The 56,031-nt window shown below is 69.3% G+C and carries 55 protein-coding genes, 3 pseudogenes and 1 riboswitch (1 of these 59 only partly in view); of the genes and pseudogenes, 37 read left to right on the forward strand and 21 right to left on the reverse strand.

The window, feature by feature from the left end:
• From CY652_RS24555 to CY652_RS19505, 11 genes and pseudogenes are all read left to right on the forward strand, one after another.
• A pseudogene (locus CY652_RS24555) lies at positions 1-241 on the forward strand (methyl-accepting chemotaxis protein); the annotation flags it as partial.
• Positions 242-393: 152 nt separating this feature from the next.
• Positions 394-1,335 carry a CheR family methyltransferase gene (locus CY652_RS19460; protein ID WP_102132359.1) on the forward strand — a complete coding sequence of 314 codons (942 nt, stop codon included), beginning with the start codon at positions 394-396 and terminating at the stop codon, positions 1,333-1,335.
• Positions 1,332-2,039 (forward strand): chemoreceptor glutamine deamidase CheD, encoded by a 708-nt coding sequence (cheD, locus tag CY652_RS19465; protein ID WP_102132360.1) that lies wholly within the window; start codon positions 1,332-1,334, stop codon positions 2,037-2,039. The genes CY652_RS19460 and cheD overlap by 4 nt, the downstream gene beginning before the upstream one ends.
• Before the next feature lie 5 nt (positions 2,040-2,044).
• A complete protein-coding gene (locus CY652_RS19470; protein WP_102132449.1) occupies positions 2,045-3,124 on the forward strand; it encodes a protein-glutamate methylesterase/protein-glutamine glutaminase in 1,080 nt (359 codons plus the stop codon).
• A gap of 73 nt (positions 3,125-3,197) precedes the next feature.
• Positions 3,198-3,593, forward strand: coding sequence for a chemotaxis response regulator CheY (gene cheY, locus CY652_RS19475; RefSeq protein WP_102132361.1), 396 nt, complete (start codon positions 3,198-3,200; stop codon positions 3,591-3,593).
• A 30-nt stretch (positions 3,594-3,623) separates the two neighbouring features.
• Complete coding sequence (gene cheZ, locus CY652_RS19480; RefSeq protein ID WP_180970683.1) at positions 3,624-4,316, forward strand: protein phosphatase CheZ; 693 nt, start codon at positions 3,624-3,626, stop codon at positions 4,314-4,316.
• 401 nt (positions 4,317-4,717) lie between these two features.
• Positions 4,718-5,938 carry a flagellar biosynthesis protein FlhB gene (gene flhB, locus CY652_RS19485; protein ID WP_102132363.1) on the forward strand — a complete coding sequence of 407 codons (1,221 nt, stop codon included), beginning with the start codon at positions 4,718-4,720 and terminating at the stop codon, positions 5,936-5,938.
• On the forward strand, positions 5,935-8,040 hold the full coding sequence (gene flhA / locus CY652_RS19490; protein ID WP_102132364.1) for a flagellar biosynthesis protein FlhA: 2,106 nt from the start codon (positions 5,935-5,937) through the stop codon (positions 8,038-8,040). Before flhB ends, flhA begins: the two co-directional genes overlap by 4 nt.
• A 253-nt stretch (positions 8,041-8,293) precedes the next feature.
• Entirely contained in the window at positions 8,294-10,183 is a 1,890-nt protein-coding gene (flhF, locus tag CY652_RS19495) for a flagellar biosynthesis protein FlhF (protein ID WP_102132365.1), read from the forward strand.
• The gene (locus CY652_RS19500; RefSeq protein ID WP_102132366.1) at positions 10,176-11,063 is read left to right on the forward strand and encodes a MinD/ParA family ATP-binding protein; all 888 of its coding nucleotides are present in this window, start codon (positions 10,176-10,178) and stop codon (positions 11,061-11,063) included. Before flhF ends, CY652_RS19500 begins: the two co-directional genes overlap by 8 nt.
• 45 nt (positions 11,064-11,108) lie before the next feature.
• Complete coding sequence (locus CY652_RS19505; RefSeq protein WP_102132450.1) at positions 11,109-11,840, forward strand: RNA polymerase sigma factor FliA; 732 nt, start codon at positions 11,109-11,111, stop codon at positions 11,838-11,840.
• Positions 11,841-11,997: 157 nt separating this feature from the next.
• On the opposite strand, the gene CY652_RS19510 is transcribed toward CY652_RS19505, so the two are convergent.
• The 3 genes from CY652_RS19510 to flgA all read right to left on the reverse strand — a co-directional run bounded on the left by CY652_RS19510 (position 11,998) and on the right by flgA (position 14,215).
• Positions 11,998-12,441 (reverse strand): flagella synthesis protein FlgN, encoded by a 444-nt coding sequence (locus tag CY652_RS19510; RefSeq protein ID WP_102132367.1) that lies wholly within the window; start codon positions 12,439-12,441, stop codon positions 11,998-12,000.
• A 46-nt stretch (positions 12,442-12,487) separates the two neighbouring features.
• On the reverse strand, positions 12,488-12,835 hold the full coding sequence (gene flgM / locus CY652_RS19515; RefSeq protein WP_102132368.1) for a flagellar biosynthesis anti-sigma factor FlgM: 348 nt from the start codon (positions 12,833-12,835) through the stop codon (positions 12,488-12,490).
• A 138-nt stretch (positions 12,836-12,973) separates the two neighbouring features.
• Positions 12,974-14,215: a flagellar basal body P-ring formation chaperone FlgA gene (flgA, locus tag CY652_RS19520; protein WP_258002377.1), complete on the reverse strand. Its 1,242-nt coding sequence runs from the start codon at positions 14,213-14,215 to the stop codon at positions 12,974-12,976.
• A 214-nt stretch (positions 14,216-14,429) separates the two neighbouring features.
• Here flgA and CY652_RS19525 point away from each other — a divergent pair, with 214 nt between their 5' ends.
• From CY652_RS19525 to flgL, 12 genes are all read left to right on the forward strand, one after another.
• Entirely contained in the window at positions 14,430-14,948 is a 519-nt protein-coding gene (locus CY652_RS19525) for a flagellar basal body protein (protein ID WP_102132370.1), read from the forward strand.
• A 70-nt stretch (positions 14,949-15,018) separates the two neighbouring features.
• Positions 15,019-15,450: a flagellar basal body rod protein FlgC gene (gene flgC, locus CY652_RS19530; protein WP_102132371.1), complete on the forward strand. Its 432-nt coding sequence runs from the start codon at positions 15,019-15,021 to the stop codon at positions 15,448-15,450.
• 10 nt (positions 15,451-15,460) lie between these two features.
• Positions 15,461-16,237 (forward strand): flagellar hook capping FlgD N-terminal domain-containing protein, encoded by a 777-nt coding sequence (locus CY652_RS19535; protein WP_258002378.1) that lies wholly within the window; start codon positions 15,461-15,463, stop codon positions 16,235-16,237.
• A 45-nt stretch (positions 16,238-16,282) separates the two neighbouring features.
• Positions 16,283-17,818, forward strand: coding sequence for a flagellar hook-basal body complex protein (locus CY652_RS19540; RefSeq protein ID WP_102132372.1), 1,536 nt, complete (start codon positions 16,283-16,285; stop codon positions 17,816-17,818).
• A gap of 46 nt (positions 17,819-17,864) precedes the next feature.
• The gene (gene flgF, locus CY652_RS19545; RefSeq protein WP_102132373.1) at positions 17,865-18,623 is read left to right on the forward strand and encodes a flagellar basal-body rod protein FlgF; all 759 of its coding nucleotides are present in this window, start codon (positions 17,865-17,867) and stop codon (positions 18,621-18,623) included.
• Between the two features lie 43 nt (positions 18,624-18,666).
• On the forward strand, positions 18,667-19,455 hold the full coding sequence (flgG, locus tag CY652_RS19550) for a flagellar basal-body rod protein FlgG (RefSeq protein WP_102132374.1): 789 nt from the start codon (positions 18,667-18,669) through the stop codon (positions 19,453-19,455).
• 31 nt (positions 19,456-19,486) lie between these two features.
• Complete coding sequence (locus CY652_RS19555) at positions 19,487-20,194, forward strand: flagellar basal body L-ring protein FlgH (protein ID WP_102132375.1); 708 nt, start codon at positions 19,487-19,489, stop codon at positions 20,192-20,194.
• Entirely contained in the window at positions 20,188-21,396 is a 1,209-nt protein-coding gene (locus CY652_RS19560; protein WP_102132376.1) for a flagellar basal body P-ring protein FlgI, read from the forward strand. Before CY652_RS19555 ends, CY652_RS19560 begins: the two co-directional genes overlap by 7 nt.
• 11 nt (positions 21,397-21,407) lie before the next feature.
• Positions 21,408-22,346 carry a flagellar assembly peptidoglycan hydrolase FlgJ gene (gene flgJ, locus CY652_RS19565; RefSeq protein ID WP_102132377.1) on the forward strand — a complete coding sequence of 313 codons (939 nt, stop codon included), beginning with the start codon at positions 21,408-21,410 and terminating at the stop codon, positions 22,344-22,346.
• Between the two features lie 250 nt (positions 22,347-22,596).
• On the forward strand, positions 22,597-23,355 hold the full coding sequence (locus CY652_RS19570; protein ID WP_102132378.1) for a flagellar brake protein: 759 nt from the start codon (positions 22,597-22,599) through the stop codon (positions 23,353-23,355).
• A 160-nt stretch (positions 23,356-23,515) separates the two neighbouring features.
• Positions 23,516-25,525: a flagellar hook-associated protein FlgK gene (gene flgK, locus CY652_RS19575; protein WP_102132379.1), complete on the forward strand. Its 2,010-nt coding sequence runs from the start codon at positions 23,516-23,518 to the stop codon at positions 25,523-25,525.
• Positions 25,526-25,538: 13 nt separating this feature from the next.
• Positions 25,539-26,795, forward strand: coding sequence for a flagellar hook-associated protein FlgL (flgL, locus tag CY652_RS19580; RefSeq protein WP_102132380.1), 1,257 nt, complete (start codon positions 25,539-25,541; stop codon positions 26,793-26,795).
• Between the two features lie 123 nt (positions 26,796-26,918).
• Here the strand turns inward: flgL and fliR are convergent, their stop codons facing one another.
• The 13 genes from fliR to fliF form a co-directional block, all read right to left on the reverse strand.
• Positions 26,919-27,701 carry a flagellar biosynthetic protein FliR gene (gene fliR / locus CY652_RS19585; RefSeq protein ID WP_102132381.1) on the reverse strand — a complete coding sequence of 261 codons (783 nt, stop codon included), beginning with the start codon at positions 27,699-27,701 and terminating at the stop codon, positions 26,919-26,921.
• 60 nt (positions 27,702-27,761) lie between these two features.
• Positions 27,762-28,037, reverse strand: a complete 276-nt coding sequence (gene fliQ / locus CY652_RS19590; RefSeq protein ID WP_102132382.1) for a flagellar biosynthesis protein FliQ — start codon at positions 28,035-28,037, stop codon at positions 27,762-27,764.
• Between the two features lie 28 nt (positions 28,038-28,065).
• Positions 28,066-28,938 (reverse strand): flagellar type III secretion system pore protein FliP, encoded by an 873-nt coding sequence (gene fliP, locus CY652_RS19595; RefSeq protein WP_374703679.1) that lies wholly within the window; start codon positions 28,936-28,938, stop codon positions 28,066-28,068.
• On the reverse strand, positions 28,939-29,487 hold the full coding sequence (gene fliO / locus CY652_RS19600; RefSeq protein ID WP_102132383.1) for a flagellar biosynthetic protein FliO: 549 nt from the start codon (positions 29,485-29,487) through the stop codon (positions 28,939-28,941).
• On the reverse strand, positions 29,484-29,936 hold the full coding sequence (gene fliN / locus CY652_RS19605; RefSeq protein WP_102132384.1) for a flagellar motor switch protein FliN: 453 nt from the start codon (positions 29,934-29,936) through the stop codon (positions 29,484-29,486). The genes fliO and fliN overlap by 4 nt, the downstream gene beginning before the upstream one ends.
• The gene (gene fliM, locus CY652_RS19610; protein ID WP_102132385.1) at positions 29,929-30,930 is read right to left on the reverse strand and encodes a flagellar motor switch protein FliM; all 1,002 of its coding nucleotides are present in this window, start codon (positions 30,928-30,930) and stop codon (positions 29,929-29,931) included. Before fliM ends, fliN begins: the two co-directional genes overlap by 8 nt.
• Before the next feature lie 19 nt (positions 30,931-30,949).
• Positions 30,950-31,471, reverse strand: a complete 522-nt coding sequence (fliL, locus tag CY652_RS19615) for a flagellar basal body-associated protein FliL (RefSeq protein WP_102132386.1) — start codon at positions 31,469-31,471, stop codon at positions 30,950-30,952.
• Positions 31,472-31,774: 303 nt separating this feature from the next.
• Positions 31,775-33,325 carry a flagellar hook-length control protein FliK gene (locus CY652_RS19620; RefSeq protein WP_146010154.1) on the reverse strand — a complete coding sequence of 517 codons (1,551 nt, stop codon included), beginning with the start codon at positions 33,323-33,325 and terminating at the stop codon, positions 31,775-31,777.
• A gap of 22 nt (positions 33,326-33,347) precedes the next feature.
• The gene (gene fliJ, locus CY652_RS19625) at positions 33,348-33,803 is read right to left on the reverse strand and encodes a flagellar export protein FliJ (protein WP_102132388.1); all 456 of its coding nucleotides are present in this window, start codon (positions 33,801-33,803) and stop codon (positions 33,348-33,350) included.
• Positions 33,800-35,359 (reverse strand): flagellar protein export ATPase FliI, encoded by a 1,560-nt coding sequence (gene fliI / locus CY652_RS19630; protein WP_102132389.1) that lies wholly within the window; start codon positions 35,357-35,359, stop codon positions 33,800-33,802. Before fliI ends, fliJ begins: the two co-directional genes overlap by 4 nt.
• A complete protein-coding gene (fliH, locus tag CY652_RS19635) occupies positions 35,353-36,033 on the reverse strand; it encodes a flagellar assembly protein FliH (protein ID WP_102132390.1) in 681 nt (226 codons plus the stop codon). The genes fliI and fliH overlap by 7 nt, the downstream gene beginning before the upstream one ends.
• The gene (gene fliG / locus CY652_RS19640) at positions 36,026-37,021 is read right to left on the reverse strand and encodes a flagellar motor switch protein FliG (protein WP_102132391.1); all 996 of its coding nucleotides are present in this window, start codon (positions 37,019-37,021) and stop codon (positions 36,026-36,028) included. Before fliG ends, fliH begins: the two co-directional genes overlap by 8 nt.
• Positions 37,011-38,792: a flagellar basal-body MS-ring/collar protein FliF gene (gene fliF, locus CY652_RS19645; protein WP_102132392.1), complete on the reverse strand. Its 1,782-nt coding sequence runs from the start codon at positions 38,790-38,792 to the stop codon at positions 37,011-37,013. Before fliF ends, fliG begins: the two co-directional genes overlap by 11 nt.
• A gap of 274 nt (positions 38,793-39,066) precedes the next feature.
• Here fliF and fliE point away from each other — a divergent pair, with 274 nt between their 5' ends.
• From fliE to CY652_RS24935, 5 genes and pseudogenes are all read left to right on the forward strand, one after another.
• A complete protein-coding gene (fliE, locus tag CY652_RS19650) occupies positions 39,067-39,402 on the forward strand; it encodes a flagellar hook-basal body complex protein FliE (RefSeq protein WP_102132393.1) in 336 nt (111 codons plus the stop codon).
• Between the two features lie 131 nt (positions 39,403-39,533).
• Positions 39,534-39,971 carry a flagellar export chaperone FliS gene (fliS, locus tag CY652_RS19655; RefSeq protein WP_102132394.1) on the forward strand — a complete coding sequence of 146 codons (438 nt, stop codon included), beginning with the start codon at positions 39,534-39,536 and terminating at the stop codon, positions 39,969-39,971.
• A complete protein-coding gene (locus CY652_RS19660) occupies positions 39,968-40,297 on the forward strand; it encodes a flagellar protein FliT (RefSeq protein ID WP_102132395.1) in 330 nt (109 codons plus the stop codon). Before fliS ends, CY652_RS19660 begins: the two co-directional genes overlap by 4 nt.
• Positions 40,298-40,367: 70 nt before the next feature.
• Complete coding sequence (gene fliK / locus CY652_RS19665; protein ID WP_102132396.1) at positions 40,368-41,936, forward strand: flagellar hook-length control protein FliK; 1,569 nt, start codon at positions 40,368-40,370, stop codon at positions 41,934-41,936.
• Positions 41,936-42,226 (forward strand): annotated as a pseudogene (locus tag CY652_RS24935) (EscU/YscU/HrcU family type III secretion system export apparatus switch protein); the annotation flags it as partial. The gene fliK and the pseudogene CY652_RS24935, both read left to right, overlap by 1 nt.
• Positions 42,227-42,560: 334 nt before the next feature.
• Here the strand turns inward: CY652_RS24935 and CY652_RS19675 are convergent.
• The 5 genes and pseudogenes from CY652_RS19675 to CY652_RS19690 form a co-directional block, all read right to left on the reverse strand.
• Positions 42,561-43,016: an HrpB1 family type III secretion system apparatus protein gene (locus CY652_RS19675; protein WP_102132398.1), complete on the reverse strand. Its 456-nt coding sequence runs from the start codon at positions 43,014-43,016 to the stop codon at positions 42,561-42,563.
• Positions 43,017-43,265: 249 nt separating this feature from the next.
• The gene (locus CY652_RS19680; RefSeq protein WP_102132399.1) at positions 43,266-43,523 is read right to left on the reverse strand and encodes a hypothetical protein; all 258 of its coding nucleotides are present in this window, start codon (positions 43,521-43,523) and stop codon (positions 43,266-43,268) included.
• Positions 43,524-43,817: 294 nt separating this feature from the next.
• Positions 43,818-44,963 (reverse strand): acyl-CoA dehydrogenase family protein, encoded by a 1,146-nt coding sequence (locus tag CY652_RS19685; RefSeq protein WP_374703681.1) that lies wholly within the window; start codon positions 44,961-44,963, stop codon positions 43,818-43,820.
• A 90-nt stretch (positions 44,964-45,053) separates the two neighbouring features.
• Positions 45,054-45,663 (reverse strand): annotated as a pseudogene (locus CY652_RS25150) (hypothetical protein); the annotation flags it as partial.
• Positions 45,605-46,630, reverse strand: a complete 1,026-nt coding sequence (locus CY652_RS19690; RefSeq protein WP_102132453.1) for a LysR family transcriptional regulator — start codon at positions 46,628-46,630, stop codon at positions 45,605-45,607. The pseudogene CY652_RS25150 and the gene CY652_RS19690, both read right to left, overlap by 59 nt.
• A 187-nt stretch (positions 46,631-46,817) precedes the next feature.
• On the opposite strand from CY652_RS19690, the gene CY652_RS19695 reads away from it, so the two are divergent.
• The 9 genes from CY652_RS19695 to CY652_RS19735 form a co-directional block, all read left to right on the forward strand.
• Positions 46,818-47,588 (forward strand): glycosyltransferase family 2 protein, encoded by a 771-nt coding sequence (locus tag CY652_RS19695; RefSeq protein ID WP_102132400.1) that lies wholly within the window; start codon positions 46,818-46,820, stop codon positions 47,586-47,588.
• Positions 47,589-47,656: 68 nt separating this feature from the next.
• Positions 47,657-47,763: riboswitch (S-adenosyl-L-homocysteine riboswitch) on the forward strand.
• A gap of 33 nt (positions 47,764-47,796) precedes the next feature.
• Positions 47,797-49,218, forward strand: a complete 1,422-nt coding sequence (gene ahcY / locus CY652_RS19700; protein ID WP_102132401.1) for an adenosylhomocysteinase — start codon at positions 47,797-47,799, stop codon at positions 49,216-49,218.
• Between the two features lie 152 nt (positions 49,219-49,370).
• On the forward strand, positions 49,371-49,724 hold the full coding sequence (locus tag CY652_RS19705) for a phage holin family protein (protein ID WP_102132454.1): 354 nt from the start codon (positions 49,371-49,373) through the stop codon (positions 49,722-49,724).
• A 4-nt stretch (positions 49,725-49,728) separates the two neighbouring features.
• Positions 49,729-50,559 carry a methylenetetrahydrofolate reductase [NAD(P)H] gene (gene metF, locus CY652_RS19710; protein WP_102132402.1) on the forward strand — a complete coding sequence of 277 codons (831 nt, stop codon included), beginning with the start codon at positions 49,729-49,731 and terminating at the stop codon, positions 50,557-50,559.
• Between the two features lie 281 nt (positions 50,560-50,840).
• On the forward strand, positions 50,841-52,505 hold the full coding sequence (locus CY652_RS19715) for an ABC transporter substrate-binding protein (protein ID WP_180970679.1): 1,665 nt from the start codon (positions 50,841-50,843) through the stop codon (positions 52,503-52,505).
• 90 nt (positions 52,506-52,595) lie between these two features.
• On the forward strand, positions 52,596-53,606 hold the full coding sequence (locus CY652_RS19720; protein WP_102132403.1) for an ABC transporter permease subunit: 1,011 nt from the start codon (positions 52,596-52,598) through the stop codon (positions 53,604-53,606).
• Positions 53,607-53,654: 48 nt separating this feature from the next.
• On the forward strand, positions 53,655-54,569 hold the full coding sequence (locus tag CY652_RS19725) for an ABC transporter permease subunit (protein WP_102132404.1): 915 nt from the start codon (positions 53,655-53,657) through the stop codon (positions 54,567-54,569).
• Position 54,570: 1 nt separating this feature from the next.
• On the forward strand, positions 54,571-55,632 hold the full coding sequence (locus CY652_RS19730; RefSeq protein ID WP_102132405.1) for an ABC transporter ATP-binding protein: 1,062 nt from the start codon (positions 54,571-54,573) through the stop codon (positions 55,630-55,632).
• On the forward strand, positions 55,629-56,031 hold the 5' end (the start) of the coding sequence (locus tag CY652_RS19735) for a peptide ABC transporter ATP-binding protein (protein ID WP_102132406.1). The gene runs 593 nt beyond the window's last position; 403 of the gene's 996 nt are visible here — the first part of the coding sequence; its start codon is at positions 55,629-55,631; its stop codon lies off the right edge, out of view. Before CY652_RS19730 ends, CY652_RS19735 begins: the two co-directional genes overlap by 4 nt.

The following is a 56,031-nucleotide window of genomic DNA, read 5'->3' on the forward strand; positions in this document are numbered from 1 at the left end:
GGGCGACGCGGCTGGCGTGGGCAAGACCGGCCCGGCCGGCGCGAGCCATGCGGCCGCGCCGAAGCGTCCGGCCGCGGCGGCCGCCAGGCCGAAGGCGCCGTCGCACGGCGAGGCGGCCGCCGCCGCCCAGTCCGCGCCGCTCAAGCCCGCGCGGGCGGCGTCCGCGCCGCGCGCCGAGCCGGCACTGGCCAGCATGTCGTCGTCGTCCGCCTCGGACGATGCCGACTGGGAAACGTTCTAGCGGAATCGAAGGATCAACATGCCGTACACGAGCGCCGCCGGGCGGGACGATCAGCGTAGCGAGGCCGCACGGGCGGCCCGCGGCGCCGGCCTGCGCGCGCGCGGCGCCGGCGCGCCGGAACGCGCGACCCTGCCGTCCGGACGGGAGGCGTGATGGCCGCCGCGCGCATGCCCCTGCCCGAGGCGTTCGAGCCGGCCCGCGCCGGCGAGACCGCCCGCGACTTCGAGTTCACGTCGGCCGACTTCGAGCGCATCCGCGCGCTGATCTATCGCCGCGCGGGCATCTCGCTGTCGGACCACAAGCGCGACATGGCCTACAGCCGGCTCGCGCGGCGTCTGCGCGCGCTCGGCCTCGACAGCTTCCGCGCCTATCTCGACCAGCTCGAGTCGGGCCACGACGCGAGCGAATGGGAGGCGTTCACCAACGCGCTGACGACGAACCTGACGGCGTTCTTCCGCGAGGCCCATCATTTCCCGATCCTCGCGGAGTTCGTGCCGCGCCGGCCCCAGCCGGTTTCGGTCTGGTGCTCGGCGGCCTCGACCGGCGAGGAGCCGTACTCGATCGCGATGACGCTCGTCGAGGCGCTCGGCGAGCGCGCGGCGCGCCAGGCGAGCGTGCTCGCGACCGATCTCGACACCCAGGTGCTGGCGAAGGGCGAGGCGGGCGTCTATGCGTTCGAGCAGGTGAAGCACCTGTCGCCCGAGCGGCTCAAGCGCTTCTTCCTGAAGGGCACGGGGCGGCACGAGGGGCTCGTCAGGGTGCGCCCGGAACTGCGCGCGATGATCCGCTTCGCGCAATTGAACCTCACCGACGCCGACTACGGCCTGCGCACGCCCTTCGACGCCATTTTCTGCCGCAACGTGATGATCTACTTCGACAAGCCGACCCAGGCGCAGGTGCTCGCGCGCTTCGAGCCGCTTGTGAAGCCGGGCGGCCTGCTTTTCGCGGGGCATTCGGAGAACTTCACCTACGTGACCCAGGCGTTCCGGTTGCGCGGACAGACCGTCTACGAACTGACCCGCGACGGTCGCGCGGGCGCCGCATCCGCCCGTGCGCGCGAGGACGCGCTCGACACCAGCGGAGCCGGCGCATGAGCACGACCCTGCCGATCGCGGCCAATCACTACTTCGACACGCACTTCGGCCGTCCCGGCGTGAAGCTGCTGCCCAACGAGTTCTACACGACGCGCGAGGACATGGTGCTCGTGACGGTGCTCGGCTCGTGCGTGGCGGCCTGCATCCAGGACCGCACGGCGGGCATCGGCGGGATGAACCATTTCATGCTGCCCGACGACGGCGCGGAGGCCGGCGCGGCGGCCTCCGATTCGATGCGCTACGGCGCCTACGCGATGGAAGTGCTCATCAACGAGCTCATCAAGGCGGGCGGCCGGCGCGAGCGTTTCGAGGCCAAGGTGTTCGGCGGCGCGGCGGTGCTGGCCGGCATGACGACGATGAACATCGGCGATCGCAATTCGGCCTTCGTGCGGCGCTACCTCGCGCTCGAGAACATCCGCATCGTCGCGGAAGACCTGCAGGGCTCGCACCCGCGCAAGGTCGCGTTCCTGCCGCGCACGGGCCAGGTGATGGTGAAGAAGCTGCGCGTGCAGCAGGATACGAGCGTGACCGAGCGCGAACGCGAACTCGTTGCCCAGACCCCCGAAGCTCGTGCCGAGCGGCTCGCGAAGGCGCGCGCGCGCGTCGAGCTGTTCGGCCTGCGCCCGGCGACCGGCGCGGCGACGGCGGCGCGCGACGCGCGGCTCTCGGGCGAGGACAACGCCAGGACAGTGGAGGAGGCGTGAGCGCAGTGCAAAAGATCAAGGTTTTGTGTGTCGACGACTCGGCGCTGATTCGCAGCCTGATGACGGAAATCATCAACGGGCAGCCCGACATGGCGGTCGTGGCCACCGCGCCCGATCCGCTCGTCGCGCGCGAACTCATCAAGCAGCACAACCCGGACGTGCTGACGCTCGACGTGGAAATGCCGCGCATGGACGGGCTCGATTTTCTCGAGAAGCTGATGCGGCTGCGGCCGATGCCCGTCGTGATGGTGTCGTCGCTGACCGAGCGCGGCTCCGAAATCACGCTGCGCGCGCTCGAGCTGGGCGCCGTCGACTTCGTGACCAAGCCGCGCGTCGGCATTCGCGACGGCATGCTCGAGTACGCGGAGAAGCTGGCCGACAAGGTGCGCACGGCGGCGCGCGCGCGCGTGCGCCAGGCGAGCGCGCATCCGCCGGCCGTGCGTGCGCCGGCGGCCGGCGCGTCGCCGCTCTTCAACAACCCGCTCGTCAGCACCGAGAAGCTGCTCATCGTCGGCGCGTCGACGGGCGGGACCGAGGCGATCCGCGAGGTGCTCGTGCCGCTGCCGCCCGATGCGCCCGCCGTGCTCATCGCCCAGCACATGCCGCCCGGCTTCACGAAGTCGTTCGCGCAGCGCCTCGACGGCCTGTGCCGGATCAGCGTGAAGGAGGCCGAGCACGGCGAGCGCGTGCTGCCGGGCCACGCCTACATCGCGCCGGGCCACGCGCACCTGCTGCTCGCGAGAAGCGGCGCGAACTACGTCGCGCATCTGTCCGAGGAGCCGCCCGTGAACCGGCACCGGCCCTCGGTGGACGTGCTGTTCCGCTCGGCCGCGCAGCATGCCGGCAAGAACGCGATCGGCGTTATCCTGACCGGCATGGGCCGCGACGGCGCCGCCGGCCTGCTCGACATGCGCCAGGCCGGCGCGTATACGCTCGCCCAGGACGAGGCGAGCTGCATCGTGTTCGGCATGCCGCGCGAGGCGATCGCGCTCGGCGCGGCCGACGAGGTCGTGCCGCTCGCCGAGATGAGCCACCGCGTGATGACGCGTCTCGCCTCGATGGGCGAGCGCGTGCAGCGCGTCTGACGTACCCCGCCGCGGGAGCCGCCGAAGGCGACGCTTCCGTGCCACTGAATTTGCCTGGAGGATTGAAACCGAGATGGACAAGGGAATGAAAATTCTGGTCGTGGACGACTTTCCGACGATGCGCCGGATCGTCCGCAACCTGCTCAAGGAATTGGGCTACACGAACGTCGACGAGGCCGAGGACGGCGCGGCGGGCCTCTCGCGCCTGCGCGGAGGCGGCTACGACTTCGTGATTTCGGACTGGAACATGCCGAACCTCGACGGCCTGTCGATGCTCAAGGAGATCCGCGGCGACGCGAGCCTCTCGCATCTGCCGGTGCTCATGGTCACGGCGGAGTCGAAGAAGGAGAACATCATCGCGGCGGCCCAGGCCGGCGCGAGCGGCTATGTCGTGAAGCCGTTCACGGCGGCGACCCTCGACGAGAAGCTCAACAAGATTCTCGAAAAGATGGCGAAAACCGGGAGCTGACACGTGGACGAGCCAACCAGTGCGCAGGACGTGGCGCCGTATGACGGTGCGCACGAGTCGGGCGAGCTCGCGACGGATACGGACCGGATTCTCGCGCGTATCGGCCAGTTGACCCGCACGCTGCGCGATTCGATGCGCGAGCTCGGGCTCGACAAGCATGTGGAACGCGCGGCCGAGGCCGTGCCCGACGCGCGCGACCGCTTGCGGTACGTGGCGAACATGACCGAGCAGGCGGCCGAGCGCGTGCTGGGCGCCATCGACGTGGCCAAGCCGATGCAGGAGCAGCTCGAACGCGACGCGGCCGCGCTGCGCGAGCGCTGGGCGACCTGGTATCAGGCGCCGATGGGCCGCGACAACGTGCGCTCGCTCATGGACGACACGCGCTCGTTCCTTTCCGGCGTGACCGACGCGACGACGGCGACGAACCAGCAACTGCTCGAGATCATGCTGGCCCAGGACTTCCAGGACCTGACGGGCCAGGTGATCAAGAAGATCATGGACGTGGTCTACCTGATCGAGCAGCAGTTGCTCGGCGTGCTCGTCGAGAACATCGCGCCGGAACGCCGGGAGCAGTTCGCCGCGACGGCGGCCGCGCTGGCCGCCGACGCGGCGGACCATCCCGACAGCCTCATGAACGGCCCGCAGATCAACCCGGAGGGCAAGGCCGACGTGATGCAGGACCAGTCGCAGGTGGACGACCTGCTGGCGAGCCTGGGGTTCTAGGCGGGCGGACGCCGGGTCGCCGCCTGGCGGCGGCCCGCTGTCCGGGCATCCGGGCATCCGGGCATCCGGGCATCCGGGCATCCGGGCATCCGGGCATCCGGGCATCCGGGCATCCGGGCGGCCGCGAACGGTCGTGCGTTCGCGGCCGCCCGGTCCGCCGCCGCGCCGGCTACGCCGGCGATTCGTGCCATTGCGCCGCCGCGTCCCCCCGCGCGCGGCCGGCCTCGTCGAGGCCGCTTCCCTTGCGGCCGGCTTTGTCCGGCCCGCCTCCCCGTTTCCGTTCCCTATCCGGCGAACTACCCCGATTTCTCCGTCTTTATCCGCCGATCACGGGTGGCGGCGCGCGGCCATAATCGCTACGACTGAAAAAGGGCGGCACCCCGCCGTCGACCGGAGAGCCTGTGGCAGAGGATAGCGACCTCGAAAAAACCGAAGACGCCACTCCCAAGCGCCTCGAAAAGGCGCGAGAGGAGGGGCAGGTCGCGCGTTCGCGGGAGCTTTCGACGTTTGCGCTGCTTTCGGCCGGCTTTTTCGGCTCGTGGATGCTGTCCGGATCGATCGGCCTGCACATGCAGGACATGCTGCGCGGCGCGCTCACGTTCAACCACGCGGGCGCGTTCGATACGGGCCAGATGCTGCGCGGCGCCGGCACCGCGATCCGCGAGGGCGTGCTCGTCATCACGCCGGTGGTCGCGCTGACCGGGCTCGCGGCGCTCCTTTCGCCGCTCGCGCTCGGCGGCTGGCTCATCTCGACCCAGGCGCTCGTCCCGAACTTCAGCCGCCTCGACCCGATCGAGGGCCTCGGGCGCATGTTCTCGATCAACGGCCCGATCCAGCTCGGCATGTCGTTCGCCAAGACGCTCGTCGTGGGCGTGGTCGGAGGCCTCGCGGTCTGGTATCACCGCAACGAGATTCTCGGGCTCGCGGAGCAGCCCACGCCGAACGCGTTCGCCGACAGCATGCGCCTCGTCGCGGTGTGCTGCGGCGTGACGGTTGCCGGCATGTTCCTCGTGGCCGCGCTCGACGTGCCTTACCAGATCTGGCAATTCCACCGCAAGCTGCGCATGACGAAGGAAGAGGTCAAGCGCGAGCGCCGCGACAACGAGGGCGACCCGCATATCAAGGCCCGCATCCGCTCCCAGCAGCGCGCGATGGCGCGCCGCCGGATGATGGCGCAGGTGCCGAAAGCGGACGTCGTCGTGACCAACCCGACCCACTACGCCGTCGCGCTCAAGTACGCGGACGGCCAGATGCGCGCGCCGAAGGTCGTCGCCAAGGGCGTGAACCTCGTGGCCGCCCGCATCCGCGCGATCGCGGCCGAGCACAACGTGCCGACGCTCGAAGCGCCGCCGCTCGCCCGCGCGCTCTATTTCAACGTCGACCTGAACCGCGAGATTCCGGGCACGCTCTACAGCGCGGTGGCCGAGGTGCTCGCGTGGGTCTATCAGCTCAAGCGCTTCCGCCGGGAGGGCGGCGCGGTGCCGATGGCGCCCGTCGACCTCGAGGTGCCGCCCGATCTCGACCAGGGCGCGGTTTCGGAGACCGAGGCGCAGGAGGAGGCCGACGAGGCGCTGGCAGAGGGCGCGCAGACGGCCGCGCGTGACGAAGGGATATCGGCATGAACGTGCGCAGCAGTTTCTTTTCGCGCGGCACGAGCGCGCTCCAGGGCGCGAACCTGGGCGCGCTCGCCGGGCCGATCCTGATCTGCATGATCCTCGGCATGATGGTGCTGCCGCTGCCGCCGGTCCTGCTGGACATGCTGTTCACGTTCAACATCGCGCTCTCGGTGATGGTGCTGCTCGTCAGCATGTACACCACGAAGCCGCTCGACTTCGCGGCGTTTCCGAGCGTGCTGCTCTTCTCCACGCTGCTGCGGCTCTCGCTGAACGTCGCCTCGACCCGCGTCGTGCTGCTCGAGGGCCACACGGGGCCCGCCGCGGCCGGCAAGGTGATCGAGTCGTTCGGCCACTTCCTCGTCGGCGGCAACTTCGCCGTCGGCATCGTGGTGTTCGTGATCCTCATGGTGATCAACTTCATGGTGATCACCAAGGGCGCCGGGCGGATCGCCGAGGTGGCCGCGCGCTTCACGCTCGACGCGATGCCCGGCAAGCAGATGGCCATCGACGCCGACCTGAACGCGGGCCTCATCAACGAGGAGCAGGCGAGAAAGCGCCGCGCCGACATCGCCCAGGAGGCCGAGTTCTACGGCTCGATGGACGGCGCGAGCAAGTTCGTGCGCGGCGACGCGATCGCGGGCCTGCTCATCATGGTCATTAACATCATCGGCGGGCTCATCGTCGGCGTGGTCCAGCACGGCATGGACTTCGCCTCGGCCGGCCGGAACTACACGCTGCTCACGATCGGCGACGGCCTCGTCGCGCAGATCCCGTCGCTCGTCATCTCGACGGCGGCCGGCGTAATCGTCTCGCGCGTCGCGACCAACGAGGACATCGGCACGCAACTGACGAACCAGCTCTTCACGAATCCGCGCGTCCTGCTCATCACGGGCTCCATCATCGTGCTGCTCGGGCTGATTCCGGGCATGCCCCACTTCGCGTTCCTGCTGCTCGGCGGCGGCGCGATCCAGCTCGGCCGGGTCCTGAAGAAGAACGCCGCCGCGCGCGCGAAGGCGCCGGTCTCGCTCTCCGAGGCCACGACGGCCGCGGCCGCGCCGACCGAGAACGTCGAGGCGAGCTGGGAAGACGTCACGCTGATCGACACGCTCGGCCTCGAGGTGGGCTACCGGCTGATCCCCCTCGTCGACAAGAACTCGGACGGCGAGCTGCTCCGGCGCATCAAGAGCATCCGCAAGAAGTTCGCCCAGGAAATCGGTTTCCTGCCGCCCGTCATCCACATTCGCGACAACCTGGAGTTGCGGCCCAACACCTACCGGATCGCGCTGAAGGGCGTCGAGGTCGGCACGGGCGAGGCGTTCCCGGGCCAGTGGCTCGCCATCAATCCCGGCCAGGTCTCGGCCGTGCTGCCGGGCACGCCGACCGTAGACCCGGCCTTCGGCCTGCCCGCCATCTGGATCGACACCAACCTGCGCGAGCAGGCCCAGGTCTACGGCTACACCGTGGTCGACGCCGGCACGGTCGTCGCGACGCACCTGAACCACCTCGTCGTCACGCACGCCTCGGAGCTGCTCGGCCGGCGCGAGGTGCAGTCGCTGCTCGACCGGGTCCAGAAGGACACGCCGGCCCTCGTGGACGACCTCGTGCCCAAGCTGCTGCCCATCACGACGGTCCAGAAGGTCCTGCAGAACCTGCTGGAGGAGGGCGTGCCGATCCGCGACATGCGCACGATCATGGAAGCGCTCGGCGAGCACGCGTCGAAGATCACCGATGCTCACGACCTGACGGCGGCGGTGCGCCTCTCGCTCGGCCGCGCGATCACCCAGCAGTGGTTCCCCGGCATCGGCGACATGCAGGTGATGGGGCTCGACGCGGGCCTCGAGCGCGTGCTCTCGCAGGCGCTCGGCACCAATTCGGCCGGCGGGCTCGAGCCGGGCCTCGCGCAGACGCTCCTCACGCAGACCGAGAAGGCGATCACGCGCCAGCAGAACCTCGGCCTCGCCCCGGTGCTGCTGGTCCAGCACTCGCTGCGGGCGATGATTTCGCGCTTCCTGCGCCGCAGCCTGCCGCAGCTCAAGGTGCTCTCGTACGCCGAAGTGCCCGACACCCGCAACGTCAAGGTCGTCAACGTGATCGGCGGGGCGGGCTGACCGGGCGATGCGCCGGGCCCCGTGCCGGGACGACGGGGCGGGCCGTTCCCGCCGAACACCCGAATTACCCGCATTTCTCCGCGTTGATCCCTCGATGGTGACGCGGCGTCTTTCGAAATAATCCCATCATCGACCAGGGCCGCGCAGCGCGCCGGCACGCCAAAGCGGTGACTCCGGCCGCCGCGGCCTGCCGCGGGGCTGCCCGGCAAGCGGTGCGCCCTGCCCGTGCCGCCAACCTCATCGGGGGTTTAGCTTGAACATTCGCAAATTCATCGGCGCCACCAGTCGCGACGTGCTGCGCCTCGTGCGCGAAGCGCTGGGCGCCGACGCCGTGGTGTTGTCCAACCGTACGCTCGACGACGGCAGCGTGGAAATCGTCGCGCTGGCCGATAGCGAACTGGCCGGCATCGCCCCGGCGGGCGACGCGCTCCACCATGCGCCGTCGGGCGGCGTGGGCGCGGCGGGCGGCAGCCAGTCGGTGCGCGCCCCGCGCGCGGCCGCGCCCGGCGGCGCCAATCCCTATGCGAGCGGCGGGATGCCCGACGTGTTCTCGTCGGTGTTCGGCGCGAGCCCGGAAGTGGGCGCCGAGCGCGCGCTGGCTTCGGTCGGCGACGACGCGGCCGAGGAAGACGACGAGCCGGCCGCGCATCTGACGGGCTGGGCCTCGGCCGCTGATTCGTCCGGCCAGCCGGCGGCGGAAGCCGCGGCGGCGTCGCCGGCCGCCGACGGCTGGCCCGCGGCGAAGGCCGCCGCGCCGGCGGGTGCGGAAGGCAACGCCGCGCGCCACGGCCAGCCGGCCGGCGCGGCCGCGAGCCCGGCCGCCGTCATGCCGCAACTGCAACTGCCGCAATCTCCTTCCCAGCCGCGCACGATGGCCGAATCGAACCCCTGGCTCATCGACCACGCGCGCCGCATCGCCAGCAACGAAGCCGGCCAGGGGCAAAACGCGCGGCGCGGCATGACGCCGGCCGCCGCGATGGCCAAGGGTCTGGGCATGCCCGCCGCCGATTCGGCGGCCCAGGACGAGGCGACGCCCGAGTGGGCGCGCGAGGCCGCCCAGCTTGCCGCGCGCCGCGCGGCCCAGCGCTTCGGCATTGCCGAGGAAGCGCCGGCCGCGGGCGCGGGCCTGAACGAGGAGGCGATTCGCGCGCGCCTCGAGCAGGTCGTCAACGAAACGGTGATGAACGAGCTCGCGTCGATGCGCGGGATGATGGAAGAGCAGTTCGCGGGCCTCATGTGGGGCGACCGCCAGCGCCGCAGCCCGGTGCAGGGCACGCTCACGCGGCGGCTCTTCGCGGCCGGCTTCTCTGCGCAGCTCGTCAAGATGATGGTCGACCGGCTGCCCGTGGTCGAGGACGTCGAGGCCGGCATGGAGTGGGTGCAGTCGGTGCTCGAATCGAACCTGCCCGTGCTCGAGAACGAGGACGCGCTGATGGAGCGCGGCGGCGTGTTCGCGCTGATGGGGCCGACCGGCGTCGGCAAGACCACGACCACGGCCAAGCTCGCGGCGCGCTGCGTGATGCGCTTCGGCGCGAGCCGCGTCGCGCTGCTCACGACCGACAGCTACCGGATCGGCGGCCACGAGCAACTGCGTATTTTCGGCCGGATCCTCGGCGTGTCGGTGCACGCGGTGCGCGACGGCTCGGACCTCCAGCTCGCGCTCACGGAACTGAAGAACAAGCACATCGTGCTGATCGACACGATCGGCATGAGCCAGCGCGACCGCGCCGTGGCCGACCAGATCGCGATGCTGTGCAGCGCGGGCCGGCCGGTGCAGCGCCTCCTGCTGCTCGCGGCGACGAGCCACGGCGACACGCTCAACGAGGTCGTGCAGGCCTACCAGAGCGGGCCGGGCGAGGCGCCGCTCGCGGGCTGCGTGCTGACCAAGCTCGACGAGGCGACCAATCTCGGCGGCGCGCTCGACACGGTGCTGCGCTACAAGCTGCCTGTGCACTACGTGTCGACCGGCCAGAAAGTGCCCGAGAACCTGTACGTGGCGACGCGGCGGTTCCTGATCCGCAGCGCGTTCTGCATTCCGCGCGAGCACTCGCCGTTCGTGCCGCACGAGGACGACATTCCCGCATTGCTTTCCGCGCTATCGGCGCGACCGGGCGCGCAGGCTCCCGAGGTTCAGTTTGGATAAATTCGTCACCGACCAGGCAGAGGGGCTGCGGCGCCTGCTTGGCCGCGGCGGTCCGCACGTGATCGCCGTCGCGGGCGGCTCCGACGGTCTCGGCCGGACGACGACGGTGATCAACCTGGCCGCCGCGCTGACGGGCCAGGGCAAGAACGTGGTCGTGGTCGACGAGTGGTGCGGCGTGCTGTCGGTGAGTGAGGTGATGGGCGGCTCGGACAGCCTCGCCTCGGTGGCGCGGGGCGAACTGCCGGTCGCCGAGGCCGTGGCGCGCCACGCGCCCGGTTTCGGCGTGCTGGCCGCGCCGCTCGCGGGCCAGCGCTGGCTCGCGGGCGCGCCGCTTACCCGGCTGCTGTCGGGCCATGCGGACATCGTGCTGGTCGACGCGCAGCTCGACGTCGACGGGGCGCTCTCGCCGCTGGCGACGCAGGCGCACGACCTGATGGTCGTCATGCGCGTCGAGCCCCAGGCGATCACCGACGCCTACGCGTGCGTGAAACGCCTGCACTTCGCGCACGCCGTCGGCCAGTTGCGCGTGCTGATCAACTGCGTGGAGAGCCAGGCGGAGGCGAAGACGGTGTTCGACAACCTGGCCGGCGTGGCGAGCCGCTACCTGAACGTCGCGCTCGAGCATGCGGGCTGCATTACCGCCGATCCGTACATGCCGCGCGCGCAGGGCCTCGCGCGCTGCATCGTCGACGCTTTTCCGTCCACGGCCGCGGCGCGCGACTACCGGCAGCTCGCCGCCGCATTGCAGTACTGGCCGATCCGGCCGGCGCTCTCGGCGCGCGGCGGACCCGGCGGCGCGCCGGAGCCGGCGTCCGGCTACGCCGGCCGGCAGCAGCAGGGCGACGTGCCGGTGCAGCGGACTTCCGCCCAGCACGCGTAGCGGGACGGGAAACACGGGAAGGGATACGGGATGCAGGAGAGCATGATGTACAACGCTCAGGGGAAGATTTCCCAGGCCGACGTGCTGGCCAAATACGCGCCGCTCGTGCGGCGTCTCGGACTGCAGCTCGTTGCGAAGATGCCCGCGAGCGTGGATCTCGACGACCTGATCCAGGCCGGCATGATCGGCCTGCTCGACGCCGCGAACCGCTACAAGGAAGACCAGGGCGCGCAGTTCGAAACCTACGCGAGCCAGCGCATCCGCGGCGCGATGCTCGACGAGCTGCGCAGCAACGACTGGCTGCCGCGCAGCCTGCGGCGCACCTCGCGCGAGGTGGAGATGGCGGTGCACCAGGTCGAGCAGCGCCTCGGCCGCTCCGCGAGCGAGGCGGAGGTCGCCGAGCACCTGAGCATGCCGCTCGACGAGTACCAGTCGATGCTGCAGGACCTGCACGGCAGCCAGCTCATCTATTACGAGGACTTCGACCGCTCGGCCGAGGACGAGCCGTTTCTCGACCGCTACTGTGTCGACCACTCGGACCCGCTCTCGGCGCTGCTCGACGGCAGCCTGCGCGGCGCGCTCGTCGAGGCGATCGAGCGCCTGCCCGAGCGCGAGAAGCTCCTGATGTCGCTCTACTACGAACGCGGGATGAACCTGCGCGAGATCGGCGCCGTGCTCGAGGTGAGCGAGTCGCGCGTTTGCCAGCTCCATAGCCAGGCGGTGGCGCGTCTGCGCACGCGCCTGCGCGAGATGGCCTGGGCCGGCGCGGAAAGCTGATCAATTCGGGGGAGGCCGGCCGGGGGTTCCGGCTCGCGTTTTCGCGAATGTCATCGAGCCGCCCCGCATAGCGACGGCGCGCGCGACACCCGATACCGGGTTAAGGGAACGGGCGCGTTCCCCCGGTTTCTTCTTTTTCTCTTTCTTCCAGCCTGGGTTAGAGCCCGAACGCGGGCAGCCGGCCGTCCGGCCCGTAGAACATCGGGTTGCCGCCCTGGTTGCCGCGCAGGATCGCGAGCGCGCGCCGGTTGTGCTCCATGCGCGTGCGGATCATCAGGCCGACGGTGAAATTGGCGCGGCGCGCGCGCTCGGTCGAGCGGCGCAGCAGCGCCCACTGGTCCGCCACGCGGGCGTCGGCGCTGCAGGCCATCTCGATGCCCTTGCGGCCGCCGGGCAGGCCCAGCACGGCAAGCTGCGCGTCGCGCGCCTTTTCGAGACCGACGAGGCGCTGCGTCAGCTCCGCCTTCTGCTCGACGATCGACGGCAGCGTGCCGGCCATGTCGCTCGAAGTGAGCGCCTTCTGCTCGTAGGCGAGCAGCGAGGCATAGGCCTCGACGGCGGCGTGTTCGTCGATCAGCGTGGCGAGCAGAGTGTTTTTCATCAAAAGCCTGAATTCCGGTCCGGAAAGAAGGGGCGGCCGCCGCCCGTCAGCCCGCCGACGGCGACTGCAGCAGGTTGCGCACCGTGTCCAGCACGCCGTCGGCAATCTTGCCCGTGTCGATCTGCAGCGTGCCGTTGCGGATCGCGTCCTTGATCGACTCGACCTGGGTCGTGTCGATGTCGGCGTCGCCGCTTGCCGCCAGCGAACGCAGTTGCGACGACAGCGCCGAAAGGTTCACGTTGGCGTCGCCGCCCGACGCGCCGGCCGACGAGGCGGTCCCCGCCGTCGTGGCGGCCGCGGTCGCGGTGCTCGCCGCTTCGGCCTGCTGCGTTGACGCGGGGCCGTTCGACGGCACTCTCGTATTGCTGCTCTGGTTCGTGGAATCGATTTTCACGATGGGTTCCTGCTGCTGTCCGGTTTGAGCGTGATAACGGCACGCGCTTCGCCGAACTTTAGCCCGAACGGCACCGCGCCGGGCACCGCCCGTCCGGCCGCGCCCGCGGGCGCCCGGCGGCGGGGCGGCGCGCTTCGCTCAGATCGGAACCTGCACCGTCGAGGCGTCCTTCACGATGCCGGTTATGATCTGGCCCCCGGCCGTGCGGACCTGAACCCGCTGGCCGGGCGAGGCGTTGTTGAGGACGCTGCCCTCCGACGAAATCGTGAAGCCGGCGCCGACGGCGACGACCCTGACGGTCTGCCCGATGGTGACGGCCGAGATGCTGCGCAGCATGTCGGTGCGCAGCGGCAGGCCGGCCGTGATGCGCTCGAGCGCGACGGCGCCGAGCGCCTGCGACGGATCGGTGATGACGGCCTGCGGCAGGCTGGTGAGGTCGCCGTTGCGCGCCATGACGTCGGCGGGCGAGAGCGTGTCGCCGGGGCCGATCGTGCGCGCCGCCATGTAATAGGTGGCCATCACGGCGACGTTGCCCTGCACGTAGAGCGTCCACGGCCGCGTGCCGATGCAGCGCACGCCGATCGTCGTGCGGCCCCACGGGCGCGCGCCCGGCGGCATGAACGGCTCGAGCGAGGTGCAGGCGGCGAGGCCGCGCGAGAACACCGGCGCGACGCTCACGCTGATCTGGCCGGGCAGGCCTTGCGACTGCTGCTGGAGAAACGCGAGCGCCGTGGCGCGGATCGCCTCGCCGTCTTCCTGGCCGTTCGGGAAGGCCGGGTTGGGGGCGAGCGCCGCGTTGTTCGCCGCCGCGTTACCGGCCATATAGGTCGTGCCGGCCGCGCTCGCCGCCGCGTACGGCTGCGAGCCGCTCGCCCCCGCCGCGGGAACGACGACGGGGGCGACGCTGGCCGCACTCACATGCTGGTACGGCGCCACGTTGGTCTGATAGCGGGACGCGGTCGGCAGGGCGGCTCTCTCCCGCCCGGCGGCCTGGGCCGCCTGGGCGGCGGCGATGGCCTGCTGGCTGGTTTCGCCGGGGCCGGCGATCCGGACCATCTGGCCGGACTCGCTGGAGGACGGCGAGGCGTCGCCCGGCGTCGTGGCGATCGACTGGAAATCGGCGGGAGCGGGCGGCGGGGCGGGCTGCCCGGCCGCCGGCGTGGCGAGCATCGCGCCCATCGAGGTGGATTCGGTGGCGCTGGCCGACTGGCCCGGTCCCGGAATGTAGACCGGCGCGCTGCCCGACTGCTGCGCCTCGGCGGACCAGACGGGCAGCAGGACGCCGAGCGCCGCCGCCGCGACGAGCGCGAGTCCGCGCAGTCCTTTCGCGCGGTGCACGTGCCTCGGCCCGGCTGACCGGACAGGAGCAGGCTGCGGCATCGTCGTTCTCCATCGAAGGCATTGATACGCATCGAATTCTAGGCGGCGGCCGTTGTCCGCTAACGCCGAATAGAGGGGCGCTTTCCCGGCTATTCGTCCGATTGGTTCCTCGGGCCTGCCTCTACCATGCCCAACATGAGAAAAGGTCTCCGGCCCCGTCGGTCCGGCCTTTTCGCCCATGCCTTCCCTATCTGTCGTTTCACGGAGAGAGTCGATGCTGGACCAACTCGACGCCGATTTTGCGTTCAATCGCGAAGCCCTCGACGTGCGCGCCACGCGCCAGGCACTGCTGTCGTCGAATATCGCCAACGCGGACACGCCGGGCTACCTCGCGCGCGACGTCGACTTTTCGTCGTCGCTCGCGGGCGCGCTGCGCCAGGCCGGCGCGATGGGGCCGGCGGGCGTGGGCATGGAGAACACCGCGGCGAACGACGTGCCGCTCACCCTGTCCCAGCCGGCCGGCGTGACGAGCACCATGGGGCTCGCGACGACCGAGCCCGGGCAGATGGCGGGCGACGTCAAGCTGATTCCGACGGGCGGCGAGGCCGAGGCGTATACGAGTCCGGTCGAATACCAGGTGCCGACGCAGCCTTCGCTCGACGGCAACACGGTCGACCTCGACGTCGAGCGCGTGCAGTTCGCCAACAACGCGCTGCATTACGAATCCAGCATGACCGAGGTCTCGGGCCAGATCAAAACCATGATGGACGCCATTACGTCGGGCGGCACCTGAGCGGCGCGCGCCCAGTCTTCCCGTCTTTACGCAGAACATTCAGGACGAATTCAGCGAGGTTCACGAGATCATGCCAACCCTGATGAACATCTTCGGCGTCGCCGGCTCCGCGTTGAGCGCCGAGTCCGAGCGGCTGAACGTGACGGCATCCAATCTGGCGAATGCCGACAGTACGACGGGGCCGGACGGCCAGCCGTACCGGGCCAAGCAGGTGGTGTTTGCCGTCGATCCGCTCGGCGGCGCGCGCACGGAGTCGGGGCAGCAGGTCGGCGGCGTGCAGGTGACGGGCGTGGTCGACGACCCCACGCCGATGAAGACGACCTACGACCCGGACAATCCCGCCGCGGACGCGAACGGCTACGTGACGATGCCGAACGTCAATCCGGTCGAGGAAATGGTGAACATGATCTCGGCGTCGCAATCGTACCAGGCCAACGTCGACGTGCTGAACACCGCCAAGCAGCTCATGGTCCAGACACTCTCGATCGGCTCAACTTCCTGAGGGGAATGCGTTGACCACCTCGTCCAGCACTATCGGCGGCAATTCCGCCACCGTCTCGAAGCAGTTGCTCGACACGATGAACGGCACGAATTCGTCGACGTCGTCGTCGTCGAGCACGAGCAGCACGAGCGACCTGCAGTCGACGTTCCTGCAGTTGCTCGTCACGCAGCTCCAGAACCAGGACCCGACGAGTCCGATGGACAGCTCGCAGATGACCTCGCAGCTCGCCCAGATCGAGACGGTGACGGGCGTCAATCAGCTCAACACCTCGCTCCAGTCGCTCTCGACGCAGTTGAACGCGACCCAGGAAGCGTCGTCCGCCTCGCTGATCGGTTCGACCGTGCTCGCCCCGGGCAGCGAGATCTCGGTGACGAGCGGCAACGACATCGCGTTCGGCGTGAAGCTCGCCAACGCCGCCACCAACGTGCAAGTCCTCGTCGAGAACTCCTCGGGGCAGATCGTCGGCACGGACAATCTCGGCTCGCTGTCGGCGGGCACCACGCCGGTCGTCTGGAGTCCCGTCGACTCGTCGGGCAACGCGCTGCCGAGCGGCACCTACAAGCTCGTCGCGACGGGCACGATCAACGGCGAGACCGCCACGGCCACGACGCTCACGCCGGCCATCGTCGACGCGATCGTCCAGCAGTCGAACGGCACGGCCGGCGCGCTGCTCTCGAACAACGACACGGTCAGCCTGACGTCGCTCGGGGCCATTCTCTCGGCGGGTTCGTCGAATTCGGGTTCCGGTTCGGGATCGGATTCCGGCTCCTCGGGTTCGGCCTCTTGAAGTCTGACTGTTTAATTTTCGGCACTTTCCAGCACGGAGACCGCCATGGGTTATGAGCAGGGCTTGAGTGGCCTCGCGGCCGCATCGAACGATCTGGACGTCGTCGGCAACAACATCGCCAACTCCGACACGTACGGCTTCAAGGGCAGCACTGCGATCTTCGCGGACATGTACGCGAGCTCGGTCGCGACCGCCGTCAACGACCAGGTCGGCATCGGCACGCAGCTCGCCGAAGTGCAGCAGGACTTCAGCCAGGGCACGATCGACACGACCGACCAGGCGCTCGACATCGCGATCAACGGCAGCGGCTTCTTCCAGATGTCGAACAACGGCAGCACGACTTACACGCGCAACGGCGTGTTCCAGCTCAACGACGATGGCTACATCGTGAACGCCGAGGGCGACGAGCTGATGGGCTATGCGGCGAATGCCGACGGCGTCGTCAACACGGCCGAAACCGTGCCGCTGACGATCCCGACCTCCAACATCGCGCCGCAGGTGACGAGCACCGTCAACGCCGGGCTGAACCTCGACGCGCAGGACGACCTGATGCTCGGCACGCCGACCGTCACGATGGCCGCCGGCAACACCGGCTCGCTCACGAGCAGCGGCGCGACGGTCACGAACGCCGCAGCCGGCTCGAACACCGACACCTACACGGTCACGTTCCAGGTGACGGGCGGCACGACCACCTACTCGGTCGTCGATTCCACGACGGGCACCACGCTGTCGAGCGGCAACGCCTACACCGCGGGCGACGCGATCGACCTCGGCGACGGCGAAACCGTCACGCTTTCGGGCACGCCCGCCGACGGCGATTCGGCCACCATCGCGCCGACCGCGACCGCGTTCAGCGCGAGCGACTCGTCGACCTACAACTACTCGACGTCGTTCGAGGCCTACGATTCGCTCGGCGGCTCGCAAACGGTCAACGTCTACTTCGCCAAGACCGGCTCGGGCACCTGGGACGTCTACGCCGGTCCGGAAGACGGCAGCGCCCAGCTCGTCGGCACCGCGGACTTCAACAGTTCGGGCCAACTGACGGGCGTGACCGACATCTCGTCGTCGGGCGCGTCGAGCACGCCGACGACGCCGAACACGTTCGTGCTGTCGATTCCGAACACGGACGGCTCGGGCACGCCGCAGCAGATCACGCTGAACATCACCGGCACGACCCAGTTCGGCAGCACCGACGGCGTCAACAGCCTGACCCAGGACGGCTACGCGGCCGGCGAGCTGACGAGCTTCTCGGTCGGCTCGACCGGGCTTCTGACCGGCGACTACTCGAACGGCCAGACCGCCACGCTCGGCCAGATCGTGCTCGCCACCTTCGCCAACCAGAACGGCCTCGTCGACCTCGGCAACAACGAGTACGAAGAGACCGCCGCGTCGGGCCCGGCGCAGATTTCGACGCCGGGCAGCACGGCCCACGGCACGCTCGAGGGCGGCGCGCTCGAGGACTCGAACGTCGACCTGACCAACCAGTTGGTGGACCTGATCACGGCGCAGCGCGACTACCAGGCGAACGCGCAGACGATCAAGACGCAGCAGACCGTCGACCAGACGCTCATGAACCTGTAAGCCGCATCGCGCTGGAAAGTCATACCGCATTGCAACGGGGCGAATCATGGACCGACTGATCTATACCGCAATGACGGGCGCCAGCCAGGCGCTCGAGCAGCAGGCCGTCGTGGCCAACAATCTGGCGAACGCGTCGACCACGGGTTTTCGCGCGCAGCTCGCGAATTTCCGCGACGTGCCGATGTCGTTCGGCGACGGCTCGAGCGTCAACGACCAGACGACGCGCACCTTCGTGCTTTCGGCCACGCCGGGCTCGGACATGACCCCGGGCGAGATCTCGCGGACCGGCAATCCGCTCGACATCGCCATTCAGGGGTCGGGCTGGCTCGCGGTGCAGGGGCCGGACGGCAACGAGGCGTACACGCGCGCGGGCGACCTGCACGTGGACGCGAACGGGCAACTGATGACCGGAAACAACATGCCGGTGATCGGCCAGGCCGGACCGATCGGCGTGCCGCCGGGCTCGCAGGTGACGATCGGCTCGGACGGCACGATCTCGGCCATCGCGCCGGGCAACCCGCCCGACGGGATCGCGGTGGTCGACCAGTTGAAGCTGGTCAACCCGCAGGTCACGATGGTCCGCGGCGACGACGGCCTCTACCGCACGCCGGACGGCAACCCGGCCGACGCCGATCCGAACGTCCAGGTGGTGGCGGGCGCGCTCGAAGGCAGCAACGTCAATCCGGTCGCGCAGATGGTGTCGATGATCACCAACGCGCGGCAGTTCGAGATGCAGACCAAGCTGCTGACGACCGCCGACCAGAACGACCAGAGCGCCAACAACCTGCTCAATTTCAGCAGCTAGGCGCTGTGCTCGCGCCAGGCACGCATCAAGGAGAGGATTCACCATGAACCGTTCGCTCTACATCGCCGCTACGGGCATGAATGCCGAGCAGTCGGAGATGGACGTGATCTCGAACAACCTCGCCAACGTGAGCACCAACGGCTTCAAGGGCTCGCGCGCGGTGTTCCAGGATCTGATCTATCAGACGATTCGTCAGCCGGGCGCGAACGAGACGCAGGAAAACGAATTGCCGTCGGGCAGCCAGATCGGTACCGGCGTGCAGCAGGTGGCGACCGAGCGCATCTTCACGCAGGGCGACCTGCAGCAGACCGGCAACTCGACCGACATCGCGATCAACGGCCAGGGCTTCTTCCAGGTGCAGATGCCCGACGGCACGACCGAGTACACGCGCGACGGCTCGTTCACGACCAACCAGAACGGCCAGCTCGTCACGGCGAGCGGCTACCCGGTGATCCCGGCCATCACCGTGCCGGCCAACGCGACCTCGCTCACCGTCGGCAGCGACGGCACCGTGACGGTCACGACGCCGGCCAACGCGAACAACACGACCATCGGCGCGCTGCAGCTCGCCATGTTCATCAACCCGACGGGCCTGCAGTCCAACGGCGAGAACCTGCTGTCGGAAACGGCGTCCTCGGGCGCGCCGATCGTGACGACGCCGGGGCTGAACGGCGCGGGCACGCTCCAGCAGGGCTACGTCGAGGCGTCGAACGTCAACGTCGTGCAGGAGCTCGTGAACATGATCGAGACCCAGCGCGCCTACGAAATCAACAGCAAGGCGGTCACGACGTCCGACCAGATGCTGCAGACGCTTAGTCAGATGTCGATCTGACGGCGGGCGAGTCAAAGAGCCGGTGAAAAGGATGGTGCAGTTCGTTCGTTCATGTTTGCGGATTCGCGCGCTCAGATTCGCGGCGGCGTGCGGTCTCGTCGCGGCGGTGGCCGGCTGCGGGTCCTTCGATCAGGACCAGAAGCCGCCGATCACGCTGCAGCCGATGACGGCCGTGCCGCCGAGCCCGCCGCCGAACGCGTCGCCGGGCGCGATCTTCAACCCCGGCTACGCGGGGCGGCCGCTGTTCGAGGACCAGCGCCCGCGCAACATCGGCGACATCCTCACCATCGTGATTTCGGAAGACGTCGCCGCGACCAAGACGTCGGGCGCCAACACGCAGCGCACCGACTCGCTGAGCTTCTCGACGCCGAGTTCGGGCTTCCTGAGCGGACTGTTCGGCAAGGCGAACCTCGCGGGACAGGGCGCGAACCAGTTCGCCGCGACGGGTGGCGCGAACGCGTCGAACACGTTCACCGGCGTGCTGACCGTCACCGTCGTCAACGTGCTGCCCAACGGCAACCTCGTCGTGAGCGGGGAAAAACAGATGCTGATCAACCAGGGCAACGAGTTCATCCGGTTCTCGGGCGTCGTCAACCCGAACACCATCGCGGGCGACAACTCCGTGCTGTCGACCGACGTGGCCGACGCCAAGATCGAGTATTCCGCGAAGGGCTACATCAACCAGGCCGAGACGATGGGCTGGCTGCAACGCTTCTTCCTGAGTATCGCGCCATGGTAACGGTCCGCCTTTTCCGCCGCCCCGGTCGCGCGCCGCGCGGCATCCGCGCCTGGCCGCGCGCGGCGTCGCTTTTCGCCGGCTTCGCGCTCGTCTTCGCGACGCTCTTCTCCGGCGCGGCGCACGCGGAACGCGTGAAGGATCTCGTCTCGTTCGAAGGCGTGCGCGACAACCCGCTCATCGGCTACGGCCTCGTGGTCGGGCTCGACGGCACGGGCGACCAGACCACGCAGGCGCCGTTCACGACGCAGACGCTCGCGAACATGCTCGCGAACCTCGGCATCTCGATCAACAACACGTCGAGCGCGAACGCCACGACCACGCAGCAGACGCTCACGAACATGCAGTTGCGCAACGTCGCCTCGGTGATCGTGACGGCCGAGCTGCCGCCGTTCGCGCGCCCCGGCGAGACGATCGACGTGACCGTCTCCGCGCTTGCCAACGCGCGCAGCCTGCGCGGCGGCACGCTGCTGCTCACGCCGCTCAAGGGCGCCGACGGCCAGGTGTATGCGGTCGCGCAGGGCAACGTGGCGATCGGCGGCGCGGGCGCCGCCGCGAACGGCAGCCGCGTGCAGGTGAACCAGCTCAACTCGGGGCGCATCGTCGCCGGCGCGAGCGTCGAGCGCTCGGTGCCCACGAGCGTCGAGATGCCCGGCGGCGTGATGGAGATGTCGGTCAACGACATGGACTACGGCACGACGCAGCGCATCGTGGCGGCGGTCAACAACGAATTCGGCGGCGGCACCGCGGCGGCGCTCGACGGCCGCACGATCCAGTTGCGCGCGCCGTCGGACCCCGAGCAGCAGGTGCAGTTCATCTCGCAGATCGAGGCGCTCAACGTGACGCCCGCGCAGCCGCCCGCGCGCGTGATCCTGAACGCGCGCACCGGCTCGATCGTGATGAACGAGATGGTGACGATCGATAGCTGCGCGGTCGCGCACGGCAACCTCTCGGTCGTCGTCAACACGCAGACGGCGGTGAGCCAGCCCAACGCGTTCTCGAACGGGCAGACGGTCGCGGCGCGCCAGTCGCAAATCCAGCTACAGCAGGGCAACGGCGCGCTGCACCTCGTCAGCACGAGCGCGAATCTCGCCGACGTGGTGCGGGCGCTGAACGCGCTCGGCGCGACGCCGGCCGATCTGATGTCGATTCTGCAGGCCATGAAAGCCGCCGGCGCGCTGCACGCCGACCTGGAAATCATCTGAGGACGCAACGGATGGACAATTCCGAAATCAATGCCGGCATGGATATGTCGAACCGCTTCGCGCTCGACGTGCAGGGCTTCGACTCCATGCGCATGGCCGCGAAGGCCTCGCCCGACCAGGGCGTGAAGATGGCCGCGCGCCAGTTCGACACCGTGTTCCTGAACATGATGCTCAAGAGCATGCGCGAGGCGACGCCCGACGACGGCCCGCTCGACTCGCACGACGGCGACTCGTTCACCTCGATGCTCGACCAGCAGCTCGCGCAGACGCTTTCGTCGAAAGGCATCGGCGTCGCGAACGCGATGATCAAGCAGTTGACGCTCAACATGGGCGGCAAGACCGGCGGCGCCGGCGGCTCGTCGGGCAGCCTCGCCATGCTCAACGCGCTCGGCAGGGCCTACGGCAACGCCTCGGCGAACGGCGCGCTCGGCGGCGGCGGCGAAGGCTACGGCGCGAACAGCGAACTCGTGCCGCCGCTGCACGGCAACGGCGCCTCGCCGAAGGTCGACGCGTTCGTCAACAAGCTCGCGCAGAGCGCCCGCCAGGCGAGCGCGGCGACGGGCATTCCGGCGCGCTTCATCATCGGCCAGGCCGCGCTCGAATCGGGCTGGGGCAAGAGCGAGATCCGTCAGGCGAACGGCGCGACGAGCCACAACGTGTTCGGCATCAAGGCGACGAAGGACTGGACGGGCAAGACCGTCTCCACCGTCACGACCGAGTACGTGAACGGCCAGCCGCGCCACGTGGTCGAGCGCTTCCGCGCCTACGACTCGTACGAGGACGCGATGACCGACTACGCGAACATGCTCAAGGGCAACCCGCGCTACGCCGAGGTGCTTAACTCCTCGCACAGCCCCGAGGGTTTCGCGCAGGGCATGCAGCGCGCCGGCTACGCGACCGATCCGCACTACGCGCGCAAGCTGATGTCGATCATGCAGCAGATGGCCTGACGGTGCCCCGTGCGACACACGAAAACGTTGTCGTCGCCACGGAACCGACCCTTTTCTCCGCAGGGCGTTTGGCCCGCCGGTCCGCGCGGTTGCGGACTGGCGGGATTATTTGCGCCGGGCCCTAAACTTCTGCTACCGTCTGCCGCTATTCCTGATAACAGGTGGAGGAGCGGTTCGCGCCGCCCCGCCCAGTCCGCGTTCGCCGGCGCCGCCGGCGGGGGCTGGCAGGTCCACGAATTCCAGCACAGCCATGGATACCGATCAGTCGACAAGCGAGCCGGGGGAAGACGACGAAGGGAGCCAACCCGATTTCGGCCGGCGCAATCCCCTCGAGGTCGGGGTGCAGTTGCGCAATCTGCTCAACCGGGGCGACTTCATTACGCTGCATTACCGCGGCGGCCAGTTGGCCACCCGGATTCTCGACGTCGACGTGCGACAGCAGACGTTCGTGTTCGACTGGGGTTCGGTGCCGGTGCAGAACGAGGCCGTGCTGCGGGCGGAAGCGTGCCACTTCCTCGCGTCGCCCGAGGGCGTGCGGGTCGAATTCAGCACGGGTACGCCGCGCGAAACCCGCTTCGACGGGCGCAGCGCGTTCGAGGCGGCGTTTCCCGAAGTGCTCTATTACGTGCAGCGGCGCGAGTATTTCCGGGTCGATACGCCGGTGCTCGAGCCGTGCCTGTGCGCGGGCGCTCTGCCCGACGGCACGGGCTTCCGCTGGGAGGTGAACGACCTCTCGCTCGGCGGCCTCGGGCTGCGCACGACGGACGAGCGCGCGGCCGATCTGGAGATGGGCACGCGCATTCCGGACGTCGACCTGGACCTGCGCTCGCACGGCACGCTGAACGTGGAGCTCGGGCTCGTCGGCAAGCGCTTCGTCGATCTGCCCAATGGCACGCGCCGCTATCACCTCGGTTTTCGCTTCGAGTCGCTGCCGGGCACGACGGAAAACACGCTGCAGCGCTACATCACCCAGCTCGAAATGAAGCGCCGCTCGCTCGTGCGCGGCTGAAGTCTTACGCTTTCCGCAGTCCTCCCGCCGGTTCCGCGGCGGGCGCGGCCGGTTGCCGTCGGCGCTGCGGCGCTCAATTTTGGCGCCGCGCTGCCGTTATACGGACTGTTCACCAACGCGGCCGCCCGATGCGCAGGCCGCCACACAGGATGACGGACGCATGGGCGACTTATACGCGATCGGCTTGAGCGGCCTCGAAGCGGCTCAGCTTGGCATTTCGACGACCGGCAACAACATCAGCAACTCGACGACGCCGGGCTACGACGTCGAATCGCCCGTCTATGCCGAGGCGAGCGGCCAGTACAGCGAGTCGGGCTACATCGGCAACGGCGTCGACACGACCACCATCCAGCGGGCCTACAGCCAGTTCCTGACGACGTCGCTGAACAACGCGCAGTCGCAGAACAACGCGGCGAGCACGTCCTACCAGATGGCCGAGCAGTTGAGCAACCTCGTCGGCAGCCCGAGCAGCGGCATCGCCTCGGCGATTTCGTCGGTGTTCACCGGCCTGCAGGACGTGGCGGACGACCCGTCGGAAGACTCGTCGCGCCAGAGCGCCCTCGGCGACGCGCAGACGCTCGCCGACGAAATCAACTCGGCCGGCGAGCAGTACGACGAGATGCGCTCGGGCATCAACACGCAGCTCTCGGACGCGGTCAACCAGATCAACACGTATACGGGGCAGATCGCGCAGCTAAACACGCAGATCTCCGAAGCGAGCACGCAGGGCCAGGCGCCGAACCAGCTTCTCGACGAGCGCGACCAGGACGTCTCCGCGCTCTCGCAGCTCGTGGGCGTGCAGGTCGTGCAGAACAGCGACGGCTACAGCCTTTTCCTCAGCAACGGGCAGCCGCTCGTGGTCGGCTCGCAGAGCTTTTCGCTCTCTACCGTCCCCTCGTCGGCCAACCCGAACGAGGACGTGGTGGCCTACGACGGCGCGGCCAACGAACCCGACTCGACGCCGACGCAGCTCTCCAGCTCGGCGATCACGGGCGGCACGGTGGGCGGCCTGCTGTCGTTCCGCAGCACGATCCTGGACCCGGCCGAGGCTCAGCTCGGCGCCATCGCGACGAGCTTCGCCTCGCAGATCAACTCGCAGAACGAGCTCGGCCTCACGCTCACGGGCGCGGCCGGCGCCGCGCTCTTCTCGGTCGGCTCGCCGACCGTCTACGCGAACGCGAACAACACCGGCGACGCCTCGCTCGCCGTCACGCTGTCGAACGCGTCCTCGCCGCCCACGGACAACTATGCGCTCTCGTACAACGGCACCGACTACACGCTGACCGACACGACCACGAACCAGGTGGTCTCGAGCTCGACGAACGCGTCGACGGCGGCGGCCGCGGCCGGCCTCGACGTCACGCTCACGGGCACGATGAACGCGGGCGACTCGTTCACGATCCTGCCGACGAGCGGCGCGCTCGACAACTTCTCGGTCACGACGACCGACCCGAGCGCGATCGCGGCTGCTTCCCCCGTGCTCGTCTCGGCGTCGAGCTCGAACACGGGTAGCGGCGAGATTTCCGACGTCTCGGTGAGCGCCGGCTACGACATTCCGTCGACGGCCACCACGCTGACCTACACGGCGCCGACGACCTCGGGCGGTTCCGGCTCGCTCGCGGGCTTCCCGGCCGGCTCGACCGTGACGGTGACGACGCCGGGCTCGAGCACGCCGACGACCTACACGATCGGGGCCAACGGCTCGTCCACGCCGCCCGTCGCCTACGACCCGTCCACGGGCGCGACCATCACGATCACGGACACGGCGGCGGGCTCGCTCACGGGCGTGACCTTCACGCTGACCGGCACGCCGGCCGGCGGCGACGAGTTCACGGTCGCCTCGAACGCGGGCGGCACGAGCGACGGCAGCAACGCGCTCGCCATGGCCGACCTCGCCTCGAGCACGACCCTCGGCGGCAACACGCTGACCGACGCCTACTCGAATTACGTGAATTCGGTGGGCAACAGCACGAGCGACCTCGAGGCGACCAGCACCTCGTCGGCCTCGCTCGTGAGCCAGTTGACGACTTCGCAGCAGTCGGTCTCGGGCGTGAACCTCGACGAGGAAGCGACGAACCTGCTGCAGTACCAGCAGCTTTACCAGGCCAACAGCAAGGTCATCCAGACGGCGGAATCGCTGTTCCAGACGCTGATCGGCATCTTCCAGTAAGAGGGATCGAACGATGCGTATCGCCACGTCCGAGATTTACACGTCCACCGTCCAGACGATGAACAACCAGGAGGCGCAACTGGCCCAGCTCGAAGACGAGATCTCGAGCGGCCAGGCCCTCACCACGCCGGCGTCCAATCCGGTCGCCGCCGCGCAGGCCGTGCAGTTGAGCGCGACCTACTCGACGCTGTCGCAATACTCGACGAACCAGACCGACGCGCTCACGTCGCTGCAGCTCGAGGATTCGACGCTCGGCAGCGTGACGACCGAGCTGCAGAGCTTCAATTCGCTGCTCGAGTCGGCGAACAGCGGCACGCTCAACGACACCGACCGCGCGGCGCTCGCCCAGCAGCTCGAAGGCGTGCGCAACCAGTTGCTCTCGCTCGCCAACACGACCGACGGCACCGGCAGCTACCTGTTCGCCGGTTACGACGCCAACACGCAGCCGTTCACGAATTCGGCGAGCGGCGTCGGCGTCACCTACTCGGGCGACGAGGGCGAGCGCACCATGCAGATCAGCGACACGACGCAGATCGCGGTGACCGACCCCGGCTCGAACGTGTTCATGGCCGTGTCCGCCGGCGCCACGCCCGTGGCCTCGGGCTCGTCGGCCAACACTGGCACCGGCACCATCGGCGCCGTGACGGTTTCGAATCCGGCCGCCGTGCCGAACGACGCCAACTACAGCATCACGTTTTCGGACACGACGGGCACGCTCACCTACGGCGTCACGGACGAGTCGACCACGCCGCCCACGCAGCTCTCGACCGCCCAGACCTACACGGCCGGCCAGCCCATCACGCTCGGCAGCGGCATGTCGGTGACGATCTCGGGCACGCCCGCCTCGGGCGACGCGTTCAGCGTGCAGTCGGCGAATCTTTCCACGGCCGGCAACGGCACCGGCACCGACGTCTTCGCGGCGATGGACGCCGTCATCGCGGCGCTGCAGAGTCCCGTCTCGGGCAACGACGCCGCGGCGGCGAACCTCACGAACGTGATCGCGACGGCGACGACCCAGATCAGCAACGAGCTCACCAACGTCTCGACGATCCAGGCATCGGTCGGCGGACGCGAGGACCAGGTGGAGGCGACGCAGACGCTGACCTCGTCGACGTCGACGCAGACGCAGACGAACCTGTCGGGCCTCGTGAACACCAACCTGACTTCGACGATCAGCGAGTACGAGCAGGTGGAGACCGCGCTGACGGCCTCGCAGAAAACCTTCGCCGAGACGTCGAGCCTCTCGCTCTTCCAGTACATCAATCCCTGATCCGTCCCGATCGGGCCCGCGAGCGGCACGCCGCCCTCGCGCCCGAACGCGAACGAAAAAAGCTCCCGCGCGCGGCAGGCCGCGCCGGGAGCTTTGGGTTTGTGCGCCGCGCGGCTGCCGTTGTTACCGCAGGGCGGCGGCGATGCGCCCCATCTCGTCGACGCTCGTGTTGAAGATTTGCGCGAAGAGCGGAATCAGGTTCGGGATCATCATCTGGATCAGCAGCATGCCGACGAGCAGCGTCAGCGCGAAGCCGACCTGGAAAATGCCGATCTGCGGCGCGGCGCGGTTCAGGATGCCGAGCGCGAGGTTGGCGATCAGCACCGAGATGACGACGGGCAGCGAGATGAGCAGCCCGTACAGGAGCACGGCCGCGCCCCAGTTCGCCAGCATTTGCCAGCCGGGCGCGGCGAGCAGGTTGGCCGTCACCGGCACCGACTGGAACGAGGCGACGAGCGCGCTGATGATCTGGAGGTGGCCGTCGAGCGAGAGAAACGCGAGCGTCGCGATGGTGCTGAGGAACGTGGACAGCGCCGGCGTGGTGGCGTCGGACTGCGGGTCGAAGAAGGTGGCGAAGCCGATCCCCATGCCGAGGCCCATCAGCTCGCCGGCGCCCGTGATGGCGCCGAACACCACCTGCATCGAGAAGCCGAGTGCCACGCCGACGAGAAACTGGTTGGCGAGGATCCAGATGCCCTGCGCGGAGAACACCGTCGCGGGGGGCAGCGGGCCGATGGTCGGCGCGACGATCAGCGTCATGAAGGCCGCGAGGCCGATTTTCGCCATCGTCGGGAACGACGTGCTGCCCGTGACGGGAGCCGCGGCGATGAACGCGAGGATGCGCGTGAACGGCCACAGGAACGCGGTGAGCCACATGTTGAGCTGCGCGTAGGTGACCGAGAACATGGCGGGAGGGCGCGTGCGGTGTGGGTCGTGCGGGGCGTGTCGTGCGGGCCGGGCGCGCGCCTAGCCGCTGTTCGCCACGGACGGAATGTTCGTGAACACGTGGCGCATGTAGTCGAGGATCGTCGTGAGCATCCACGGCCCGATGAGCACGAGCGTCACCGCGATGGCGATGGCCTTCGGGATGAACGACAGCGTGGCTTCGTTGATCTGCGTGGCCGCCTGGAAGAGGCTCACGATCAGGCCGACCACGAGCGAGACGAGGAGGAGCGGCGCCGCGAGCAGCAGCGTCACGTACATGGCCTCGTGGGCGAGCGTCATTACGTATTCGGGCGTCATGGCGGGAGCTCCTCGTGCGGCGCCGCTTTTAGCTGAAGCTCTGCGCGAGCGAGCCGATCAGCAACTGCCAGCCGTCCACGAGCACGAACAGCATCAGCTTGAACGGCAGCGAGATGGTGGTCGGCGAGACCATCATCATCCCCATCGACATCAGCACGCTCGCCACGACGATGTCGATGATGAGAAACGGTATGAAGATCGTGAAGCCGATCTGGAAGCCTGTCTTCATCTCGCTCGTGACGAACGCGGGCACGAGCAGCGAGAGCGGCACGTCCTCGGGGCCCTGCATCGGCGCCGCGTGCGAGATGCGCGCGAAGAGCGCGAGGTCCGACTCGCGGGTCTGGCGCAGCATGAACGTCTTGAACGGCGCGACGCCGCGCTGCACCGCCTCGTCCATCGGCAGCGTGCCGGCCGCGAACGGCTTGTAGCCGTCGTTGTAGGCGCGGTTCAGCACCGGCGACATGACGAACAGCGTGAGAAAGAGCGCCATGCCGACGAGCACCTGGTTGGGCGGCGTCGTCGTCGTGCCGATGGCCTGGCGCAGCAGCGAGAGCACGATGATGATGCGCGTGAAGCTCGTCATCATCAGGATCATCGCCGGCAGGAACGACAGCATCGTGAGCACCAGCATGGTCTGGATGCTCAGCGTGTACGTGGTGCTGCCGTTGGGGCCCGGGCTCGCGTTGAGGGCGGGCAGGCCCGCTACCTGCGCGTGCGCGCAGCGCGGCAGCGCGAACATCAGCACGGCCGCGACGAGCGCCCACAGGAGCGGCGCCGAAACGGCCAGCGAAAGCGCCGCCCGGGCCAGCAGGCGGCGCCTTGCGCGCGCCTCCGGAGCCGCCGCTGCGTCGCGGCCTGCGGCGCCTTGCGCCGCGACTAGAACTTCGCCCCGCATCCGCATCTACTGCTCTCCGCCTTCGCGGCGGCCCAGCCGCCTGCGCGCCTCGCTGCCGAGCGCGTCGCGAAAGCGCCGCGCGAAGCTGCCGGCTCCGTCCGTCCGGCTGTCCGGCGAGGACGGCGTGCCGGCGCCGCCCGGCAATTCGCCGGCCGGCATGGTGTGAAGCAGCCGGACGTTGCCCGGCGCCGCGCCGAGCACGAGCCAGGTGTCGCCGACCTCGACGACGGCCACGCGTTCCTTGCCGCCGAGCGAGGCGCCGCCGATCGTTCTCACGAGGCCGCCGCGCTGCGCCGGCTGCAGGCCGAGCCGGCGCGCGAGCCAGGCGCAGCCGAACACGAGGCCGAGCACGATGGCGAGGCCGAAGATCGTCTGCATCACGGCGCCGACGCCGAGCGCGGGCACGGCGCTGCCGACCGCGACGTCCGAGGCCGAGCGCACCGCCCGGTTGACGGCCTGCAGGTCGGCGGCGCGGGCGGCGAGCGGCGCCGCGAGAGCGAGAACGGGCGCGGCGCGCAGCATCAGCCTGGCCGCGCGCGCCGGGCGGGACTTCATCGATTCAGCTTCCTGATCCGTTCGGACGGCGTGATGATGTCGGTGAGACGAATGCCGAACTTGTCGTTGACGACCACGACTTCGCCCTGCGCGATGAGCCAGCCGTTCACGAGCACGTCCATCGGCTCGCCGGCGAGCCCGTCGAGCTCGACGACCGAGCCCTGCGCGAGCTGGAGCAGGTTGCGGATCGCGATCTTGGTGCGTCCGAGCTCGACCGTCATCTGGACCGGAATGTCCAGAATCATGTCGATGTCGTTGCGCGTCGCGACCGCGTCGGTTTTCGAGAGCGGCTGGAACACGCCGGCGCTCGTGGCGGTCTCGGGCGTCTCGTTGCCGTTCTGCTCGGCGAGCGCGCTCGCCCAGTCGTCGGTCTCGGTCGCGGCGGCGGTCCCCGCGTCGCCTGCCCCCTGTGCGGGTTCGGCGGCCGGCGTGGCGTTGACGTCACTCATAATCGTTTTCCTTCATCGTGTCCGCTGCGCTGATCATTTTCTGGACCCGCAACGCGTATTGACCATTGAATATTCCGTAGCCGCACTCCATGATCGGCACGCCGTCCACCTTGGCGACGATGTGCTCGGGAATGTCGATCGGCAGCACGTCCCCCGCGCGCATGTTGAGAATCTGCTCGATGGTGCCGCGGATCTGCGTGAGGTCGGCCGTGAGCTCCACCTCGGCCGCCTGCACCTGCTTGGAGAGCACGCGCACCCAGCGGCTGTCCACGTCGAGCGCCTCGCCCTGGATCGGCGAGGAGAGCACGTCGCGGATCGGCTCGATCATCGAGTACGGCATGCAGATGTGCAGCGTGCCGCCGATCGCGCCGAACTCGATCGAGAACTGCGTGACGATGACGATTTCGTTGGGCGTCGCGACGTTGGCGAACTGCGTGTGCATTTCCGAGCGCACGAACTCGAACTGCAGCGGCTTCACGCTCTTCCAGGCGCTCGCGTAATGCTCGAACACGAGGTTCAGCAGCTTGCTGATGATGCGGTGCTCGGTCTGCGTGAAGTCGCGGCCCTCGACGCGCGTGTGAAAGCGCCCGTCGCCGCCGAACAGGTTGTCGACCACGAAGAACACGAGGTTCGGGTCGAACACGAACAGCGCCGTGCCGCGCAGCGGCTTGGCGTGCACGAGGTTCAGGTTGGTCGGGATCGGCAGGTTGCGCGTGAACTCGCTGTACTTCTGCACGCGCACCGGGCTCATCGAGATCTCGGCCGAGCGCCGCATGAAGTTGAAGATGCCCACGCGCATGAGCCGCGCGAAACGCTCGTTGATGATTTCGAGGCCCGGCATCCGGCCCCGGACGATACGCTCCTGGGTCGCGATGTTGTAGGGGCGCACGCCCCGCTGCTCGGCGGACTGTCCCGCGTCCTGCTCGGCATCCCCGGTCACGCCCTTCAGGAGGGCGTCGACCTCCTCCTGGGACATGAACTCGTTGTGACCCATTGTCATGATGAAGCTCGCTTTACTGCACGACGAAATCGGTGAACAGCACGTCTTCGACGTGTGCGGGCGGCTCGCCGGGTTCGGTCGGCTTCGCGATCAGCACGGCGAGCTCCTTCGCGAGCTCGCGTTTGCCTTCGAGCGGTTCGAGGTCTTCCGGACGCTTGTTCGACAGCGCGAGCAGCAGACGGCTGCGGATCTCGGGCATCTGGTCGGCGAGGCGCTGGCGCGTGGCTTCGCTATCCACCTTCAGCGTGAGACCGATGCGCAGATAGTGCGTGTCGCCGCCGTCGTCGGGTTGCAGGTTCACCGTCATCGGGTCGAGCGGGAAGAACACCGGCGGCGGCGGCTTGGGCACTTCGTGTTTGGCCGTCAGCAGCGACAGCCCGAAGTGGCGCGCCACCGTGAACCAGGTCGCGCCCGCGGCGGCGGCGGCCGCGACGAGCGCGATCAGCACGATCAGGAGGATGCGCTTGAGTTTAGCCCGGCCCGGCTTTTCGGGCTGCTGCTCTTCTGCCTGCGGTGTTGCGGTCGTGGTCGCCATTGTCGGTCAGGAAAGTGCGGGATCGTGCATGGGTGCCGGTAGCTTGCATTGTTCTGGCTTTTGGCTTGCGGCGATGAGGAGAATAGAAGGGGGATTTGCGGCTATCTCGTGGCTTTATTGCGGTGCGGGGGAGGGGGCGGGAAGGCGCGGAAGGCGGCCGCGCCGCGGACCCGGGCTTGCGGGGCTCGCGCGCAAAATGCGGCGGACCGGCCGACAGCACAAGCGGGGCGGCGACGAGGGGGACGCGCCGCCTTTCGCGGCCGCGCACCGACGGCGGGGCCGCCGGTGTCCCGCGCGCCGGGCTCAGGCGAACGTGTCGACGAGGCCGACCGTGCGCCGCACCGGCGCCGTCACGCTGGCCGTCGTGAGATCGGCGTCGGCGTCCTCGTCGGTGCTCGCGCGGCTGCGTCCGCCTTTCTGCTCGCTGTCCTGCTGGCCCGACTGACCCGCGAAACCGTCGCTGACGCTCGCGCTGCCGAGGCCGATGCCGCCGGCCTCCATCGCTTCGCGCAGCTTGGGCAGCGCCGCCTCGACGGCGTCGCGCACCTGCTGGTGCTGCGACACGAAGAGCGCGTGGGCATGGTTGTCGGACACCTGCAGCACGACCTGCAGGGGGCCGAGGTTCTCGGGGTTGAGCGTGAGTTCGGCGCTCTGCTGGCGCGTGCCCGAGAGGAACACGACCTTCTGGCTCAGCGCCTCTTCCCAGTCCGACGTGCCCACCTGGGGCGACAGCGAGGACGCCGCGCCGCTCTGGGCCGAGGCGGTCGGATTCTCGGCCGCTTCGGACTGCTGCAGGGCCGCGGCGGCGGCCTGGGTGGCCTCGAGCGCCGTGCCCTGGCCGGCGGCGCCTGCCTGCGCCGCGCCGCCCTGCACCGCGGTCATCGCCGCGGCCAGCGCGCTGGCCGTGTTCTTGCCCGCCGCGTCGGCGTTCATCGTGCTCATCAGCTCCTTCGAGCTGTCCGCGTTCGCGTTCTTGTCCGCGTTCGCCGATGCGTTCGCGGACTCGTGCTTGTCGCCGTCGCCGTGCGAGGCGCCGTTGTCCGCGAGGTGCTGCGCGTCGTGCGCGTCCGCCGCGCCGGCCGCGGTCGTCGCGCCGCCGTGCAGGATCGCCGCCTGGCGGCGATCGCCGTTGGTGGCCGAGAGCGCGGTTTTCACCGGGTCGCGCGTCGATTTCGCGCTGGCGCTGCTTTCGACCGCGCCGGTAGCATGCGCCGCGTCGGTTCCGGCCGCGCCGGCGTGCGTGCCGCCGCCGGCGGCGAGCTGCTGGGCCTGGATCTGCGCGGCGATCGTCGCCGCCGCGATGCGGGCGGCCTCGGCCTGTTCCCGCTCGGCTTTCGTCGTCTTGTCCTGCTGCGTGGCGTTGCCGTTCTGCGCCGTTTGCTGCGTGCCGCCCTGGGCCGCGTTCGAACCGTCGGCGCCGCTCGCCGTATCCGTGTTCGAGCTCGCCGTGCTGGTCGTCGAGCCCTGCGCGCTGCTGGCGCTGCTGCTCGTCGTGCTGCCGTTCTCCGACGAGGACGACGTCTCGCTGTCCGTCTGCGACTGGGACGAGTTCGACGACGAGGTCGACTGCACGGCCCCGGACTGCTGCGCGGCCGCCGGTTGCGCCGTCTGGGCCGGCGTCGTCTCGGCCGTCTGGACCGGGGCGGGCGCGGGCGCCGGCGGCGTTGGCATGCTCGCCTGCGGCTGGGTGAAGCTCTGCGCGGCCTGGCTCGCCTGCGCGTCGAGGCTTTGCTGGAGCGTCTGCGCGAAGGAGGCGCCTTCCTGGGCCGAATCGGCGTCGGCGTTGCCCTCGAGCGAATTCAGGGCCGAGCCGGCGAGCGAGCTGACGAGAGAGGCAAGGATCGGGAGCGGCATGAGAGAGCCTTTCGGTAACGTCCTACGGTTGTTGCGACGCGCGCAGGCGCGAAATGCGCGCCGCATGTTCGTCGGCGTCGCGCTGTTCGCGGCGTGCTTCGTCGCGGGCCTGCAAGGCATCCTGACGGGCCTGCAGCACTTCGTACGATCCCAGCTTCTGCTTCTGGCGCTGCCATTCGGGCCGGGCCGCGTCGAGCCGCGCGCTCGCCTGGGCGAGCAGGCGGCGCTGCTGTTCGATGGCGGCGTCGAGCGTGTCGATGAACGCCTGGAAATTGCGCACGCTGCCCGCGGCCATGCCGGCGCGCGCGGCGTCGTTGAAGCGCGTGTAATACTCCTCGCGGTACTGGATCAGCGCCTGCAACTGGTTGTCGACGTCGTTGCGCTCGCGCTGGAAGCGGCCGAGCCGCTGCGCGGCCGTGTCGACGTCGCCCTGCGCGAGCTCGATGAGCGTCTTCAACTGGGAGGGGGCGCCGTTCATGTCTTGCCTGCGTCGGCCACGAGGGCGTTGAGCGCGGCGAGGCTCGCGTCGTAGCCGGCGGTCTCGCGAAACCCTTGCTGCAGGAAGGCCTCGATGCGCGGGTAGAGCGCGATGGCGCGGTCGAGCAGCGCGTCGCGCCCGCTCACGTAGGCGCCCACGTTGATGAGGTCGCGGTTGCGCTGGTAGCGCGAGAGCATCTGCTTGAGCACGCGCGCGCGTTCGAGGTGCGCGTTGTTGATCAGCGAGGTCATCGCGCGGCTGATCGACGCCTCGATGTCGATGGCCGGATAGTGGCCGCTTTCGGCGAGCGCGCGAGAGAGCACGATGTGGCCGTCGAGAATGGCGCGCGCGGCGTCGGCGATCGGGTCCTGCTGGTCGTCGCCCTCGGTGAGCACCGTGTAGAACGCCGTGATCGAGCCGCCGCCCGCCGGGCCGTTGCCGGTGCGCTCGACGAGCGCCGGCAGCCGCGCGAACACCGAGGGCGGATAGCCCTTGGTGGCCGGCGGCTCGCCGATCGCGAGCGCGATTTCGCGCTGCGCCATCGCGTAGCGCGTGAGCGAATCCATGAGCAGCAGCACGTGCTTGCCCTGGTCGCGGAAATGTTCGGCGAGCGTCGTCGCGTAGGCCGCGCCCTGCATGCGCAACAGCGGCGAGACGTCGGCCGGCGCGGCCACCACGACCGAGCGCGCGAGGCCGTCCTTGCCGAGAATCTGCTCGATGAATTCCTTCACTTCGCGGCCGCGCTCGCCGATCAGGCCGATCACGATCACCTCGGCGCTCGTCGCGCGCGCCATCGTGCCGAGCAGCACCGACTTGCCCACGCCCGAGCCGGCGAAGAGCCCCATGCGCTGGCCGCGCCCGACAGTGAGCAGCGCGTTGATCGCGCGCACGCCGACGTCGAGCACCTTGTGGATCGGCTCGCGGTTCAGCGGGTTGATCGAGGCGGCCGTGAGCGGCGCCTCGGGCGTTTCGCCGATCGGGCCGAGTCCGTCGAGCGGGCGGCCCGAGGCGTCGAGCACGCGCCCGAGCAGCGCCTCGCCGACGGGCAGGCGCTTCGCGCCCGAGAGCGGATCGGCGATCGGCACGGTTTCGAGCGGATAGACGCGCGCGCCGGGCAGGAGCCCCGCGACTTCGGTGGTCGGCATCAGGAACAGCCGGTCGCCGCCGAAGCCCACCACCTCGGCCTCGGCCATCGACAGCGTGCTGCCCGGCGGCAGTTCGATCATCACTTCGGCGCCGACCGAAAGGCGCAGGCCGACCGCCTCGAGCACGAGCCCGGCCGCGCGCGTCAGGCGCCCGCAGGCGCGCAGCGGCAGCGCGCGGGCGCTCAGCGCGCGCACTTCGCCGAGATAGGCGTTCCAGGCGCTCACGTGAGGATTCGGGGGCGCGGCCGCGTCCTCGCCGCCGGCCTCGGGCCGGGCGGCGCGCGGCGCGTTCTTGCCGTCCGGCTGCGCGTCCTGCGCCGCCGGGCCGAACGACACGCGCGCGATCTCCTGCTCGAGCGGCGTGAGGCCGTCGGTGTGGATCGTGCCGGCGCCGGATGCGGTGTTCACCATGGGATCGTCCTGCCGAGCGCCGCGGCGACGCGCTCCCAGCGCGAGCCGATGGAGGCGTCCACTTCGCCGCTCGCGGCCTGCGCGCGGCAGCCGCCGCGCTCGAGCGACGGATCGGTGCGCACGTTCCAGCCGTGCGCCTGCAATTCTTCCTGCAGATAGGCGTCGACCACGGGCAGGTCGGCCGGGCTCACGACGAGTTGCGGCGAACCGGTCAGCGCCGGCTCCGTGGCCAGCACCTCGCGCGCGACGGCGACGAGCGCGGTCGGATCGTTCTGCACGTGCTGGCGCACGACCTGCTGCGCGATGTCGAGCGCGAGATCGACGAGCGCGTTCGCGACGCCCGCGCGCGCCTCTTCGAGCGCGGCGCCGAAGCTGGCGGTGAGCGCGGCGAGCTGCGCCGCCTGCGCGCGCGCCTCGGCCTGCCCCTGCTCGAAACCCTGGGCGCGGCCCTGGTCGTAGCCGGCCTGGTAGCCGAGCGCCTGTCCGGCGACGTGACCCGAGGCGATGCCCTGCGCATGCGCGGCCTCGCGCAGCCGCTGCAACTCGGCCTCGAACGCGGCTTCCTCGTTCGGGTCGGGCGGAGGCGGCGGCGGCACCGGGTCGAACGAGGCCATCTCCCAGCGCTGGTACGCGGAGTGGGCGTCGCCGTGTCGGGGCGTGGCTTTTTCAGACATAAGCGTCTTCCGCCTTGCCGCCGATCACGATCTGGCCGCTCTCGGCGAGCGTGCGCACCACCTGCAGGATGCGGCGCTGCTCCGTCTCGACTTCCGAGACCCGCACCGGGCCGCGCGCGTCGAGGTCTTCGGCGAGCAGTTCGGCGGCGCGCTGCGACATGTTCGAGAGGAACTTCTGGCGCAGCGCGGGCTGCGCGCCCTTGAGCGAGATGATGAGCGACTCGGACTCGATCTCGCGCAGCAGCAACTGGATCGAGCGGTCCTCGAGGTCGAGCAGGTTCTCGAACACGAACATCTGGTCGATGATCTTCTGCGCGAGTTCGGCGTCGTACTGGCGGACGTTCTCGAGCACCGCCTCCTCGTGCTGGCTCGACATGAAGTTGAGGATTTCGGCCGCCGTGCGCACGCCGCCCATCGGGCTGCGCTTGAGGTTGTCGCTGCCCGAGAGCAGCGCGGTCAGCACGTCGTCGAGCTCGCGCAGCGCGGCCGGCTGGATGCCGTCGAGCGTCGCGATGCGCAGCAGCACGTCGTTGCGCAGCCGCTCGGTGAAGAACGAGACGATTTCCGAGGCCTGGTCGCGGTCGAGGTGAACGAGGATCGTCGCGATGATCTGCGGGTGCTCGTTCTTGATGAGCTCGGCCACGGAGCCCGAGTCCATCCACTTGAGCCCTTCGATGCCGCTCGTGTCGCTGCCCTGCAGGATGCGGTCGATCAGCACGCCGGCCTTGTCCTCGCCGAGCGCGCGCGTGAGCACGTTGCGCACGTAGTCGTCCGAGTCGAGCGAGAGCGCCGTGTGCTGCTCCGCCTCGCGCACGAAATCCTGCAGCACGCCCTGGATCTGTTCGCGCGTGACGTTGCGCAGCCCCGCCATGACGGTGCCGATCTTCTGCACCTCGCGCGGGCCGAGGAAGCGGAAGACCTGCGCCGCCTCCTCCTCGCCGAGCGACATGAGCAGCAGCGCGCTCTTCGTGAGGCCTTCAGTGTTCATCGTTCACCCAGCTTCTGACGACCGTTGCGACGAGCTTCGGATCCTGGCGGGCGATGTTGCGCGCGAATTCCAGATTCCGCTCGAATTTCTGCCGCTCGTTCTCGAAGGCGAGGCGCGCCTTTTCGTCGGCGTTTTCCTCGAGCGCCCCGCCGCCGGGCGGCAGGCCGTCGAGCAGCAGCGGCTCGCTCGGCCCGGCGAGCGCCGTCGCGGCCGGCGGCTCGGGCGGCGGGAACGCGCGGCGCATCGCCGGCTTCACCATGGCGAAGTAGAGGAAGAGGGCCACCGCGCCGATGCCGACCCACGTCGCGACCTGCTTGGCGAGCGCGATGATGTCGGGCTGGCGCCACCACGGCAGGTTCGCCGAGTCGTCCGTGCTGGTCATGAAGGCGCTGTTGACGACGTTTACCGTGTCGCCGCGCTTCGCGTCGTAGCCCATCGCGTCCTTCACGAGCTGCTCGACCTGGGCGAGCTGCTGGGCCGTGAGCGGCTTGTCCGTCACGTGGCCGTGCGCGTCCACGAGATGCTCGTCGTTGACGACCACCGCCACCGAGAGCCGCTTGATGCTGCCGGGCACCTGCAGGTAGTGCCGCACGGTGTGGTTCAGCTCGTAGTTCGTGGTCTGGTCGCGGTGGTCGGACACCGGCACCGGCGGCGCCGAGGCCGGCTGGCCGTTGGGCGCGTTCACGGGCGCGGCCGTCGGCTGCGGCGGCTGGTTCGATAGCGCGCCCGGCACGCCCGAGGCGCCGCCCTGCTGCATGTCCGTCGCGCTGCTGGTCTGCTGGCTGCGGATCGCCTGCTGCTGCTGGTTGCTGTTCGGGTCGTAGGTTTCGGCCGTCTGCTCGAGCTTGGAGAAGTCGAGGTCGGCGCTCACCTGGGCGCGCGCGTTGCCGGCGCCGAACAGCGGCGCGAGGATGTCGTCGATGTGCTGCTGGGTGTCGAGCTCGACCTGGCGCTCGTAGCGCAGTTGCGAGGCGTCGAGGCCGGCGGCGGAGCTGGACTGGGTGAGCAGGTTGCCGTCCTGGTCGACCACCGTCACGTTGGAGACGGGCAGGTCGGGCACGGCCGAGGCGATCAGGTGGGCGATCGCGCTCACCTGGCCTTCGTCGAGCATGCGGCCCGGATACAGGTCGACGAGCACCGACGCCGTCGGCGCCTCCTGGTCGCGCACGAAGACCGAGGGCTTCGGAATGGCGAGATGCACGCGCGCGGACTTGACGGTGTCGATCGACTCGATGGTCTGCTCCAGCTCGCCTTCGAGCGCGCGCTGGTAATTGACCTGCTCGGCGAACTGGCTGATGCCGAACTTCTCGTTGTCCATCAGCTCGAAGCCGACCGAGCCGCTTTTGGGCAGCCCCTGCGAAGCGAGCCGCAGGCGCGTTTCGTTCACCACGTCGGAGGGCACGAGAATGGCGCTGCCGCCTTCGGCGAGACGGTACGGCACGTTGGCCGTCTGCAGCGCGGCGATGATCGCGCCGCCGTCCTGGTCGGCGAGGCCGCTGTAGAGAATCCGGTAGTCGGGCGCGCGCGACCACAGCACGAGGCCGGCCACGACGGCGATGAGCACCGCCACGGCCACGAGGAACGGCAGGCGCGGGTTGCCGCGGATCTGCCGCAGGGACTGCAGGGAGCCGAGCCGCTGGGCGAAGCCGCCCGCGCCCGTGCTGCCGAAATCGTCCGCGGCGCCCTGGCCCGCGCCGGCCGGGGTCGCGCCGGGGGCGGCGAGGCCCATGCGGGCGTCGGGGTTGACCAATGAGTTGGCAGGCGAATCCATGCGTCGGGTTTCTCCGGAATACCTTCTGCGTCCTGTCCTTCCGGCCGTGCGGCCGGGAAACGGGGACTTTCACACGAGCGATTATCCGCAGCGCAACGCAAGCCGATTGCGCGAATAGAACCGGGTTTTCCCCCTAGTTTCGGCGCTGCGGGAAGGGGGGCGCTGCTATGCTCGTTTCCGGTGCCGGTGCGTCCGCGCTCGCCCTTCGTACCCCGTTCTCGGGCGTTGTCCGAAGCCCCGGGCGTTGGCCTGTGTGTCTTTCCGTGGAGCAATCATGACTTTGCCAGTGAACCCGCTTGCCTCGGCACTTTCGCAGATCCAGTCCATGACGGCCGAGGCGGCCGATTCCACCCCGTCGGTTGCCGGCGGCAACGGCGCCGCGACCGCGGGCTCGTTCGCCTCGGCGCTCAAGGCCTCGCTCGACAAGATCAGCGACGACCAGAAGTCGGCGACCAGCGAGGCGCAGGCTTTCGAGCTGGGCTCGCCGAACGTGTCGCTCAACGACGTGATGGTCGACTCGCAGAAGGCCAATCTCGGCTTCGAATTCGGTCTGCAGGTGCGTAACCGGCTCGTGTCGGCCTACACGGACCTCATGCAGATTTCGGTGTGACGACCGGACGGGCCGGCTAAAGCTTCCGGCCCGCTATCCGATAACAAGGTAACAGCCAGGCCCCCGGCGAACCCGTCCGGGGGCAGCGGCGAGCCTATGCCTGTCGACACCCGAACCGAGGAGAACGAGCGATGTATTCCCCTGCACAAGCTGGAGCCAGCGCTTACGCGCGTGTGGGTGTCGAGACGGGGGTCATGGGGGCGAGTCCGTATCAGTTGATCGCGATGCTCTACCAGGGCGCGCGCAAGGCCATCGCGCAGGCGCGCATGCACCTGCAGCAGGGCAACGTCGGGCCGCGCGGCGAAGCGGTGAGCCGCGCGATCCGGATCATCGAAAGCGGGCTGAAAGCCTCGTTGAACATGGAAGTGGGCGGCGAGATCGCCCAGCGGCTCAACGCGCTGTATATCTACATGGCGCGGCGGCTGCTCGAAGCGAACATGAAGCGCGACGAATCCATGCTGATCGAGGTAGACCGGCTGCTTGCGACGCTCGAAGAAGCCTGGCTGGGGATTGGACCCGAAATTGCGCGGGCGGCCGGACAGACGCCTCCCCCTCCTATAACGAGATGAATGCGAAAGCAGACTACTTCGCTCGCTACGAAGCGATTGCTGCAATTTCGGGACAGATGCTACTGGCGGCGCGCGGCGCGCTCTGGTCCGATCTTGCCGGATTGCAGCGAGAGTACCGTCAGCTAGTCGACGCGCTCAGGGAATCCGAGGGCGAAATCCGGCTGAACGAGGAAGAGCGGGCGCGCAAGTACGAGCTGATTCGCCGTATACTGGCCGACGACGCGGCGATCCGCGATCTGGCCAACCCGCGCATGTCGCGACTGTCCGCGCTGTTCGCGGGCCCGATGCCGGTGCGCGTGATGCGGGACCGGTATGGCGCGCGCTGAAGCGGGCGCGCGGCTTCATCTATGACGGCGGGCGCGTAGGCGGTAGCGGCGCGCCGGCCCGGGAGAGCGCATGAGCGGAATCGATTCGGCCTCGGCCATGCTCGTCACGAGCCTCGCCGACAGCCCGATGCCCGTCGGCGCCCAGGGCGGCGCCGGTACGGTGCAGACGGGCGCCTCCGCGCTCGCCACCGGCGCGGCCGACCCGCCGGCCCAGACCGCCTCTCTGCCCCAGGCTTCCACCCAGACCATTCTTTCCGCCGTGGCGCTCGAGCTCGACGCGATCTTGCGCTCGGGCGGCGAGGCGACGCCCGCCGTGGTCGGCACGGTGCCGCTCGTCGCGAATCCCGCCGCATTGGCGGCCGCCGCGCAGGAAGAGGCGGGGCAAGCGGAACAAGCGGGACAGACCGGGCAAGGACAGCAGGCGGCGGGGGCGGCAGATACGGCGAGCGAGCTGGAGAACGCCGCCGTGACGGCGCTGCTCGACGATCTGCTCGCAGCCGACGGCGGCGCGGCCGCCGCGCTCGATGCCGACGTCGCCGCGCTCGTCCCGGACGGTACGGCCGAAGCGTCCGGCTTCGCCGACCTGTCCGGCGCGTCCTCCCAGGCGGCGCAAGCCGCGCAGTCGGCGTCGGCCGCTTCGGGCGGCGCGGTCGCGGCGCTTGCCGCCGCGCTGCAGCAGACCGTGGCCGACAGCGGTCTTTTCTACGAATCCCATCTCGCGCAATGGCTGGCCGGGCAGCTTTCGCTCGCCGACGTGGCCGGCGAGCCGCAGAACCAGCTCGTCGCCGAGGCCGGTCAGTTGCCGTTGCCGCTCGAACTGCTGCTCGAAGAGCAGCCGGCCGTGGACGAGTTGCTCTGGCTCGAGGATTCGTCGTCCGGTTACGGCAGCGGGCAGGCGGCGCAGGGCTCGCAGGCCGCGGGGTCTCCTTCGGCCCAGGCCGCGGCGGCGCGCACGGTGGCGGCCGACATGGAGACCGCGTTCGAGGCGAACGAGATGCTCGACGCGTTCGGCGCGCCCGCCACCTCGGCCCTTCACCTGCTCGACGACGCGTCGGGCGGCGGCGCGGCCGACAGCCAGTCGGCCGCCCAGGCGCAGACGCAGAGCGCCGCGACGATGGCCGGCGCGATGAGCGTGCACGCCGCCGTGATCCCGCTCGTGCGTCAGCAGCTCGATCTGCTCGCGACGGGCGAATTCCGCTGGACCGGCGAGGCCTGGCCCGGCGCGCGGCTCGACTGGACGGTCCAGCAGCCCGACGAGGACGGACGCGGTGGCCATCGCGGCAGCTCGCGCGACGCCCTGCCGTGGCGCACGCGGGTGACGCTGGCGCTGCCCGCGCTCGGCACGGTCGACGCGGAACTGACGCTGACGGGCGCGACGCTCTCGGTGCGCGTCCAGGCGAGCCCCGGCGGCGCGCAGCGCCTCGCCGCGAACAGCGAATCGCTGCGTCATGGGCTCCAGGCCGCGGGCCTGCAATTGACCGGCCTGTCGATTCGCGAGATCGGCGGCGGCGCGCCGGCTCCGGCGGGCGCGAACGCCGAGGCGGCGAAGGCCGTCAGCGCCTACGCGCGTGCGGCGGCCGAACCGGCCGCCGGTAGCCCGCCGGCTTCCTCCGGCGACGATTTCGGAGTGGACATCTGATGAGCCTGACCCATCGCAGGACCGCCGCGGCCCTGTCCTACGACGCGTCGGGCAAGGACTCGGCTCCGCGCGTCGTGGCGAAGGGCTATGGGCTCGTCGCCGAGATGATCGTGCAGCGCGCGAAGGAAGCGGGCCTTTACGTGCACGAGGCGCCCGAGATGGTCTCGCTGCTCATGCAGGTGGACCTCGACTCGCAGATTCCGCCGCTGCTTTATCAGGCCGTGGCGGAGTTGCTCGCATGGCTGCATCGGCTCGAGTCCGGCGCCGCGCAGCCGCGGGGCGGCGCGGGGGCGCACCCCGGCGCGTCCGGCGCTCACAGCCCGCTGCGCAACGGTTTGCCGGGGCCCGGCGGTTTGAGGGCGCAGGGCGCTGCGGTGCCGCCCGCCGCGCCATCCGGGACGCCGCCGGCCGGCCTTGCGTTGCCCGGCTCCCGGGGCACGGCCATTCCCGCTTCCGGAACCGCGCCGGTGGGCCCGGAAGCAGCGGGGCCGGGGCACACGCCGTCGTCCTGACGGTCAAGCCCCGGAGGGGCGCCCAATAAGAAACCGGATCGCGGCAGTCTTGTGCCGGATGCCTGGGCAGGAAGTCCGGGCGGACAGAAGGTTCTCCCGCCGCCTGCCGTTCTCAAATCGCGGCTTGATTGAGGGACTGCGCAATCCCGGTACACAGTGCGCTGAGCTTTTCGTCTGCCGACAAGGTTCCTGGCAACTGCGGCAATTTCAGGAAACGGCTCACGACCGTCATGGCCACCGGGTTCGGCGTGGCCAGCAGCGTCGATACATGAATACGCCACTCGGGGTCGCGCAGGTGGTGCAGGCACCAGGCCTGAAGCGCGGAACAGAGCGCCGACGGCCCCTTGTCGGCTTCGATCTGCCGCAGCAAATGCAGTGCGCCCACCCAGTCCTGGCGGCGGATCAGCAACTGTGCCTCATAAAAGTCGAGCTGGACGAGGCTCGGGCGCAATACGCGCAATGCCTCCAGCAGATCTTCTGCCTCCGATTGCGCCCCGTTTGCCAGCGAACGCGAGAGGAGCCGGACCAGCACCTGTACGATGTTTTCGTCGCATTGGGTGTACCACATGGTAGGTTGCCCGTGATGTACCGCGTTTGAAATGTCCTGCTTCCATCATCCCTGAGCGGTGAGTGCGTGCTGCATTCACCTGGCTGCGCTGCGGCCATCGTCGCTGGACAGGCCCTTCCGGAATGACTCGAAGCCAGCGGGAGCGTTTGGGCGCACTGCGTCGTCGAGCCCATGCTGCTCGTGGGACCGCCGTCGCCCTATTGTTGGAGCGCCGCGAATTGCTCCGCCGCTTCGCGCCGCTTCCGGGTTCTACGCCGGTTTGATGCTGCTGATGTTGTCCAGGCCCGAGAACCCCTGCGGGAACGGCGAGGCCGTCGGGTCGCTCGCCGAGCTGGCGCTTTGCATGGCAGCCTCTGCGCTTTCCTGGCTTTCGGCCGCTTGCATCGCGGCAAGCATTGCCTGGATTTCGTCGCTGTCGTCCGACGACGAACTGCCCGTTTTCGGCGGCTCGCTCGTGACGTGCGGCGTATGGCTGCCAGCATTGACGTTGATATTTTCGATCGCCATGGCGAAACCTCTGGTAGGGACAACGGTTCAATTGAGTGACGTTGGTTACTTTAGCGATTGATACGGCGGGCACCGGCGAAAATCCGAAGCAGCGAGCCGAATTGCGAAACAGCCCGTTTCCGGGCCGAAGCCCCGGGGCGTGCGCACACGGCGCACACGGCGCACACGGACGGGCGGTGCCGCGCGCCGCCGGGTCGTGTCGGGCGAGGCCGCAAGAATTCGCGTGAGAGGTCATGCCGGACGAGGCAAGGCTGGCCGATCCCGTCGGACGCTGTCGCGCAGCCCCCCGCCCCATCAGGCCGCGAATGCGCGCGCGACGAGCGCCGCGTGGTCGAACGTCGCCGGCAGCGTGCCGAAAACGCGCCCGCCATCGCCCTCGCGCGCGTCGAGCCGCGTCGCGACGAACGCGTCGGCCACGGCGGCGGGCGCGCCGCGCAGCAGCAGCGCGGCTTGCGCGATCAGCACGAGCTGCTGCGCGATGCGCCGCGCCGACTGCTCGCGCGTACCGGCCGCGCCGTTGAGCGTTGCCGCCAGCCGGTCGAGCGCGGCCGCCAGCGCCGGATGGCCGCGCGCCTCGGCGCGCCAGGCGAGAAAGAGCGCCTGCGCCGCGTCGGCCTCGCGTTCGAGCGCGCGCAGCACGTCGAGACACATCACGTTGCCAGAGCCTTCCCAGATCGAGTTGACCGGCGCCTCGCGGTAGAAGCGCGCCATCGGCCCCTCCTCGACGTAGCCGTTGCCGCCCCAGACCTCCATCGCCTCGCCCGTAAACGCGAGCGCGCGCTTGCAGATCCAGAACTTCGCGGCCGGCGTCACGATGCGTCGCCAGGCGCGGTCGAGCGGCGTGTCGGCGTCTTCCTCGAATGCGTGTGCAAGCCGCATGAACAGCGTCGTCGCCGCCTCCGATTCGATCGCGAGGTCGGCGAGCACGTTGCGCATCAGCGGCTGAGCGACGAGCGGCGCGCCGAACGCATGGCGGTGGCGCGCGTGGTGGACGGCCTGCACGAGCGCCGCGCGCATCAGCGCGGCGCTGCCGATCACGCAGTCGAGCCGCGTGTAGTTGGCCATTTCGAGGATGGCGGGCAGGCCGCGGCCTTCGTCGCCGACCATCGTGCCGAACGCGTTCAGGAACTCGACCTCGCCGCTGGCGTTCGAGCGGTTGCCGAGCTTGTCCTTCAGGCGCTGCACGTGCACGGCGTTCTTCGCGCCGTCGGGCGAGAAGCGCGGCACGAAGAAGCACGAGAGCCCTTCGGCGCCGGCCGTGCGCGCGAGCACGAGGTGGGCGTCGCACTGCGGCGCGGAGAAGAACCACTTGTGGCCGACGAGCCGGTAGGCGCCGCCACGGCCTTCGCCTGCGCCCGCGTCGAGCGGGTGCGCTTCGGTGCGGTTGCTGCGCACGTCCGAGCCGCCCTGCTTCTCGGTCATGCCCATGCCGATCAGCATCGAGGTCTTCTGCGCGTAGGGCAGATCGCGCGGATCGTGGTCGCGCGCGTAGAGCCGCTCGCGCAGCGTCTCGAAGAGCGCGGGCTCGCGCCGCAGCACCGGGATGCTCGCGAAGGTCATCGTGAGCGGGCAGAGCGAGCCCGATTCGAGCTGCGCGTGCAGGAAGTAGCCGGCGCAGCGCGCGGCCATCGCGCCGCGGCGCTTCGAACGGCAGTGCCTGCAGCCCCCCGGCGCGCAGCATCGCGAGCAGCCGGTGCCAGGCGGGGTGGAATTCGAGCGCGTCGATGCGCTCGCCGCGCGGGTTGTGCGTGACGAGCGCCGGCGGATGCCGGTTCGCGAGGTCGGCGAGCGCGAGCGTTTCGGGCGAAGCGAGCGCGGCGCCGTCGCGCGCGAGGGCATCGCGATGCCAGCCGGCGCCCGCGCGCTCGACGGCGGCGACGAGCGCGACGTCGCTCGTGAACAGGTTGTAGTCCGCGAGCGGCGGCGCTTGGTTGGTCACGGTGTGAGTCGGGCCGGGGCCGAACAACGGTTCCATGCTGGTCTCCTGCGGGAGGGGCGTTTCGTCCGTACGCAGCGTCCGCGATGCGGGCGACGGTGCGCGGGCGGCGGACGTTTCGCGGTCGCGCCGGCCGTGCGTTTCGTCATCGAAGCCCCGCGGAGGCCCGGGGCGGATGGCTGTCCTGATGAGGCGAGACGGCATCGGCCGGCGCCGGCTGGGTTGTTTGAGGTGTTTGAGGCGCTTGCACCGACCCGCTCGCGGGAACCGCCGCGCCGACGAAGTCGTCGGCGGCCGGCGGCGTTTCGCGCGCCACGGCCAGCCAGGCGCGGGCGGCGTGCGAGAGGTAGCCGTCGCGCCGCCAGCCGATCGCCATCTCGCAATGGATCGACGGCGCCGCGACCGGCACGCAGGTGAAGCGCGCCGGGTCGAGCCGGCGGCAATACGTGGCGGGCAAAAGCGCGATGCCGATGCCGGCCAGCACGAGCGCGGCGATGAAGTCCCAGTGGCCGCTGCGCCCGGCGATGGCCGGCGCGAAACCCGCCTCGCGGCAGGCGTCGAGCACCACGTCGTTGAGCGCGAGGCTTTCGCCGTAGAACACGAACGGCTCGGCCGCGAGGTCGCGCAGCGGCACCTCGCGCAGGCCGTCCCAGCGCGCGCCGCGGCGCGCGACGAGCCAGAGCAGCTCGTGCGAGACCGGCAGCACGTCGAGTTGCCCGGCGTCGACGGGCAGCAGGACGCCGCCCACCTCCAGCTCGCCCGCGATCAGCGCCGCCTCGATGGCGCGCGCGCCTTCCTCGATGAGCTTCAGTTCGACCTTCGGGTAGCGGCGCCGGAACTCGGCGATGGCCGGCGTGAAGAGCACGCCGCCCATCGGCGGGATGCCGATGGTCAGCTCGCCGCGCACGAGCGTGCCGAGCTCGTCCAGCTCCGCCTGCAGCCGCGCCTGCGCGGCGAGCACGTCCTGGCCGCGCGCGTAGACGATCCGGCCGGCGTCGGTGAGCGTCATCTGGCGGCCGTCGCGCAGCAGCAGCGGCGAACCGACCTCGTCCTCGAGCGCCTTCACCATCTTGCTGATGGTGGGCTGGGTGACGAACAGCCGCTCGGCGGCGACGGTGAAGCTTTGCTGCCGGACGACCTCGACGAAATAGCGAAGGGCGCGCAGTTCCACGGTGCCGGGCTCCATCGTGCCGGTTCGGAATGCGCACGATGTTATCAAGTCAATTCGTTTATGTCGCGGCGTGGCGCGACGAGGGGATTGCCGGATCGGTTTGTGGCGTATCAAACTGGCCCCGCCGCGCACCGACTATCGTGCCCGGTTTTCCTTCCCGTTCCCGAGGCTTTCCCGCCCAACGCCCATGCTGCCCATTTCGATCGTCATTCCCTGCTACAACGGCGCGGCCACGCTCGAGCGCGCGCTCGACAGCGGCCTCGCGCAACCCGAGGCCGCGCAGATCGTCGTCGTGGACGACGGCTCGGCCGACCGCTCGGCCGACATCGTCGCGCGCTACGCGCGGCAGGACCGCCGCGTGCGGCCGCTCGCGATGCCCGGGAACGGCGGCGCGGCGGCCGCGCGCAACTGGGGAGCGATGCACGCGACGCAGCCGGTGCTCGCGTTTCTCGACGCCGACGACGAGTACCTGCCCGGCGCGCTCGCCGCCGCGAGCGCGTTTCTCGAACGCCGTCCGCTCGAGGCCGCGGTGCGCCTCGACGTCGAGTTCGCGGGCTTTCCGGCCGAGATCGTCGCGCATCCCGCTTTCGGGGAGCACGCGGCGACGCTGAGCAACACGGTGCCGAGCAGCCTCGTCATCCGGCGCCCGGTCTTCGCCACGCTCGGCGGCTTTCCGATGGACGACTTCTTCCGCCGTCACGGCGGCGAGGACGGCGCGCTCTCGTGGGCGCTGCGCGACGCGTTCGGCGTCTCGCGCCTCGTCGACGCGAAGCGCGTGCGCATGCACTATCACCCGCGCGTGCATGCCGAGCACTATTTCCGGGTCCAGATGGGGATGGTGCCGCCCGACGCCGGCACGATGGACACGGCCGTGCGGCTCTCGCAGCGGTTTCTCGACACGGCGCTCGCGAGCGTCGCCCAGTTGCGCGCGCTGCGCACGGCGGCTCCGCCGGGGTAGCGCGGGTCGGCGCGCGGCCGTCACCCGCCCGCCACCCGCCGCAAGCCGATTTGCTACAATCACGCCTCGTCTTCGAGGAGCGTTGCGACGGGCCGCGGTTTCGCGTTGGCCCGCCAGGCTCGAAAGACGTTCAATCCGGTTCACCGCAACCGTATCGAAACGGCGCTCACGTCTTTAATTTCTAGTCACTTTTAGAAAGGAGGGCGTGATGAACGCCGCAGTCCAGGATTCCAAAGCTTCGCAGGATTTCGTCGTCGCCGACCTGGCGCTCGCCTCGTGGGGCCGTAAGGAACTCAACATCGCCGAGACCGAAATGCCCGGTCTCGTGCAGATTCGCGACGAATACAAGGCGCAGCAGCCGCTCAAGGGCGCGCGCGTCGCGGGCTCGCTGCACATGACGATCCAGACCGGCGTGCTGATCGAGACGCTCAAGGCGCTCGGCGCCGACGTGCGCTGGGCCTCGTGCAACATCTTCTCGACCCAGGATCACGCGGCCGCCGCGATCGCGCAGGGCGGCACGCCCGTGTTCGCGTTCAAGGGCGAATCGCTCGACGAATACTGGGAATTCACGCACCGCATCTTCGAATGGCCGAACGGCGAGTTCGCCAACATGATCCTCGACGACGGCGGCGACGCGACGCTGCTCCTGATCCTCGGCTCGAAGGCCGAGAAGGACCGCTCGGTGATCGGCAAGCCGACCAACGAGGAAGAAGTGGCGCTCTACAAGGCCATCGCGCAGCATCTCGACGCCGACCCGACCTGGTACTCGAAGCGCCTCGCGCACATCCAGGGCGTAACCGAGGAAACGACGACCGGCGTGCACCGCCTGTACCAGATGGAGAAGGAAGGCCGTCTGCCGTTCCCGGCGATCAACGTGAACGACTCGGTCACGAAGTCGAAGTTCGACAACCTGTACGGCTGCCGCGAGTCGCTCGTCGACGGCATCAAGCGCGCGACCGACGTGATGATCGCGGGCAAGATTGCCGTGGTCGCCGGCTACGGCGACGTGGGCAAGGGCTGCGCGCAGTCGCTGCGCGGCCTCGGCGCGACCGTGTGGGTCACGGAAATCGACCCGATCTGCGCGCTGCAGGCGGCGATGGAAGGCTACCGCGTCGTGACGATGGAATACGCGGCCGACAAGGCCGACATCTTCGTGACGGCGACGGGCAACTTCCACGTCATCGGCCACGACCACATGAAGGCGATGCGCCACAACGCGATCGTCTGCAACATCGGCCACTTCGATTCGGAAATCGACGTCGCCTCGACGCGCCAGTACCAGTGGGAAAACATCAAGCCGCAGGTCGACCACATCATCTTCCCGGACGGCAAGCGCGTGATCCTGCTGGCCGAAGGCCGACTCGTGAACCTCGGCTGCGCGACGGGCCATCCGTCGTTCGTGATGTCGAACTCGTTCACGAACCAGACGCTCGCGCAGATCGAGCTGTTCACGCGCGGCGGCCAGTACGAAAACAAGGTCTACGTGCTGCCCAAGCATCTCGACGAGAAGGTGGCGCGCCTGCACCTCGCGCGCATCGGCGCCGAGCTGACCGTGCTGTCGGACGACCAGGCCGGCTACATCGGCGTGGACAAGAGCGGTCCGTACAAGCCGAACCACTACCGCTACTAAGCTCGGAATAAGCCGCCGGAAAGGCGGGCCCGCGCGCCGCGCACGCTGCTTGCTGTAACGGTCGCGCCCTGCGGGGCGCGGGCCTGCGAATGACGGACCCGGGCGGCGCGGGCTTTTTTCGTTTCAGGCTGACCGACCAAGGAGAGTTCTTCATGACCGTGCTGCTGACCTGGCTGATCAATGCGCTCGCGCTGCTCATCATCACCTGGCTCGTGCCGTCCATCCACATCCGGAGTTTCGGCACGGCGCTCATCGTCGCGGTCGTGCTCGGCCTCATCAACGCGGTGCTGCGGCCCGTGCTGATCCTGCTTACGCTGCCCGTCACGATCCTCACGCTCGGTCTCTTCATCCTCGTCGTCAACGCGCTGTGCTTCTGGCTCGCCGCGTCGCTGCTCAAGGGCTTCGAGGTGTCCGGGTTCTGGTCGGCCTTCTTCGGCTCCATTCTGTACAGCATCATTTCGTGGCTGCTGTCCGCGCTGATCTTCGGCAATCGCAATCTCGTCTGATTCCATGAAACCGCTTGAACTTTCGTTCGAATTCTTTCCGCCGAAGACCCAGGACGGCGTCGACAGGCTGCGCGCCACGCGCACCCAGCTCGCCCGCTTCAAGCCGAAGTTCGTCTCCGTGACGTTCGGCGCGGGCGGCTCGACGCAGCAGGGCACGCTCGACACCGTCGTCGACATCGCGCGCGAGGGCATCGAGGCGGCGCCGCATCTGTCGTGCATCGGCTCCTCGAAGGAGAGCCTGCGCGAGATCCTCGGCGAGTACCGCTCGCACGGCATCCGCCACATCGTCGCGCTGCGCGGCGACCTGCCCTCCGGCATGGGCGAGGTCGGCGAGCTGCGCTACGCGTCGGAGCTCGTGCGCTTCATCCGCGAGGAGACCGGCGACACGTTCCATGTCGAGGTGGCGGCCTACCCCGAATACCATCCGCAGGCGCGCTCGCCCAGGCACGACCTGGAGGCGTTCGCGCAGAAGGTGAAGGCCGGCGCGAACTCGGCGATCACGCAGTATTTCTTCAACGCGGACGCCTATTTCCGCTTCGTCGACGACGCGCGCAAGCTCGGCGTCGACGTGCCGATCGTGCCGGGCATCATGCCGATCACGAACTTCTCGCAGTTGATGCGCTTCTCCGAGATGTGCGGCGCGGAAGTGCCGCGCTGGGTCGCGAAGCGGCTCGAGAGCTTCGGCGACGACCGCGAGTCGATCCGCGCGTTCGGCCTCGACGTGGTGACGGACCTGTGCCGGCGGCTCGTCGAGGCGGGCGTGCCGGGGCTGCACTTCTACACGCTCAACGGCGCGGGCGCGACGGCCGCGATCTGCGAGCGGCTCGGCGCGTAGCGGGTCGTAAAGCGGGTACGTAACGAGCGCGGAACGGGCACATAACGCAAGCACATAACGGGCAAGCAACGAATGGGCACGCGACGCCGCGAAAGCCGCAGCGGCCGACAACGCCGGCGCGTCTCATCCTCCGTTCCGGCAGACGAGGACCCCTGCCGCATCGCCCTGCGCGTGCCGCCGCGCGCAGGGCGATGCGCTTTTTGGTGCGCTTGTGACGCGTTATCGGGCTCAAGTAATATCGGCCCTACGCTGGCGCAGGCCGGCACCGAATGGGAGAAAGCATGAAGCTGGAGAGACTGCGGCCGCCGCGCGTCGTGCCATTCGCACCGATCGCGCGCATTGCACGAATCGTCACGATCGCCGCGTTCGCGGCGGCCGCGATGACGGCCGCTTCCCTCGCGCAGGCCGCGGGCATTCCCAATCGCACGCTCGTCTACTGTTCCGAAGGCAGCCCGTCGGGCTTCGATCCGGCACAGTACACGACGGGCGTCGACTTCACCGCGAACACGTTCACGGTCTACAACCGTCTCGTCGAGTTCGAGCGCGGCGGCACCCGCGTCGAGCCGGGCCTCGCGCAGTCTTGGGACGTGTCGCCGGACGGCAGGACCTGGACGTTCCATCTGCGCCACGGCGTGAAGTTTCAGACCACCGCGTACTTCAAGCCGACGCGCGAGTTCGACGCCGACGACGTGGTGTTCACGTTCGAGCGCATGCTCGATCCGAACCTGCCGTTCAACAAGGCCTACCCGGTGCAGTTTCCGTACTTCACCGACATGGGCCTCGACAAGCTCATCGCGAAGGTCGAGAAGGTCGATCCGTATACGGTGCGCTTCACGCTCAACGCGGTGAATGCGCCGTTCATCCAGAACCTCGCGATGGAGTACGCGTCGATTCTCTCGGCCGAGTACGCGGACCGGCTGCTCAAGGCGGGCCGCGCGGCTGACATCAACCAGTACCCGGTCGGCACGGGTCCGTTCGTTTTCCGCAGCTACACGAAGGACGCGACGATCCGCTTCGACGGCAACCCCGACTACTGGAAGCCCGGCGCCGTGAAGCTCTCGCGGCTCATCTTCTCGATCACGCCCGATGCGAGCGTGCGCGCGCAGAAGCTCAGGCGCGACGAGTGCCAGGTGATGAGCTATCCGAGTCCCGCCGACATCGCGACGCTCAAGGCCGACCCGAACATCGCGATGCCGTCGCAGCCGGGCTTCAACCTCGGGTATCTCTCGTACAACGTCCAGCACAAGCCGCTCGACCGGGTCGAGGTGCGCCAGGCGCTCGACATGGCGATCGACAAGCAGGCGCTCATCGCGTCGGTCTACCAGGGCGCGGGCCAGCTCGCCACCGGCCCGATGCCGCCCGCGCAGTGGTCCTACGACAAGAACCTGAAAGGCAACGCCTACGATCCCGCGAAAGCCCGCGCGCTGCTCGCGAAGGCGGGCTTGCCGAACGGCTTCGACGTCACGCTCTGGGCGATGCCCGTGCAGCGCCCGTACAACCCGAACGCGCGCCTCATGGCCGAGATGATCCAGGCGGACTGGGCCAAAATCGGCGTGCGGGCGAAGATCGTCACCTACGAGTGGGGCGAGTACATCAAGCGGGCGCGCGCGGGCGAGGACGACACCATGCTGATCGGCTGGACCGGCGACAACGGCGACCCGGACAACTGGCTCGGCACGCTGCTCGGCTGCGAGGCGGCGAACGGCAACAACGACGGCAAGTGGTGCTACGCGCCGTTCGACGCGCTGATCGACAAGGCGCGCGAAACCACCGACGTCGCGCAGCGCACGAAAGACTACACCGAGGCGCAGCAGATCTTCGCGCAGCAACTGCCGTTCTCGCCGATCGCGAATTCGCTCGTGTACCAGCCGGCGAGCCGTAAGGTAACCGACCTGCGCATCGAGCCGCTCGGCTATGTGCGTTTCGACGGCGTCGGGTTACAGTAGGCGGCGGCCCGCGCTCCGGTCGCCGGCCGCATGTCGTTTTAGTTTGGGTTCTGGTTTCAGTTTCATTGCGGTTTTCCGGGGGAACCGTCCATGCTCCGCTTCGTATTGCGCCGTGTCGGCATGGTGATACCCACGTTCGTCGGCATCACCGTGCTCGCCTTCGCGCTGATCCACCTGATTCCGGGCGACCCGATCGAGGTGATGATGGGCGAGCGCGGCGTCGATCCGCAGATGCACGCCGAGGCCATGCACCGCCTCGGGCTCGACCGGCCGCTGCCGGTCCAGTATCTGCACTACCTCGGCCAGGTGCTGCACGGCGACCTCGGCACCTCGATCGTCACGAACACGAGCGTCGCGAGCGAGTTCTTCGCGCGCTTTCCGGCCACGCTCGAGCTGTCGATCTGCGCGATGCTGTTCGCGCTCGTCGTCGGCCTGCCCGCGGGCGTGCTCGCCGCGCTCAGGCGCGGCACGCTGCTCGACCACGGCGTGATGGGCACGGCGCTCGCGGGCTACTCGATGCCGATCTTCTGGTGGGGGCTCATCCTCATCATGGTGTTCTCGACGAACCTCGGCTGGACGCCCGTCTCGGGCCGCATTTCGGTCGAGTTCGACGTGCCCCACGTGACGGGCTTCATGCTGGTCGACTCGCTGCTCGACCCCGAGGAGGGCGCGTTCCGCTCGGCCCTGAGCCATCTGATCCTGCCCGCCATCGTGCTCGGTACGATTCCGCTCGCCGTGGTCGCGCGCATGACGCGTTCGTCGATGCTCGAAGTGCTGCGCGAGGACTACATCCGCACCGCGCGCGCGAAGGGGCTCTCGCCCGCGCGCGTGGTCGTCGTGCACGCGCTGCGCAACGCGCTGATTCCCGTCGTGACCGTGATCGGCCTGCAGGTCGGCACGCTGCTTGCGGGCGCGGTGCTGACCGAGACGCTGTTTTCGTGGCCCGGCGTCGGCAAGTGGCTCATCGACGCCATCGGCCGGCGCGACTATCCGGTCGTGCAGGGCGGCATCCTGCTCATCGCGACGCTCGTGATTCTCGTGAACCTCTGCGTCGATCTGCTCTACGGCGTGCTGAACCCGCGCATCCGCCACACGAGGTAAGTCCATGCACCGATTTTTCCGTTCGCGCCCGCCGCGCGGGGAGGCTTGATGGCCGAACTCCAGCCATCGGCGGGCGTCGCCGCGCCGCGCGGCGGCCGCGCGCTCGCGGCGCGCGAGTTCTGGACGAACTTCTCGCGCAATCGCGGCGCACTCGCGGCCGGCATCGTCGTCGTGCTGATCGCCGCGCTCGCCGTCTTCGCGCCGCTCGTCGCGCCGCACAGCCCCATCGAGCAGTACCGCGACTACGTGAAGATTCCGCCGGCCTGGCTCGACGGCGGCAACCGCCAGTTCCTGCTCGGCACCGACGAGGCCGGCCGCGACATCCTCTCGCGACTCATCTACGGCGCGCGGCTCTCGCTGTGGATCGGCTGCGTCTCGGTCGGGCTCGCGCTCGTGCCGGGCATCGTGCTCGGCCTCGTCGCCGCGTTCTTCGAGAGGTGGGCCGACACGCCGATCATGCGGCTCATGGACGTGCTGCTCGCGCTGCCCTCGCTGCTGCTCGCGGTCGCCGTCGTCGCGATCATCGGGCCGGGCCTGACCAACACGATGCTCGCCATCGCCATCGTCGCGCTGCCGGGCTACGTGCGCCTCGCGCGCGGCTCGGCGCTCGGCGAGCTCAACAAGGAATACGTGACGGCCTCGCGCGTGGCCGGCGCGGGCACGCTGCGGCTCATGTTCTCGCAGGTGCTGCCCAACTGCGCGGCGCCCCTCATCGTGCAGGCGACGCTTGGCTTCTCCTCGGCGATCCTCGACGCGGCCGCGCTCGGCTTTCTCGGCCTCGGCGTGCAGCCGCCCGACGCCGAGTGGGGGGCGATGCTCGCCTCGGCGCGCGACTACATCGACAGCGCCTGGTGGATCGTGACGATGCCGGGCCTCTCCATCCTGATCTCGGTGCTCGCGATCAACCTGCTCGGCGACGGGCTGCGCGACGCGCTCGACCCCCGACTGAAGCGGACGGCCTGACATGGACGCGCTCCTCGCCATCCGCAATCTTTCGGTGGAGTTCGACGGACTCAGGGCCGTGGACCGCATCGACCTGACGGTCGCGCCGGGCGAGGTGCTCGGCATCGTCGGCGAATCGGGCTCGGGCAAGAGCGTCGCGATGATGGCCGTCATGGGCCTCGTCGACGCGCCGGGCAAGGTCAGCGCCGACGCCATCCGCTTCGACGGCCAGGACCTGCTGAACGCGACGGCGAAGGCGCGCCGGCGCATCGTCGGCAAGGACGTCGCGATGGTGTTCCAGGACGCGCTGACGAGCCTGAACCCGAGCTACACCGTCGGCTACCAGATTCGGGAAGTGCTGAAGCAGCACGAGGGGCTGCGCGGCGCGGCGCTCGCGCAGCGCGCGCTCGAACTGCTCGACCAGGTGGGCATTCCCGACGCGAAAAATCGCGTCGAATCGTTTCCCCACCAGCTCTCGGGCGGCATGAACCAGCGCGTGATGATCGCGATGGCCGTCGCCTGCAACCCGAAGCTGCTGATCGCCGACGAGCCGACCACGGCGCTCGACGTGACGATCCAGGCGCAGATCATGGAGCTGCTGCTGCGCCTGCAGAAGGAGCGCGGCATGGCGCTCGTGCTGATCTCGCACGACCTCGCGGTGGTTTCGGAGATCGCGCAGCGCGTCGCCGTGATGTACGCGGGCGAGATCATCGAGACGAACCGCGTGCCGGACATCTTTGCGCGTCCCCATCATCCGTACACGGAGGCGCTGCTCGCGGCGATTCCCGAGCACAACGCGGGCGCGGCGCGTCTCGCCGCGCTGCCCGGCATGGTGCCGGGCCGGGACGACCGGCCGCGCGGATGCCTGTTCGCGCCGCGCTGCGGCTATGCCGTCGAGGCCTGCGGCCGCGCGCGGCCCGCGCTGGCGCCGGTCCCGCCGGCCGGCGCGCCGGCCGCGAAATTTGTCGCCGAATCCGTGGCCGAATCTGCTGCTGCTGCCAACGCCAACGCGCGCGTTCGCTGCATCAAGCCGCTGAACGTCGCAGCGGTTTCCGCGGCCACCCTGACCGGAGACGCGCGATGAGCGAGACGCCTCCCTCCGCTCCGGTGCTCGTCGCAGAGAATCTGAAGAAGCACTACGGCGTGCGGCGCGGCCTGTTCGGGCACGGCACGATCAAGGCGCTGAACGGCGTCTCGTTCTCGCTCGAACGCGGCCGCACGCTCGCCGTGGTCGGCGAATCGGGCTGCGGCAAATCGACGCTCGCCCGGCAGCTCACGATGATCGAGCCGCCCACGGCGGGGCGCCTCGTGATCGACGGCGAGGACGTCGCCGGCGCCGGCCGCCGGCGCGTCGCCGCGCTGCGCCGGCGCGTGCAGATGGTGTTCCAGAACCCGTACGCGTCGCTCAATCCGCGCAAGACCATCGGCGAGACGCTCGGCGAACCGCTCGCCATCAACACGCGGCTCACCGCCGCCGAGCGGG

Origin of the sequence: Burkholderia sp. WAC0059 (assembly GCF_002870125.1) — a bacterium.
Lineage (GTDB): Bacteria > Pseudomonadota > Gammaproteobacteria > Burkholderiales > Burkholderiaceae > Paraburkholderia.

Bases quoted from the DNA above. Each gene is read 5' to 3' on its own strand.
- CY652_RS19460 (WP_102132359.1), top strand. From the start codon at position 394: ATGGCCGCCGCGCGCATGCCCCTGCCCGAGGCGTTCGAGCCGGCCCGC.
- cheD (WP_102132360.1), top strand. From the start codon at position 1,332: ATGAGCACGACCCTGCCGATCGCGGCCAATCACTACTTCGACACGCAC.
- cheY (WP_102132361.1), top strand. From the start codon at position 3,198: ATGGACAAGGGAATGAAAATTCTGGTCGTGGACGACTTTCCGACGATG.
- flhA (WP_102132364.1), top strand. From the start codon at position 5,935: ATGAACGTGCGCAGCAGTTTCTTTTCGCGCGGCACGAGCGCGCTCCAG.
- CY652_RS19505 (WP_102132450.1), top strand. From the start codon at position 11,109: ATGTACAACGCTCAGGGGAAGATTTCCCAGGCCGACGTGCTGGCCAAA.
- CY652_RS19510 (WP_102132367.1), bottom strand. From the start codon at position 12,441: ATGAAAAACACTCTGCTCGCCACGCTGATCGACGAACACGCCGCCGTC.
- flgA (WP_258002377.1), bottom strand. From the start codon at position 14,215: ATGCCGCAGCCTGCTCCTGTCCGGTCAGCCGGGCCGAGGCACGTGCAC.
- CY652_RS19525 (WP_102132370.1), top strand. From the start codon at position 14,430: ATGCTGGACCAACTCGACGCCGATTTTGCGTTCAATCGCGAAGCCCTC.
- flgC (WP_102132371.1), top strand. From the start codon at position 15,019: ATGCCAACCCTGATGAACATCTTCGGCGTCGCCGGCTCCGCGTTGAGC.
- CY652_RS19540 (WP_102132372.1), top strand. From the start codon at position 16,283: ATGGGTTATGAGCAGGGCTTGAGTGGCCTCGCGGCCGCATCGAACGAT.
- flgF (WP_102132373.1), top strand. From the start codon at position 17,865: ATGGACCGACTGATCTATACCGCAATGACGGGCGCCAGCCAGGCGCTC.
- flgG (WP_102132374.1), top strand. From the start codon at position 18,667: ATGAACCGTTCGCTCTACATCGCCGCTACGGGCATGAATGCCGAGCAG.
- CY652_RS19555 (WP_102132375.1), top strand. From the start codon at position 19,487: ATGGTGCAGTTCGTTCGTTCATGTTTGCGGATTCGCGCGCTCAGATTC.
- CY652_RS19560 (WP_102132376.1), top strand. From the start codon at position 20,188: ATGGTAACGGTCCGCCTTTTCCGCCGCCCCGGTCGCGCGCCGCGCGGC.
- flgJ (WP_102132377.1), top strand. From the start codon at position 21,408: ATGGACAATTCCGAAATCAATGCCGGCATGGATATGTCGAACCGCTTC.
- CY652_RS19570 (WP_102132378.1), top strand. From the start codon at position 22,597: ATGGATACCGATCAGTCGACAAGCGAGCCGGGGGAAGACGACGAAGGG.
- flgK (WP_102132379.1), top strand. From the start codon at position 23,516: ATGGGCGACTTATACGCGATCGGCTTGAGCGGCCTCGAAGCGGCTCAG.
- flgL (WP_102132380.1), top strand. From the start codon at position 25,539: ATGCGTATCGCCACGTCCGAGATTTACACGTCCACCGTCCAGACGATG.
- fliR (WP_102132381.1), bottom strand. From the start codon at position 27,701: ATGTTCTCGGTCACCTACGCGCAGCTCAACATGTGGCTCACCGCGTTC.
- fliQ (WP_102132382.1), bottom strand. From the start codon at position 28,037: ATGACGCCCGAATACGTAATGACGCTCGCCCACGAGGCCATGTACGTG.
- fliP (WP_374703679.1), bottom strand. From the start codon at position 28,938: ATGCGGATGCGGGGCGAAGTTCTAGTCGCGGCGCAAGGCGCCGCAGGC.
- fliO (WP_102132383.1), bottom strand. From the start codon at position 29,487: ATGAAGTCCCGCCCGGCGCGCGCGGCCAGGCTGATGCTGCGCGCCGCG.
- fliN (WP_102132384.1), bottom strand. From the start codon at position 29,936: ATGAGTGACGTCAACGCCACGCCGGCCGCCGAACCCGCACAGGGGGCA.
- fliM (WP_102132385.1), bottom strand. From the start codon at position 30,930: ATGGGTCACAACGAGTTCATGTCCCAGGAGGAGGTCGACGCCCTCCTG.
- fliL (WP_102132386.1), bottom strand. From the start codon at position 31,471: ATGGCGACCACGACCGCAACACCGCAGGCAGAAGAGCAGCAGCCCGAA.
- CY652_RS19620 (WP_146010154.1), bottom strand. From the start codon at position 33,325: ATGCCGCTCCCGATCCTTGCCTCTCTCGTCAGCTCGCTCGCCGGCTCG.
- fliJ (WP_102132388.1), bottom strand. From the start codon at position 33,803: ATGAACGGCGCCCCCTCCCAGTTGAAGACGCTCATCGAGCTCGCGCAG.
- fliI (WP_102132389.1), bottom strand. From the start codon at position 35,359: ATGGTGAACACCGCATCCGGCGCCGGCACGATCCACACCGACGGCCTC.
- fliH (WP_102132390.1), bottom strand. From the start codon at position 36,033: ATGTCTGAAAAAGCCACGCCCCGACACGGCGACGCCCACTCCGCGTAC.
- fliG (WP_102132391.1), bottom strand. From the start codon at position 37,021: ATGAACACTGAAGGCCTCACGAAGAGCGCGCTGCTGCTCATGTCGCTC.
- fliF (WP_102132392.1), bottom strand. From the start codon at position 38,792: ATGGATTCGCCTGCCAACTCATTGGTCAACCCCGACGCCCGCATGGGC.
- fliE (WP_102132393.1), top strand. From the start codon at position 39,067: ATGACTTTGCCAGTGAACCCGCTTGCCTCGGCACTTTCGCAGATCCAG.
- fliS (WP_102132394.1), top strand. From the start codon at position 39,534: ATGTATTCCCCTGCACAAGCTGGAGCCAGCGCTTACGCGCGTGTGGGT.
- CY652_RS19660 (WP_102132395.1), top strand. From the start codon at position 39,968: ATGAATGCGAAAGCAGACTACTTCGCTCGCTACGAAGCGATTGCTGCA.
- fliK (WP_102132396.1), top strand. From the start codon at position 40,368: ATGAGCGGAATCGATTCGGCCTCGGCCATGCTCGTCACGAGCCTCGCC.
- CY652_RS19675 (WP_102132398.1), bottom strand. From the start codon at position 43,016: ATGTGGTACACCCAATGCGACGAAAACATCGTACAGGTGCTGGTCCGG.
- CY652_RS19680 (WP_102132399.1), bottom strand. From the start codon at position 43,523: ATGGCGATCGAAAATATCAACGTCAATGCTGGCAGCCATACGCCGCAC.
- CY652_RS19685 (WP_374703681.1), bottom strand. From the start codon at position 44,963: ATGCTGATCGGCATGGGCATGACCGAGAAGCAGGGCGGCTCGGACGTG.
- CY652_RS19695 (WP_102132400.1), top strand. From the start codon at position 46,818: ATGCTGCCCATTTCGATCGTCATTCCCTGCTACAACGGCGCGGCCACG.
- ahcY (WP_102132401.1), top strand. From the start codon at position 47,797: ATGAACGCCGCAGTCCAGGATTCCAAAGCTTCGCAGGATTTCGTCGTC.
- CY652_RS19705 (WP_102132454.1), top strand. From the start codon at position 49,371: ATGACCGTGCTGCTGACCTGGCTGATCAATGCGCTCGCGCTGCTCATC.
- metF (WP_102132402.1), top strand. From the start codon at position 49,729: ATGAAACCGCTTGAACTTTCGTTCGAATTCTTTCCGCCGAAGACCCAG.
- CY652_RS19715 (WP_180970679.1), top strand. From the start codon at position 50,841: ATGAAGCTGGAGAGACTGCGGCCGCCGCGCGTCGTGCCATTCGCACCG.
- CY652_RS19720 (WP_102132403.1), top strand. From the start codon at position 52,596: ATGCTCCGCTTCGTATTGCGCCGTGTCGGCATGGTGATACCCACGTTC.
- CY652_RS19725 (WP_102132404.1), top strand. From the start codon at position 53,655: ATGGCCGAACTCCAGCCATCGGCGGGCGTCGCCGCGCCGCGCGGCGGC.
- CY652_RS19730 (WP_102132405.1), top strand. From the start codon at position 54,571: ATGGACGCGCTCCTCGCCATCCGCAATCTTTCGGTGGAGTTCGACGGA.